The organism is Streptomyces sp. NPDC101237 (assembly GCF_044767465.1).
GTDB lineage: Bacteria > Actinomycetota > Actinomycetes > Streptomycetales > Streptomycetaceae > Streptomyces > Streptomyces gramineus.
The window spans coordinates 56599-112438 of record NZ_JBIWNY010000021.1; the positions used below are offsets into that span (position 1 = coordinate 56599).

The 55840-nt window shown below is 72.5% G+C and carries 51 protein-coding genes and 1 riboswitch (2 of these 52 running past the window's edge); of the genes, 11 read left to right on the forward strand and 40 right to left on the reverse strand.

The genetic code is table 11. The annotated features are described in order from the left end of the window. A protein-coding gene (locus ACIRQ9_RS28545) for an acyl-CoA dehydrogenase (RefSeq protein ID WP_404179459.1) crosses the window boundary here: on the reverse strand, positions 1-801 show its 5' portion. Its footprint begins 372 nt before the window's first position; the window shows 801 of its 1173 coding nt (coding positions 1-801); it begins with the start codon at positions 799-801; its stop codon lies beyond the left edge, outside the window. A gap of 330 nt (positions 802-1131) precedes the next feature. Here ACIRQ9_RS28545 and ACIRQ9_RS28550 point away from each other — a divergent pair, with 330 nt between their 5' ends. Continuing rightward, positions 1132-2373 carry a glycoside hydrolase family 18 protein gene (locus ACIRQ9_RS28550; RefSeq protein ID WP_404179462.1) on the forward strand — a complete coding sequence of 414 codons (1242 nt, stop codon included), beginning with the start codon at positions 1132-1134 and terminating at the stop codon, positions 2371-2373. A gap of 58 nt (positions 2374-2431) precedes the next feature. Here ACIRQ9_RS28550 and ACIRQ9_RS28555 read toward each other — a convergent pair whose 3' ends face one another. The 5 genes from ACIRQ9_RS28555 to ACIRQ9_RS28575 form a co-directional block, all read right to left on the reverse strand. Further along, entirely contained in the window at positions 2432-3091 is a 660-nt protein-coding gene (locus tag ACIRQ9_RS28555) for a TetR/AcrR family transcriptional regulator (RefSeq protein WP_404179465.1), read from the reverse strand. A 67-nt stretch (positions 3092-3158) separates the two neighbouring features. Next, entirely contained in the window at positions 3159-3296 is a 138-nt protein-coding gene (locus ACIRQ9_RS28560; RefSeq protein ID WP_404179468.1) for an SCO1431 family membrane protein, read from the reverse strand. Between the two features lie 96 nt (positions 3297-3392). Next, entirely contained in the window at positions 3393-4772 is a 1380-nt protein-coding gene (locus ACIRQ9_RS28565) for a peptidase C39 family protein (RefSeq protein WP_404179471.1), read from the reverse strand. A gap of 165 nt (positions 4773-4937) precedes the next feature. Then, positions 4938-6449, reverse strand: coding sequence for an amino acid permease (locus tag ACIRQ9_RS28570; protein ID WP_404179474.1), 1512 nt, complete (start codon positions 6447-6449; stop codon positions 4938-4940). A 34-nt stretch (positions 6450-6483) separates the two neighbouring features. Further along, positions 6484-7434, reverse strand: a complete 951-nt coding sequence (locus ACIRQ9_RS28575; protein WP_404179477.1) for a hypothetical protein — start codon at positions 7432-7434, stop codon at positions 6484-6486. Positions 7435-7707: 273 nt separating this feature from the next. Between ACIRQ9_RS28575 and ACIRQ9_RS28580 the strand changes: the two genes are divergently transcribed. Beyond that, a complete protein-coding gene (locus tag ACIRQ9_RS28580; protein ID WP_404179688.1) occupies positions 7708-8328 on the forward strand; it encodes a uridine kinase in 621 nt (206 codons plus the stop codon). Between the two features lie 427 nt (positions 8329-8755). Continuing rightward, positions 8756-10615 (forward strand): AAA family ATPase, encoded by a 1860-nt coding sequence (locus ACIRQ9_RS28585; protein ID WP_404179480.1) that lies wholly within the window; start codon positions 8756-8758, stop codon positions 10613-10615. A gap of 41 nt (positions 10616-10656) precedes the next feature. Here the strand turns inward: ACIRQ9_RS28585 and ACIRQ9_RS28590 are convergent, their stop codons facing one another. The 13 genes from ACIRQ9_RS28590 to ACIRQ9_RS28650 form a co-directional block, all read right to left on the reverse strand. Then, positions 10657-11073, reverse strand: coding sequence for an SRPBCC family protein (locus ACIRQ9_RS28590; RefSeq protein ID WP_404179483.1), 417 nt, complete (start codon positions 11071-11073; stop codon positions 10657-10659). Then, entirely contained in the window at positions 11070-12089 is a 1020-nt protein-coding gene (locus ACIRQ9_RS28595; protein WP_404179486.1) for an aldo/keto reductase, read from the reverse strand. The genes ACIRQ9_RS28590 and ACIRQ9_RS28595 overlap by 4 nt, the downstream gene beginning before the upstream one ends. A gap of 82 nt (positions 12090-12171) precedes the next feature. After that, the gene (locus tag ACIRQ9_RS28600; protein ID WP_404179691.1) at positions 12172-12954 is read right to left on the reverse strand and encodes an aldo/keto reductase; all 783 of its coding nucleotides are present in this window, start codon (positions 12952-12954) and stop codon (positions 12172-12174) included. Between the two features lie 345 nt (positions 12955-13299). Further along, a complete protein-coding gene (locus ACIRQ9_RS28605) occupies positions 13300-14385 on the reverse strand; it encodes a hemolysin family protein (protein WP_404179489.1) in 1086 nt (361 codons plus the stop codon). Further along, positions 14382-15710, reverse strand: a complete 1329-nt coding sequence (locus tag ACIRQ9_RS28610; RefSeq protein WP_404179492.1) for a hemolysin family protein — start codon at positions 15708-15710, stop codon at positions 14382-14384. Before ACIRQ9_RS28610 ends, ACIRQ9_RS28605 begins: the two co-directional genes overlap by 4 nt. Positions 15711-15966: 256 nt before the next feature. Beyond that, positions 15967-16422, reverse strand: a complete 456-nt coding sequence (locus tag ACIRQ9_RS28615) for a PH domain-containing protein (protein ID WP_404179495.1) — start codon at positions 16420-16422, stop codon at positions 15967-15969. A gap of 14 nt (positions 16423-16436) precedes the next feature. Continuing rightward, complete coding sequence (gene hisG / locus ACIRQ9_RS28620) at positions 16437-17285, reverse strand: ATP phosphoribosyltransferase (RefSeq protein ID WP_404179498.1); 849 nt, start codon at positions 17283-17285, stop codon at positions 16437-16439. 49 nt (positions 17286-17334) lie between these two features. Continuing rightward, positions 17335-17607 carry a phosphoribosyl-ATP diphosphatase gene (locus ACIRQ9_RS28625; RefSeq protein ID WP_351320031.1) on the reverse strand — a complete coding sequence of 91 codons (273 nt, stop codon included), beginning with the start codon at positions 17605-17607 and terminating at the stop codon, positions 17335-17337. A 34-nt stretch (positions 17608-17641) separates the two neighbouring features. Next, entirely contained in the window at positions 17642-18127 is a 486-nt protein-coding gene (ribH, locus tag ACIRQ9_RS28630) for a 6,7-dimethyl-8-ribityllumazine synthase (RefSeq protein WP_404179502.1), read from the reverse strand. Between the two features lie 21 nt (positions 18128-18148). Then, a complete protein-coding gene (locus ACIRQ9_RS28635) occupies positions 18149-19483 on the reverse strand; it encodes a bifunctional 3,4-dihydroxy-2-butanone-4-phosphate synthase/GTP cyclohydrolase II (RefSeq protein WP_404179505.1) in 1335 nt (444 codons plus the stop codon). Next, positions 19480-20121 carry a nicotinamide riboside transporter PnuC gene (locus ACIRQ9_RS28640; RefSeq protein ID WP_404179508.1) on the reverse strand — a complete coding sequence of 214 codons (642 nt, stop codon included), beginning with the start codon at positions 20119-20121 and terminating at the stop codon, positions 19480-19482. The genes ACIRQ9_RS28635 and ACIRQ9_RS28640 overlap by 4 nt, the downstream gene beginning before the upstream one ends. Further along, on the reverse strand, positions 20118-20723 hold the full coding sequence (locus tag ACIRQ9_RS28645) for a riboflavin synthase (protein WP_404179511.1): 606 nt from the start codon (positions 20721-20723) through the stop codon (positions 20118-20120). Before ACIRQ9_RS28645 ends, ACIRQ9_RS28640 begins: the two co-directional genes overlap by 4 nt. A 156-nt stretch (positions 20724-20879) precedes the next feature. Then, a riboswitch (FMN riboswitch) is annotated at positions 20880-21010 on the reverse strand. Positions 21011-21279: 269 nt separating this feature from the next. Next, positions 21280-22557 carry an ROK family transcriptional regulator gene (locus ACIRQ9_RS28650; protein WP_404179514.1) on the reverse strand — a complete coding sequence of 426 codons (1278 nt, stop codon included), beginning with the start codon at positions 22555-22557 and terminating at the stop codon, positions 21280-21282. Between the two features lie 133 nt (positions 22558-22690). Between ACIRQ9_RS28650 and ACIRQ9_RS28655 the strand changes: the two genes are divergently transcribed. Beyond that, on the forward strand, positions 22691-23905 hold the full coding sequence (locus ACIRQ9_RS28655; RefSeq protein ID WP_404179695.1) for an MFS transporter: 1215 nt from the start codon (positions 22691-22693) through the stop codon (positions 23903-23905). Here ACIRQ9_RS28655 and ACIRQ9_RS28660 read toward each other — a convergent pair. Together ACIRQ9_RS28660 and ACIRQ9_RS28665 are read right to left on the reverse strand one after the other, a co-directional pair. Further along, entirely contained in the window at positions 23865-24323 is a 459-nt protein-coding gene (locus ACIRQ9_RS28660; protein ID WP_404179517.1) for an acyl-CoA thioesterase, read from the reverse strand. The genes ACIRQ9_RS28655 and ACIRQ9_RS28660 overlap by 41 nt on opposite strands. Positions 24324-24411: 88 nt before the next feature. Then, positions 24412-25680, reverse strand: a complete 1269-nt coding sequence (locus ACIRQ9_RS28665; RefSeq protein WP_404179520.1) for an alginate lyase family protein — start codon at positions 25678-25680, stop codon at positions 24412-24414. A 164-nt stretch (positions 25681-25844) separates the two neighbouring features. On the opposite strand from ACIRQ9_RS28665, the gene ACIRQ9_RS28670 reads away from it, so the two are divergent. The 3 genes from ACIRQ9_RS28670 to ACIRQ9_RS28680 all read left to right on the forward strand — a co-directional run bounded on the left by ACIRQ9_RS28670 (position 25845) and on the right by ACIRQ9_RS28680 (position 29020). Next, a complete protein-coding gene (locus ACIRQ9_RS28670) occupies positions 25845-27224 on the forward strand; it encodes a uracil-xanthine permease family protein (RefSeq protein WP_404179523.1) in 1380 nt (459 codons plus the stop codon). A gap of 85 nt (positions 27225-27309) precedes the next feature. After that, positions 27310-27996 (forward strand): DUF5995 family protein, encoded by a 687-nt coding sequence (locus ACIRQ9_RS28675; protein ID WP_404179526.1) that lies wholly within the window; start codon positions 27310-27312, stop codon positions 27994-27996. Between the two features lie 94 nt (positions 27997-28090). Beyond that, the gene (locus ACIRQ9_RS28680; protein WP_404179529.1) at positions 28091-29020 is read left to right on the forward strand and encodes an LLM class F420-dependent oxidoreductase; all 930 of its coding nucleotides are present in this window, start codon (positions 28091-28093) and stop codon (positions 29018-29020) included. Between the two features lie 7 nt (positions 29021-29027). On the opposite strand, the gene ACIRQ9_RS28685 is transcribed toward ACIRQ9_RS28680, so the two are convergent. The 10 genes from ACIRQ9_RS28685 to ACIRQ9_RS28730 all read right to left on the reverse strand — a co-directional run bounded on the left by ACIRQ9_RS28685 (position 29028) and on the right by ACIRQ9_RS28730 (position 40633). Continuing rightward, the gene (locus tag ACIRQ9_RS28685; RefSeq protein ID WP_404179532.1) at positions 29028-30740 is read right to left on the reverse strand and encodes a flavin monoamine oxidase family protein; all 1713 of its coding nucleotides are present in this window, start codon (positions 30738-30740) and stop codon (positions 29028-29030) included. A gap of 60 nt (positions 30741-30800) precedes the next feature. Next, the gene (locus ACIRQ9_RS28690; protein WP_404179535.1) at positions 30801-31589 is read right to left on the reverse strand and encodes a carbon-nitrogen hydrolase family protein; all 789 of its coding nucleotides are present in this window, start codon (positions 31587-31589) and stop codon (positions 30801-30803) included. Between the two features lie 149 nt (positions 31590-31738). Beyond that, positions 31739-32119: a DUF742 domain-containing protein gene (locus ACIRQ9_RS28695; RefSeq protein WP_404179538.1), complete on the reverse strand. Its 381-nt coding sequence runs from the start codon at positions 32117-32119 to the stop codon at positions 31739-31741. Positions 32120-32126: 7 nt separating this feature from the next. Next, the gene (locus ACIRQ9_RS28700; RefSeq protein WP_404179541.1) at positions 32127-32561 is read right to left on the reverse strand and encodes a roadblock/LC7 domain-containing protein; all 435 of its coding nucleotides are present in this window, start codon (positions 32559-32561) and stop codon (positions 32127-32129) included. Next, complete coding sequence (locus tag ACIRQ9_RS28705) at positions 32545-35094, reverse strand: nitrate- and nitrite sensing domain-containing protein (RefSeq protein WP_404179545.1); 2550 nt, start codon at positions 35092-35094, stop codon at positions 32545-32547. Before ACIRQ9_RS28705 ends, ACIRQ9_RS28700 begins: the two co-directional genes overlap by 17 nt. Positions 35095-35186: 92 nt before the next feature. Further along, positions 35187-36638, reverse strand: coding sequence for an HAD-IA family hydrolase (locus ACIRQ9_RS28710; RefSeq protein WP_404179548.1), 1452 nt, complete (start codon positions 36636-36638; stop codon positions 35187-35189). A 55-nt stretch (positions 36639-36693) separates the two neighbouring features. Next, positions 36694-37770 (reverse strand): ABC transporter ATP-binding protein, encoded by a 1077-nt coding sequence (locus ACIRQ9_RS28715; protein ID WP_404179551.1) that lies wholly within the window; start codon positions 37768-37770, stop codon positions 36694-36696. A 3-nt stretch (positions 37771-37773) separates the two neighbouring features. Continuing rightward, complete coding sequence (locus ACIRQ9_RS28720; RefSeq protein WP_404179554.1) at positions 37774-38592, reverse strand: ABC transporter permease; 819 nt, start codon at positions 38590-38592, stop codon at positions 37774-37776. After that, positions 38577-39476 carry an ABC transporter permease subunit gene (locus ACIRQ9_RS28725; RefSeq protein WP_351933825.1) on the reverse strand — a complete coding sequence of 300 codons (900 nt, stop codon included), beginning with the start codon at positions 39474-39476 and terminating at the stop codon, positions 38577-38579. The genes ACIRQ9_RS28720 and ACIRQ9_RS28725 overlap by 16 nt, the downstream gene beginning before the upstream one ends. Beyond that, positions 39473-40633, reverse strand: coding sequence for an ABC transporter substrate-binding protein (locus ACIRQ9_RS28730; RefSeq protein ID WP_404179558.1), 1161 nt, complete (start codon positions 40631-40633; stop codon positions 39473-39475). Before ACIRQ9_RS28730 ends, ACIRQ9_RS28725 begins: the two co-directional genes overlap by 4 nt. A gap of 233 nt (positions 40634-40866) precedes the next feature. Here ACIRQ9_RS28730 and ACIRQ9_RS28735 point away from each other — a divergent pair, with 233 nt between their 5' ends. Continuing rightward, entirely contained in the window at positions 40867-41607 is a 741-nt protein-coding gene (locus tag ACIRQ9_RS28735; protein WP_404179561.1) for a GntR family transcriptional regulator, read from the forward strand. Positions 41608-41734: 127 nt separating this feature from the next. On the opposite strand, the gene ACIRQ9_RS28740 is transcribed toward ACIRQ9_RS28735, so the two are convergent. The 3 genes from ACIRQ9_RS28740 to ACIRQ9_RS28750 all read right to left on the reverse strand — a co-directional run bounded on the left by ACIRQ9_RS28740 (position 41735) and on the right by ACIRQ9_RS28750 (position 44886). Beyond that, a complete protein-coding gene (locus tag ACIRQ9_RS28740) occupies positions 41735-42187 on the reverse strand; it encodes an Lrp/AsnC family transcriptional regulator (RefSeq protein WP_046726552.1) in 453 nt (150 codons plus the stop codon). Positions 42188-42278: 91 nt separating this feature from the next. Next, entirely contained in the window at positions 42279-43721 is a 1443-nt protein-coding gene (locus tag ACIRQ9_RS28745; protein ID WP_404179564.1) for a GuaB1 family IMP dehydrogenase-related protein, read from the reverse strand. A gap of 211 nt (positions 43722-43932) precedes the next feature. After that, positions 43933-44886, reverse strand: coding sequence for a Dyp-type peroxidase (locus ACIRQ9_RS28750; RefSeq protein WP_404179567.1), 954 nt, complete (start codon positions 44884-44886; stop codon positions 43933-43935). A gap of 262 nt (positions 44887-45148) precedes the next feature. Between ACIRQ9_RS28750 and ACIRQ9_RS28755 the strand changes: the two genes are divergently transcribed. Together ACIRQ9_RS28755 and ACIRQ9_RS28760 are read left to right on the forward strand one after the other, a co-directional pair. After that, positions 45149-46447 carry an MFS transporter gene (locus tag ACIRQ9_RS28755; RefSeq protein ID WP_404179570.1) on the forward strand — a complete coding sequence of 433 codons (1299 nt, stop codon included), beginning with the start codon at positions 45149-45151 and terminating at the stop codon, positions 46445-46447. A gap of 58 nt (positions 46448-46505) precedes the next feature. After that, on the forward strand, positions 46506-47102 hold the full coding sequence (locus tag ACIRQ9_RS28760; protein WP_404179573.1) for a TetR/AcrR family transcriptional regulator: 597 nt from the start codon (positions 46506-46508) through the stop codon (positions 47100-47102). A gap of 100 nt (positions 47103-47202) precedes the next feature. Here ACIRQ9_RS28760 and ACIRQ9_RS28765 read toward each other — a convergent pair whose 3' ends face one another. The 4 genes from ACIRQ9_RS28765 to fmt form a co-directional block, all read right to left on the reverse strand. After that, on the reverse strand, positions 47203-48246 hold the full coding sequence (locus ACIRQ9_RS28765; RefSeq protein ID WP_404179576.1) for a sugar-binding transcriptional regulator: 1044 nt from the start codon (positions 48244-48246) through the stop codon (positions 47203-47205). Between the two features lie 78 nt (positions 48247-48324). Then, the gene (gene rpe / locus ACIRQ9_RS28770) at positions 48325-49011 is read right to left on the reverse strand and encodes a ribulose-phosphate 3-epimerase (protein WP_404179579.1); all 687 of its coding nucleotides are present in this window, start codon (positions 49009-49011) and stop codon (positions 48325-48327) included. 152 nt (positions 49012-49163) lie between these two features. Beyond that, positions 49164-50591: an RsmB/NOP family class I SAM-dependent RNA methyltransferase gene (locus ACIRQ9_RS28775; protein ID WP_404179582.1), complete on the reverse strand. Its 1428-nt coding sequence runs from the start codon at positions 50589-50591 to the stop codon at positions 49164-49166. Between the two features lie 85 nt (positions 50592-50676). After that, positions 50677-51609, reverse strand: a complete 933-nt coding sequence (fmt, locus tag ACIRQ9_RS28780; RefSeq protein ID WP_404179585.1) for a methionyl-tRNA formyltransferase — start codon at positions 51607-51609, stop codon at positions 50677-50679. A gap of 274 nt (positions 51610-51883) precedes the next feature. Here fmt and ACIRQ9_RS28785 point away from each other — a divergent pair, with 274 nt between their 5' ends. After that, the gene (locus tag ACIRQ9_RS28785; protein WP_404179588.1) at positions 51884-52432 is read left to right on the forward strand and encodes a hypothetical protein; all 549 of its coding nucleotides are present in this window, start codon (positions 51884-51886) and stop codon (positions 52430-52432) included. A 73-nt stretch (positions 52433-52505) separates the two neighbouring features. On the opposite strand, the gene ACIRQ9_RS28790 is transcribed toward ACIRQ9_RS28785, so the two are convergent. Next, positions 52506-54653, reverse strand: coding sequence for a primosomal protein N' (locus tag ACIRQ9_RS28790; protein ID WP_404179591.1), 2148 nt, complete (start codon positions 54651-54653; stop codon positions 52506-52508). A gap of 122 nt (positions 54654-54775) precedes the next feature. After that, a protein-coding gene (gene metK / locus ACIRQ9_RS28795) for a methionine adenosyltransferase (RefSeq protein ID WP_404179594.1) crosses the window boundary here: on the reverse strand, positions 54776-55840 show its 3' portion. The gene runs 144 nt beyond the window's last position; the window shows 1065 of its 1209 coding nt (coding positions 145-1209); its start codon lies off the right edge, out of view — the gene reads right to left on this strand; its stop codon occupies positions 54776-54778.

Genomic DNA, 55840 nt, shown 5'->3' on the forward strand with positions numbered 1-55840 from the left:
CTCGTCCAGGGCCGCCTGGGCGAGGCCGACGGCGCAGGCGGCGATGCCGAGCCGGCCCGAGTCCAGTGCGGACAGGGCGATGGCGAAGCCCTGACCCTCCTCGCCGAGCCGACGCTCGTCCGGGACCCGGACGTCGTCGAAGTGCACCTGGGCGGTGGGCGAGCCCTTCATGCCCATCTTCTTCTCGGGCGCCGCGGCGCTCAGGCCCTCGGCGTCACCGGGGACCAGGAAGGCGGTGATCCCGTGCGAGCCCTCCCCGCCGGTGCGGGCCATGACCGTGTAGAAGTCGGCGATGCCGCCGTGCGTGATCCACGCCTTGGTGCCGTTGATCACCCAGTCGTCGCCGTCCCTGACCGCCTTCGTGCGCAGGGAGGCCGCGTCGGAGCCGGACGCCGGCTCGGACAGGCAGTAGGCGCCGAGCAGGCCGCCGCCGAGCATCGCCGGCAGGTGCTCCACCTGCTGCTGCTTGGTGCCGTAGGCGGCGAGCGCGTAGCCGGCGAGGGTGTGCACGCTGACGCCGAGACCGACGGTGAGGCGGGCCGCGGCCAGCTCCTCCAGGACCTGGAGGTACACCTCGTAGGGCTGCTCACCGCCGCCGTACTCGGCGTCGTACGGCAGGCCGAGCAGTCCTGACTCGGAGAGGAGGGTGAAGACCTCGCGCGGGAAGCGCCCGGCGTCCTCCTCCTCGGCCGCCCGGGGCGCGATCTCGCGCTGGGCGATCTCCCGGACGAGCGAGATCAGGTCCCTCGCTTCCTCCGTGGGCAGCTGACGCTCCACCGGCTGCGGGTCGCGGTCGGACATGGCGTCGGTCTCCTCCCTGTCGGGCACGGGCGGGCGCGGCCCGTCGGGTAGGGGCCGCTCCGCCTGTCGTTCGAGTGCCGCCGAGGCGGGCGTTCCGGGTCACGGAAGCTGCTGACCAGCGGCTGCGCAGTGAGTATGCCCGATCGGGGACCTTCCGTCACCAGTTAACGACCGCTTACTTCGCCAATTCCAGGACAACATTCGCGCACCCCCAGATTGGTCCGAACCATTGACCCGACTGGTCTAGTCCTCCTAAGGTTCATGACCAACGCTTTACCGCGTTCATGCCAATCGGCGCGCGTTCCCCTCTCCCCCAGGAGGAGACACCCGATGCACATCTCCCACCGCTCCCGGTTCCGGGCGCTGGTCTCCGCGGCCTGTTGCGCCGTCCTCGGCGCCGGGCTGCTGGCCGGCGCGGGCACCGCTTCCGCCGCGGCCCCGGCCGCTCCGGCCGCTCCCCGGGTCCAGGCCGGCTCGAAGGTCGTCGGCTACTTCACGGAATGGGGCGTCTACGACCGCAAGTACCTGGTCAAGAACGTCGAGACCTCCGGCTCGGCGGCGAAGCTCACCCACATCAACTACGCCTTCGGCAACGTCACCGGCGGCAAGTGCGCGATGGGCGACTCGTACGCCGCGACCGACCGCGCCTACACCGCCGCCGAGTCGGTGGACGGGGTCGCGGACACCTGGGACCAGCCGCTGCGCGGCAACTTCAACCAGTTGCTCAAGCTGAAGAAGAAGCATCCGAACCTCAAGATCCTCTGGTCCTTCGGCGGCTGGACCTGGTCGAGCGGGTTCGGCGAGGCCGCCAGGAACCCGGCCGCCTTCGCCCAGTCCTGCTACGACCTGGTGAAGAACTCCAAGTGGGCCGGTGTCTTCGACGGCATCGACATCGACTGGGAGTACCCGAACGCCTGCGGCAACACCTGCGACACCAGTGGCCGCGACGCGTTCAGGAACCTGATGGCCGCGCTGCGCTCCAGGTTCGGCAGCGGCGCGCTGGTCACGGCCGCCATCACCGCGGACGCGACCGCCGGCGGCAAGATCGAAGCGGCCGACTACGCGGGCGCCGCCCAGTACGTCGACTGGTACAACCCGATGACGTACGACTACTTCGGAGCCTGGGACGCGACCGGGCCCACGGCCCCGCACTCGCCGCTCACCTCGTACTCGGGCATCCCCAAGGCGAACTTCTACACGTCGGCCACGATCGCCAAGCTGAGGGGCCTCGGCGTCCCGGCCTCCAAGCTGCTGCTCGGCATCGGCTTCTACGGCCGCGGCTGGACCGGTGTCACCCAGGCGGCGCCCGGCGGCTCGGCCACCGGCCCGGCGGCGGGCACCTACGAGGCGGGCATCGAGGACTACAAGGTGCTCAGGACCAAGTGCCCGGCGACCGGCACGGTGGCCGGGACCGCGTACGCCAAGTGCGGCACCAACTGGTGGAGTTACGACACCCCGGCGACCATCGCGACCAAGATGACCTACAAGAACCAGCAGGGACTGGGCGGCACGTTCCTCTGGGAGCTGAGCGGCGACACCGCGGGCGGTGAGCTGATCAAGGCCGTCAACTGACCCCCGGTCACGGGGGCTCGGGGCGGGGGTTCCACGAGACCTCCGCCCCTCTGGCCTGTCAGGCGTCCCGGCGGGCCGGTGCCGGGGCCCGGTAGGCGGGGTCCAGCTCCTCGATGGCGCGCATGGTGCCGCCGAGCGTCTTGACCAGCAGCTCGCACATGGTGTCGCGGGAGAGTTCGGGGTTGTCGATCCAGTTGAGGGTCGCGCCCTCCACGCTGCACAGCCAGGCGAGCAGGCCCATCCTGGCGAGCGGGCCGATGTCGCTGCGGCCGTAGGCGCCTTCGGCGATGGTCCCGACCATCGCCTCGCGCACCCCGTCCCGGATGGAGTGCACCTCGGCGTCGAAGCCGACGCCGCCGCTGACGATCGTGCGGTACGCGGCCTGGTGGAACTCGGCGTAGCGCAGGTAGCTGTCGATGGTCCGGTGGACGCGGTCCACCTGGGGCAGTTCGAGACCGCTGGCGGCGTAGGTGACCAGGTCCGCGACCGAGTCCTGGATGATCGCCAGGTAGTAGCCGCGCTTGGACTGGAAGTAGTAGTAGATCAGACCTTTGGCGACATGCGCCTGCCGGGCGATGTCGTCCATGGAGAGCGCGTCGTAGGAGGTGTCGGCGAACAACTTCCGGCCGATGGCGATCAGTTCGGCACGACGGGCCACGGAGCGCTCGGTGCCGCGCGCGCGGGGACGGGCGGCGGCACGCTGTTGACTAATATTCAATTTAGACCCTGGTCTCAGCAGGCTGCGCGGGACATCCGCAGTATGCCAGGTCGGGTGCGGGGTCAGGTCACAGCAGCCCGAGTTGGGTCACGAGCATGGCGACGACCACGACGAGGGCCCAGCCCATGACGTGTTCCAGGACCTTCGGGCCGTCGTCCCTGGGGCCGCCGGTACGGGCGCGGGCGGTGGCGGAGTGCGTCGTCATGCCGTCCACCATGCCACCGATTGCGGCTTTTGCGGCGGAGAGCTTGCTCACAGGACGCCGCCCTCCGGGCGGACCGGAGACCGGCGTCCCGCCCGGTCAGCGCACGCCCACCGCCGCGAGCGCCTTGAGCTGGCGCGGGCTCGGGCAGGCCGGGAAGTACAGGTAGCAGACGCCCCCGGTGCCCGAGGCGACGTTGCCGGAGGCGTTGTACCGCTTGGTCCGCAGCCAGATGTTCTCGAACTCCCGGCGCGGATAGACGCGCCGGACGGCGTCGTCGTCCACCGAGCAGGGGTCGTTGGCGATCACGTCGCCCTCGGCGGTGAAGCCGATCACCGTCATGAGGTGGCCCGAGGTGCCGTAGCCGGCGCCGGTCAGCTCGCTCGCCAGGAACGACTGGGACGTGATGGCCGGGATGCCGGCCGCGATCAGCGTCTCCAGGTCGGTGAGCGAACCGAGACGCGTTATCACGCCCTGGAGGTCCGGGTAGGTCGCCGCGTAGGCGGCGTTGAAGGGCCAGTTGCCGCAGCCCTCGTACTGGTAGTCGTAGGTGTGGCGGGCCGCGTGGCAGACCTGGGGGTCGGCGTACGACGGGTCGACCCAGGCCAGTTGGGCCGGGGTGAGCCGGCCGCCCCAGTACTCGATGATCATCTGCGAGGAGGTGGGGCTGCACCAGGCCTCGCCGCCGTTGTCGTACTGCGGGTACTGGCCCTTGTGGATCTCCTGCGAGTAGCGCGGCACCGTCAGTTCCCGCGCCCGCCCCGGCACGGAGGCGGGGACGGTGAAGCGGTCCGGGACGTCGGAGCCCATCGCGCCGAGCCGCCAGACGGTCGGGGTGAGCTCGGTGCCGGGCCTGCGGTAGAGGGTCAGGCGCAGTTGGTAGGCGGCCAGACGCAGGCCGCCGGCCGCGTCGTCGATGGCGAAGGTGTCCGTCCAGACGCTGCTCCTGCCGTCCGACTGGCCGTCCACCGAGGTCCGCTTGATGTCCTGGTCGCCCGCCGCCCAGCGGCCCATCACGTACCAGGGGGTCTCGGTGCCGTCGGAGTAGGTGCCGTGCAGTTCGACCTGGATCCAGGTGCCGGCCGGGGTGTCGGCGTTCCAGGAGGCGATGGCCTCGGTGGCGGGCACGGCGAGCCGGTGCACCGGGCCGGTCCAGGTGGCGTACTCCCACGAGGCGGTGGTGCCGGTGTGCGGGTCGGCGTAGGAGGTGGTGCCGGCCGCGGTGGCGATCACCACGCCGGGGCGCCGTCCGGCGACGGCACGGACACCCTGGGCCGAGCCGCTCCGCCAGTCCCCCTGGGTGGTCCACGCGTGGTAGTCGACCGGACGGGTCCGGGTGCGGGCGAGGTCCTCGGAGTCGGTCTCCGGCGCCGCGGTCGCGGGGGCCGCCGGGATCACGCCCTGGGCGACGGCGGCCGCGGCGACGGCGGCCGCGGCGGCCAGGACGGTTCGGCGGGACGGCTGTTCGGCTCTGCTCATGGGCGGGAGACCCCCAGGGGTGCGCGACGCTGCTGGTCCGGTGCGCCCACTATGAAGCAGCGGACATGCCCCTGCCAGCACTTTCGCCCATGCCACGCCCACCAATATTGGTCTCGTCCGCTGAAAGATCCCCGGCGCCCCGCGCCGGGGATCTCCTCGTCCGCGTCAGATCAGGTCCATGGCGGCGACCTCGTCGGGGCGGCCGTAGCTGACCGGTCCCTGGAACCTGCGGCGGGCGGTGGCGAACCACCAGACCGTGGCCACGATCAGGACGACGGCCAGGGCGATCGGCGCGTAGTTGAAGGTGTCGACGGTGATCGGCGAGGCCTGCGGCAGCATGAACAGGACGCTGCTCAGCAGGATCCAGGTCACCGCCAGCCAGCCGACCGGCTTGCTCCAGCGGCCCAGGTTCCACGGCCCCGGCCGGAACGCGTCGCCGAGCCGCAGCCGCAGGAACACCGGCACGGCGTAGGCGAGGAACAGGCCGACGACGTTGACGCTGACGATCGCGGTGAACGCCGTGTGCGACCACCAGCCCGGCACGATCAGGGCCAGCGAACAGGCCACCGCCAGCCAGACGGCCTTGACGGGCGTACGGGTGCGGGGTGACACCGAGTGCCACAGGCGGGAGCCGGGCATGGCGCCGTCCCGGGAGAAGGCGAAGATCTGCCGGGTGTTGCTGGTGAGGTTGGCGAGGCCGCAGAAGAGCATGGCGCCGATGACCACGAGCAGCATCGCCTTGGCCCAGCCCATGCCGAGTCCGTCGATGAGAATCTGGACGGGCGGCGCGGAGGACTTCGCCACCTTGTCGTAGTCGCCGATGCTGTACACGAGCGCCAGCATCAGGACGAGTCCCGTGATCGCGGAACAGCCGATCGAGCGGATGATCCCCCGGGGCGCGTTCACGGTCGCCTGGACCGTTTCCTCGGACATGTGGAAGCTGCCGTCGAAGCCGGTGAAGGTCCAGCTGGTGACCAGCAGGCCGAGCATGCCGCCGTAAAGGCCGTCGGTGAAGCCGGTGTTGTTCACGAAATGCGTCACGAAGGACGCCGACTGGTGATGGGCCGGCATCACGATCAGTGTGCTCACGATCACCACGAGTCCGATCAGCAGCCACCACACCGAAATCCGGTTCAGCACCGCGACGAGCTGCACGGTGTAGGTGTTGGCGAGTCCCTGGAGCACGATGATCAGAGCCGTGATCAGGACGGTCTGGTGGGTCGTGGGGGTGTACGAGGGCCACTGGAGGGCGAGGAAGGCCTGAAGGAAGGTGGCCGCCGCGTACCCGGTGGCGGCGGTGCCGCCGATCTGGCCCACGAAGTTCAGCCAGCCGGTGTACCAGGACCAGGCGCCCTTGTGGCGTTTGGCGAGTTTACCGGCCGAGAAATAGAGCGCGCCGCTCGTCGGATAGGCGGAGGCGACTTCCGCCATCGCGGCGCCGATGCACATCACCATCACGCAGACGCCGATCCAGCCGAACACGAGAATACGGGGCCCGCCCGCGTTCATTCCGAATCCGAAGGACGAGAAGATACCGGAGAGGATATTGATGATGGTGAAGGATATGGCAAAGTTGTCGAACGCCTGGAATCGACGGGTGAGTTTCCGTGGATAACCCATCGCATGCAGGGTCGCGTCGTCGTCGAGCGTGACGGGGTCCGCTGTGCGCTCCGGCATCTACCGGCCTTTCTCTCTGTGGGGGGGGACGGCACTACGAGGGGATGGGCAGGCCGCAGGCGCGGCGGGCCCGGGAGAGCTGCTCGGCGGGCTCGCCGAACACGCTCCAGGGCATGCGTGAGGCGTACCGCCCCATGGCGGTGAAGACCGCGCGGGCCTCGAACTCGCGCTGGGCCATGACCAGGGCGTGCGCGAGATAGGCCAGGTCGAGCACCGGGGTGAAGCGGTATCCGGCCATCGTGGGCAGCCAGTTGTGGTAGATCGACAGGGCGGTGGCGCGCCACTGCGGCTGTTCCCAGACCCGCTCGGCCAGCAGCTGGGTGGGGTTGTGGCTCTCCACCAGGGCGACCAGGGGCAGCAGCCGGATCGCGGAGTCGGCGGGTGCCCGCTGGGCGAGGAAGGCGGCGACGTCCCAGGCGGCGTTGACCGAGCCGCCGTAGCGGGTGAAGAAGAAGGACAGGAAGCGGTGGTGGGCCTCGCGGTGCCAGGGGTCGAGGGCGAGGGTGTGCGCGAACAGCCGCCAGGGGCCGGGCGGCGAGGTCAGCAGGCCGCTCGGGGCGTGGTCGTGCGGGCGGTGCAGCCGGGCCATGGCCAGCTTGGCCGCCCAGGGCGTGGGATCGGCGGGGTTCAGGGCCGAGGCGCGATCGCAGGCGGCGAGGGCGATCCGCTCCAGCGCCTCGGCGCGCTCGTCGCGGGCGTCGGCCGCGTGGATCGCCCGCTGCACGGCCACCCGTGCCCACATCAGCGCGGACTCGGGGCCCGGCTCCTCGGCCAGCCAGCGTTCGACCAGATCGGTGCCGGCCGCCTCGGAGGCCAGCACCAGCGAGCGGTGGGCGCGCAGCGCGAAGTCGGTGCGCGTCTCGGCGAGGGCCTCTCGGGCGCTGCGATATCTGCCGGCCCGCACGTCCACGCAAACACTCGCGAGCAAGCGGTCATCGGCCGCCGGATGCCATACGTACTGCCCTTCGAATAACTCCGCGGCCATCTTCCCCTGTCCGTCCCCGTTCGACGCGCCGTGCTCGCGCAGAAAGCACACTACTCAGCGGTGGCCGCACCGGGAACGTCCGATTTCGACATATCGGTCAGCGGGCCGGAAATATTGACGGCACCGCTGGAGAACGGCTCGAAATTAGTTCAAGACGCTACTTCCCCAGGGGCCGGGAGCGCCCGCTGTGCGCCGCACTACTAGAATGTCTCCGGAAAACACCCCCACGGCACGCGACACCGCACCCCGCCTCGGCACACCTCGGGACCCGTCATTCACCGCCTCGCCTCCGCGCTCCAGAGCCTGCCGCCCTCCTGCGGCCCGGTACGCCTCGTCGGCGTCGACGGGCACGCCGGTTCCGGGAAGACGACCTTCGCCGGACGGCTGGCCGCCGCGCTGGGCGGGGCGCCGGTGCTCCACCTCGACGACATCGCCAGCCACGACGAGCTGTTCGCCTGGACCGGCCGGCTGCTGGAGCAGGTGATCGAGCCGCTCGGCCGCGGCGAGACCGCTCGCTACGCGCCCTACGACTGGCGCGCCCGCGCCTTCGGTCCGCCCCGCCCGCTGCCGCCCTCCCCCGTGATCCTCGTCGAGGGTGTCGGCGCCGGCCGGCGCGCCCTGCGCCCGTTCCTGGCGCGGCTGCTGTGGATGGAGGTGCCGCGGGAGGAGTCCTGGACGCGGGGCAGGCTGCGGGACGGCGCGGAACAGCGGGAGTTCTGGGCCGGGTGGGTCGCGGCGGAACGCGCGCACTTCGCCGAGGACCCCTCACGGCCGCACTCCGACCTCCTGGTGACACAGTCACGGACGGGGTACGAGGTGCTTCCGGGGCCCGTGCACAGCGTTGGACCGGACCAGACGGTCACCCACCGTGAGGGACCGTCGGCAGTGTGGTGAACTTGTGAAGAGACGCCCGGAAGAAGTTGCCTCAGTCCCTCAACTCGGCTTGACCCAAGGGCCGTACAGGACTTACGTTCTCACTGAGCGGCCGCTGGAGGCCGCCCCGCAGACGCGAAGCCCCCGGTTGTTCCCCCGTGATCGGGGGCTTCGTTCTGCCCTTTACCCCTTTTGCACCCGCCGGGTACGCCGCCATGCTCACCCTCGGTGACCGTCCGGCGTCCGCCCGATCCGCTCCCACCTCGGCAAACGGCCTGTGCGGCACCCTTCGGCGGGCGGTGGGACCGCAGGTACGATGCCCTCGGTGCGACCTTCGAACGGCTGCTTCGCGCACCTGCAACTCCGGTCCGCGGCGCAGCGGTTCGACCAACGGCGGCCATCGGGGGGAGCCCGGGGCCAACCACGGGCACGGTTTGTGGGGGACGTGATGGATTTCGGCACGCAGGGCCCCGAGGCCCCGGCCGACCTCGCCTGGCTGCGAGGCGTGGACGCCTACACGATGGGCGCCTATCCGCAGGCGGAGGAAGAGTTCCGCGCCGCGGTACGGATGGATCCCGGCATGGCGGACGCCTGGCTCGGGCTGCACGCGCTGCGCGTCGACACGACGACCGCGCTGCTCAGGATGTTCCGGCACCGGGACCGCTTCGGTGATCAGCGCGCCCGGCACCGCCGCGCGCTCAACTCCTGGTACTGGCTCGGCTGGTGGGTGCAGCCGGTCCTGGAGAACCCGCGCGATCTGCTGCTCGCCCACGCCTCCCACTGGCTGGACGGCCGGCACGTCCCGGAACTCGACCGGGCCCTCGCCGGGCTGCCGCCGGTGGACGCCGACCCGCAGGTGCGCTTCCTGCACGCCTGCCGGGCCTACCTGGTCAAGGACTGGGAGCAGTTGGTGCGGCACACCGACCCGCTGCTGGACGATCCCATGCTGGGCATCGAGGCCGGGCTCTTCGGCGGCATGGCACGGGTCCGCCTGGAGATGTACGGCCAGGCCGAACCGCTCCTCTCCGCGGCCCTGATGCGCTGCCGCAGCGAGCAGCCGCAGCGCAAGGAGCTGCGCTACTGGCTGGCCCGGGCGCACGAGGGCACCGGCCGCAGCGCCGCCGCGCTCCCCCTCTACCGGGCCGTCCACCGGGTGGACCCCGCGTTCATGGACACCTCGGCGCGGCTGGCCGCGATCGCCGAGGGCGACGGGTACGACGACAGCGCCGACCTCGCGGCGATCACGCTCAGCGGCGCCGGGCAGGACGTCGTGGACGGCCCCGACCTGCTCGACCCGCTCTTCGGCGCCGAGAGCCGGGACCTGCGGTTCGGTGAGGCCGAGCCGCCGGCCGGCGCGATGCCCTCGGTGGTCGATCCCGCCGTGCGCGAGAAGGTCATGGCCTCGCCGCCGCTGCCGGCCGGGCCGACCGATCCCGCGCTGTTGGAGGAGGCGCTCGCCGAACTGGAGCGCATGGTCGGACTCGAACCGGTGAAGCGGCAGGTCAAGGCGCTCTCCGCGCAGTTGAACATGGCCCGGCTGCGGGCCGGCCAGGGGCTGCCGGTGCAGCCGCCCAAGCGCCACTTCGTCTTCTCCGGCCCCTCGGGCACCGGGAAGACCACGGTCGCGCGGATCCTCGGCCGGGTGTTCTACGCGCTCGGGCTGCTGGGCGGCGACCACCTGGTGGAGGCCCAGCGGGCCGATCTGGTCGGCGAGTACCTCGGCCAGACCGCCGTGAAGGCGAACGAACTGATCGACTCCGCGATCGGCGGGGTGCTCTTCGTCGACGAGGCGTACTCCCTGTCCAACTCCGGCTACGGCAAGGGCGACGCGTACGGCGACGAGGCGCTGCAGGTGCTGCTGAAGCGGGCCGAGGACAACCGCGACCACCTGGTGGTGATCCTGGCCGGCTACCCGGAGGGCATGGACCGGCTGCTGGCCGCCAACCCCGGGCTCTCCTCCCGCTTCACGAGCCGCGTGGACTTCCCCTCCTACCGGCCGCTGGAGCTGACCTCGATCGGCGAGGTGCTGGCCGGGGAGAACGGGGACGCGTGGGACGAGGAGGCGCTGGAGGAGCTGCGGTCGATCGCCGGACACGTGGTCGAGCAGGGCTGGATCGACGAGCTGGGCAACGGGCGGTTCCTGCGGACGCTGTACGAGAAGAGCTGCGCCTACCGGGACCTGCGGCTGTCGGTGTATCCCGGCGCGCTGTCGCGGGACGACCTGGCGACGTTACGGCTGCCCGACCTGATGCAGGCCTACGGAGAGGTGCTGTCGGGGCGGGCACCGCAGGATCCCGCCGGGATGTAGGAGCGGGCCGGGGCCGCGCCGGTCCCGGCCCGCTCCCCCGGTCAGCCGGCGAGGGTCTCCGCCAGGGCGGCCAGGCCGTCCCGGTAGATGCCGTCGAAGAGGGCACTCGCCTCGGCGTCGGTGACGCCGTCCGCGGTGAACGTGCCCGACCATTCCACCCGGCATCCGCCGTCGCCGCGGTCGACGACCCGGAGCGTGGAGCGGTAGTCCTTGACGGGGAAGGGTGCCCGCTCGATCGAGTAGGTGTAGGTGCGGGCCGACTCGTCGAAGGTTTGGAGGCGTTCGACGATGACCTCGCCGTCGGCGGTGGTCAGCGTGCGCAGCCGGCCGCCCTCGCCCGGGCGGCTCCTGGTGATGTACGGCAGCCAGTCGGGCAGTGCGTCGAACCCGCCGATGAGCTTCCAGACCTGGTCGGCGGAGCGCCGCACGTCGAGGGTGGCGCGGGCGGCGGCGGTCACGAGGCCTCCCCGAGCGGCACCGGCGCGTCGTGCGCGATGATCTTGTGTTCGCGCAGGGCCTTCCAGAAGGCGTACGGCATGGGCTCGACGAGCGCGGCGAGGTCCTCGGCGATGCGGCTGGGCCGGGTCGCGCCGGGGATGGCCGCGGCGACGGCCGGGTGGGCCAGCACGAACTGGAGGGCGGCGGACTTGATGCCGACGCCGTGCTGCCGCGCGAGCGTCTTGATCGTGCCGACCTTCTCGACGATGTGCGCGGGCGCCTCGGCGTACTCGAAGTGGCTGCCGCCGGCGAGGATGCCGGAGCTGTAGGGGCCGCCGACGACGATGTCGACGCCCTGCTCGGCCGCGGCGGGCAGCAGGCGCTGGAGGGCGCGGGCGTGGTCGAGCAGCGTGTACCGGCCGGCCAGCAGGAACGCGTCGGGGCGCGGCTCCTCCAGGTCGAGCGTCATCTCCAGCGGCTCGACCTTGTTGACGCCGATGCCCCAGGCCTTGATGACGCCTTCCTCGCGCAGCCGGGTCAGGGCGCGGAACGCGCCGGTACGGGCGCTCTCGTACATGGCGATCCACTCGTCGCCGTAGAAGTCCTGGGCGATGTCGTGCACCCAGAGGATGTCGATGCGGTCCGTCCCGAGGCGCTTCAGGCTGTCCTCGACGGAGCGCAGCGTCGCGTCGGCGCTGTAGTCGTTGACCACCTTGTTGGGGCGTCCGTGCTCGAACAGGGCGCCCTTCTCGCCGAGTGCGCGGGACGCCGGGTCCTCGACCTCGTCGAGGATGATCCGGCCGACCTTGGTGGACAGGACGTATTCGTCGCGCGGCTTGCCGGCCAGGACCTCGCCGAGCCGTAGCTCCGCCAGGCCCGCTCCGTACAGGGGCGCGGTGTCGAAGTAGCGGATGCCCTGGTCCCAGGCGGCCTGCACGGTGGCGGCGGCCTCTTCGTCGGGGATGGCGCGGAACATGTTGCCGAGCGGTGCGGTGCCGAAGCCGATGCGGCCCGGCAGGAAGGAGCGGATGCTCATGAGGGTGCCTCGATCCGTCGTGCGGCGTGGGGGGTGGGACGCGGGGGCGCGTCGCCGGTGGGCCGGCTTCCCCGGTCGCGGGTCAGTTGAGGGTGTCGGGGTCCGGGCCGATGCGCATGCCGCGGTCGAGCCCGGTGAGGGCGTCGATCTCCTGCGGGCTGAGTTCAAAGCCGAACACGTCGGCGTTCTCGCGGATACGGGCGTCCGTGACCGACTTGGGGATGACCACGTTGCCGATCTGCAGGTGCCAGCGCAGCACGACCTGGGCCGGGGTCCTGCCGTGCTCGGCGGCGATCGCGGTGACCGCGTCGTCCTTGAGGACGGCGCCCTGGGCGAGCGGGCTCCAGGCCTCGGTGACGATGCCGTGCCGGGCGTGGAATGCGCGCAACTCGGCCTGCTGGAGGCCGGGGTGCAGCTCGATCTGGTTCACGGCGGGGACCACGGAGGCCGCGCCGAGCAGGCGCTCCAGGTGGGCGGGCTGGAAGTTGGAGACGCCGATGGCACGGGTGCGTCCGTCGGCGTACAGCTTCTCCAGCGCGCGCCAGGTGTCGAGGTACAGGTCACGGGCCGGGGTCGGCCAGTGGATGAGGTACAGGTCGACGTGGTCGAGGCCGAGCCGGTCGAGGGAGGCGTCGAAGGCGGCGAGCGTGGAGTCGTGGCCCTGCTCGCTGTTCCACAGCTTGGTGGTCACGAAGAGTTCGTCGCGGGCGATGCCGGAGTCGGCGAGCGCCTGGCCGACTCCGCGTTCGTTGCCGTAGACGGCGGCGGTGTCGATGCTGCGGTAGCCGGCCCGCAGGGCCCCGGCGACGGCGGCCGTGGTCTCCTCGTCGGGGACCTGGAAGACACCGAAGCCGAGCTGCGGCATGGTGACGCCGTTGTTGAGGGTGACGTCGGGGATGGAGGTCACGATGTTCTCCCTGTCCTTGTCGATCTCGCCGGCCGGGGCGGCGGCCGATCGTCCGTGGGTACGTAGTCGATGGTCCGTGCTGCAGGGCGTCGGCGCGCGGTCAGCGGCGCGCGGTACGGCGGGAGCCGGCGACGGGGCCCGGCAGCACGACCGCCGCCTACGTTAGTTGCAGGCGCCGATTAATTGCAAACGCGGTATAGCGGCGTACGCGGATCGGGAGACCGGGGAGCGGAGAGACGGATCGGGGAGCGAACAAAAGAGCCGCGGGACCGGTCGGCACCGGTCCCGCGGCTCTCGTGGGCATCAGCCGACGGCCACCTCTTCTGGTTCTCCGCTGGCCCGCGGCTCGGGCGGCCTGGTCGGCCGCTCTTCGCGGTGGGCCGGGTCCGTGACCTCGCCGACCAGCAATTCCAGCACGTCCTCCAGGGCCGCCAGCCCCAGCACGCGGCCCTGGGCGTCGGCCACCTGCGCGAGATGCGTCGCCGCCCGGCGCATGACCGTGAGCGCGTCGTCCAGGGGCAGCTCGGCCCGCAGGGTCGTCATCGGGCGCCACAGCTGCTGCGGCACCGCCCGGTCCGAGTCCTCCAGGTCGAGTACGTCCTTGACGTGCACATAGCCCATGAACGCGCCGGACTCGACGGCGACCGGGAAACGGGAGAACCCCGTCCGGGCGGTCAGCTCGACGATCTGGCCCGGGGTGACCGACGGCGGCACCGTGATCAGGGACTCGCGCCGCAGCAGGACGTCCGTGACCGGGCGGGAGCCCAGTTCCAGCGCGTCCTCCAGGCGCTCCTGCTCCTCCGGGTCGAGAAGGCCCGCCTGGCCGGAGTCCTCCAGGAGCCGGTTGAGCTGCTCGCTGGTGACGACGGCCTCGACCTCGTCCTTCGGCTCCACCCGGAACAGCTTCAGGATGCCCTGGGCGCAGGCGCCCAGGGCCACCGTGATCGGCCGGCAGACCCGGGCGAAGGCCACCAGGCCGGGGCTCAGCCACAGCGCCGCCTTCTCGGGCGCCGCCATCGCCAGGTTCTTCGGCACCATCTCGCCGATGACCAGGTGGAAGAAGACGACTCCGGCGAGCGCGATCACGTAGCCCAGCGGATGGATCACGCCGTCCGGCAGCCGCACCGCCTCGAACAGCGGTTCCAGCAGGTGCGCCACCGTCGGCTCGGCGACCGCGCCGAGCGTCAGCGAGCAGACGGTGATGCCGAACTGGGCGGCGGCCATCATCTGCGGGAGGCGCTCCAGGCCGTAGAGCACCTGGCGGGCCCTGGCCGTGCCCAGCGGCTCGATCTGGCTGCGGCGGACCGAGACCAGCGCGAACTCGGCGCCCACGAAGAAGCCGTTGGCGAGGACCAGCAGGGCCGCGAGGACCAGTTGGAGGACGCTCATCGGACGGCCTCCGCGACGGCGGGGGCGGTGCGGACCAGGCGGACCCGCTCGGCTCGGTAGTGGCCGACCCGGCGGACCGAGAGCCGCCAGCCGGGCAGCTCGGCCCGGTCACCGGGCGCCGGGATCCGGCCGAGGAGGTCGGCGACCAGGCCGGCGACCGTCTCGTACGGACCCTCGGGCACGTCGAGGCCTATCCGCTGGAGGATGTCGACGCGGACACTGCCGTCGACGTCCCAGGCGGGCCTGCCGTCCTGGGGCGGGGCGGCCGCGAGTTCCGGTGCGTCCGGGCTGTCGTGCTCGTCGCGGACCTCGCCGACGAGTTCCTCGACGATGTCCTCCAGGGTGACCACCCCGGCCGTGCCGCCGTACTCGTCGACGACGACCGCGATGGGCTGCTCGGAGCGGAGCCGGGCGAGCAGCGGCTGCACCGGAAGGGTCTCCGGGACCAGCAGCGCCTTGCGGGCGATGCGGCCGACGGGGGTGCGCAGCCGGTCGTGGACCGAGACGGCCAGGGCGTCCTTGAGGTGGGCCATGCCCACGATCTCGTCGATCTTCTCCCGGTAGACCGGGAAGCGGGACAGGCCGGTGGCCCGGGTGAGGTTGACCACGTCCTCGGCGGTCGCCGAGTCCTGGAGCGCGCTGACCTTCACGCGCGGGGTCATGACGTGCTGTGCGGTCAGCTCGCCCAGGGACAGGGTGCGCACGAACAGGTCGGCGGTGTCCTGTTCCAGGGCGCCGGCCTGCGCCGAGTGCCGGGCCAGCGAGACCAGCTCGCCCGGGGTGCGGGCGGAGGCCAGTTCATCGGCGGGTTCGACACCGAGGGCGCGTACCAGCCGGTTGGCGACCGTGTTCAGCGCGGCGATGACCGGGCGGAACAGGCGCGAGAAGCGGGCCTGCGGGCCGGCGACGAAGCGCGCCACCGTGAGCGGCTTGGAGACCGCCCAGTTCTTCGGCACGAGCTCGCCGATCACCATCTGGATGGCCGAGGCCAGCAGCATGCCGATGACGACGGAGATTCCGTTCACCGCGCCCTCGGGCAGGCCGAGCGCGGTGAACGGGCCGTGCAGGAGCGCGGCCAGCGCCGGTTCGGCGAGCATGCCGACGACCAGCGAGGTGATGGTGATGCCCAGCTGGGTGCCGGAGAGCTGGAAGGAGAGTTCCTTCAACGCCTCGACGACCGTGCCGGCGCGCTTGTCGCCGTCGGCGGCGGCCTTCTCGGCCTCGGGTCGCTCCACGGTCACCAGGCCGAACTCGGCGGCCACGAAGAAACCGTTGGCGAGGATGAGGAGGAACGCGGCTGCCAGGAGCAGCAGGGGGGTGGTCATGATGCCGCCGCCTCCGAAGCCTCGCGGAACCCGCACGGGCGGTCCGCGGTATGTCGGGAGGGGGCGGCGCAGGTACTACAGGACGATCCGTCCATCGCCGGAGAGGGTCACTCCTCGGGTAGCAGGAACCCCTGTGCGCCGGGCGCGCGACAGGGGTGGAGGCGGGACGTGAAAAGCCTCCGCCAACAGATTAATCAAGACCGGGCCCACTAGGGCAGGGTGGACGACCCCGAGACGGCCCCGAAGTTGCGTGATTTCAGCCCTGGTGCTGTTCGGGGCCGTGGCTCGCGCGGGCCTCGGCGAGGGCCCGCAGGGCCTTGGCGTCGGCGATGGCGCGCTGTCTGGCGACGCCCGGCTGGATGCCGAGCGCGGGCAGGCTGGTGCCGTCGGTGAGGTCCAGGAACACCCACGGGTCACCCGGGCGGAGGTTCACCTGGACGATCTCCGCCCACTCCAGACGCCGCCTGCTGGCCACGTTGACCACGGTGACGCCGGACTCGTCGGCGACCACCTTCACCCGGGCCAGCAGGGCCAGCACCCAGAAGATCAGCGCGCCGGTCAGGATGAAGCTGAGCTGCTCCCCCGGGCCGAGCTGTTCGAGGAGCAGCGCGACCGCGGTGATGGTGGCGAACATGGCGGCACCCGCGGTGAGCAGGATCACGCGCGTGTGGCCCGGCCGGAAGGTGACGGGGAGGGAAGGAAGGTCGGACATCTCTCGCGGGCGTTTCAGAGGCGGCAGGCGTGGATGGCCGTGGTCAGGATGGCGCGGGCGCCGATGTCGTACAGATCGTCCATGATCCGCTGCGCGTCCTTGGTGGGGACCATGGCGCGGACGGCGACCCAGCCCTCGTTGTGCAGCGGGGAGACGGTCGGCGACTCCAGGCCCGGGGTGAGGGCGACGGCCTTCTCCAGCTGCTCGACCCGGCAGTCGTAGTCCATCATCACGTAGGTGCGGGCGACCAGGACGCCCTGGAGGCGGCGCAGGAACTGCTGGACCTTGGGTTCCTCGACGCCGGCGCCGGCCCGGCGGACGACGATCGCCTCGGAGGTCATGATCGGCTCGCCGAAGACCTCAAGGCCCGCGTTGCGCAGCGAGGTGCCGGTCTCGACGACGTCGGCGATGACCTCGGCGACACCGAGTTCGATGGCGGTCTCGACGGCGCCGTCCAGGTGGACGACGGACGCGTCGACGCCGCTGTCGGCGAGGTGCTTGGCGACGATGCCCTCGTAGGAGGTGGCGACCGTCTTGCCCGCGAGGTCGTCCAGGCTCTCGGCCGCGCCGGGCTTGGAGGCGAAACGGAAGGTGGACCGGGCGAAGCCGAGCGGCAGGATCTCCTCGGCGCGGGCGCCGGAGTCGATGAGCAGGTCACGGCCGGTGATGCCGATGTCCAGGCGGCCGGAGGAGACGTAGATCGCGATGTCCCGGGGCCGCAGGTAGAAGAACTCGACGTCGTTGACCGGGTCGACGGTGCGCAGTTCCTTGGACTCCCGGCGCTGCCGGTAGCCGGCCTCGTGCAGCATGTCCGCCGCAGGTCCTGAGAGGGAACCCTTGTTGGGGACGGCGATGCGCAGCATGAGGTCGGCTTCCTTTGCTCGGGTTGAAGGGGTCGGGTCGGAGAAGGTTCTACAGGTGGGAGTAGACGTCGTCCAGCGAGATCCCGCGGGCGACCATCATCACCTGCACGTGGTAGAGGAGCTGCGAGATCTCCTCGGCAGCGGCCTCCTTGCCCTCGTACTCGGCGGCCATCCAGACCTCGGCGGCCTCTTCGACGACCTTCTTGCCGATGGCATGGACCCCCTTCCCGACCAGTTCGGCGGTGCGGGACGTGGCGGGGTCGCCGTGGGCGGCCTTGTGCTGGAGCTCGGTGAAGAGCTCCTCGAAAGTCTTGTTGGACATGGTGTGCGCCAGACTACGCCACACCCCGCGTCGCTCAGTGCCAGGGTTCGGATACCGAGCGGAGCGTGGCCGCCGTCGCCACCGCCGCCGTCACCGCCTCGTGGCCCTTGTCCTCGTGGGAGCCCTCCAGGCCCGCCCGGTCCAGGGCCTGCTCCTCGTTGTCGCAGGTGAGCAGGCCGAAACCGACCGGCACACCGGTCTCGACGGAGACCTGGGCGAGGCCCTGGGTGACGCCCTGGCACACGTACTCGAAGTGGGGGGTGCCGCCACGGATGACGACACCGAGCGCGACCACCGCGTCGTAGCCGCGGCCCGCGAGGACCTTGGCGGCGACCGGGAGTTCCCAGCTGCCGGGGACCCGCAGCAGGGTCGGCTCGTCGATTCCCAGGTCGCGCAGGGCGCGCAGCGCGCCGTTCACCAGACCGTCCATCACCTTCTCGTGCCACTGGGCCGCGATGACCGCGACCCGCAGGTCGCTGACATTGCGTACGGACAGTTCCGGTGCACCCTTGCCGCTCACGTCTCTCCTCGGTTCTGTTCTTTACTGGTTGCCGCAGCCGGACACCGCGGGGGCGTCCAGCCAGGGCAGGTCGTGACCCATCCGGTCCCGCTTGGTGCGCAGGTAGCGGAGGTTGTGCTCGCCCGCCTGCACGGGCATCGGCTCCCGGCCGCTGACCTGGATGCCGTGGCTGAGCAGCGCGTCGCTCTTGTCGGGGTTGTTGGTCATCAGCCGCACGCGGCGCACCCCGAGGTCGGCCAGGATCTGCGCGCCGGCGCCGTAGTCGCGGGCGTCCGCGGGCAGGCCGAGCTCCAGGTTGGCGTCCAGGGTGTCGCGGCCGCGCTCCTGGAGTTCGTAGGCGCGCAGCTTGGACAGCAGTCCGATGCCGCGGCCCTCGTGGCCGCGCAGGTAGACGACGACGCCCCGGCCCTCGTCCTGGATGCGGTCCAGGGCGGCGTCCAGCTGGGGGCCGCAGTCGCAGCGGGCCGAGCCGAAGACGTCTCCGGTGAGGCATTCGGAGTGGACCCGCACGAGGACGTCCTCGCCGTCGCCGATCTCGCCGTGGACGAGGGCGACGTGCTCGACGCCGTCGATGGTGGAGCGGTAGCCGTACGCCGTGAACGTCCCGTGCGCGGTGGGGAGGTTGACCTCGGCCTCGCGGCGGACGGTGGGCTCGGCGGAGCGGCGGTAGGTGATCAGGTCGGCGATGGAGATGATCGTCAGGCCGTGCTTGCGGGCGAACGGGATCAGCTCGGGGAGCCGGAGCATCCGGCCGTCCTCGCCGGCGATCTCGACGATGGCGCCGGCCGGGCGCAGGCCCGCGAGCCGGGCCAGGTCGACGGCGGCCTCGGTGTGGCCGTTGCGGGTGAGGACGCCGCCGGGCCGGGCGCGCAGCGGGAAGACGTGGCCGGGGCGGACGAAGTCGGCGGGCCCGGCGTCGCCGCCGGCCAGCAGCCGCAGGGTGGCCGCGCGGTCGGCGGCGGAGATGCCGGTGGTGACGCCGTGCGCGGCGGAGGCGTCCACGGAGACGGTGAACGCGGTCTTCATGGACTCGGTGTTGTCCTCGACCATCTGCGGCAGCCGGAGCCGGTCGAGTTCGGCGCCCTCCATCGGGGCGCAGATCAGGCCGCGGCACTCGCTCATCATGAAGGCGATGATCTCGGGGGTGGCCTTCTCGGCGGCGATGACGAGGTCGCCCTCGTTCTCGCGGTCCTCGTCGTCGACGACGACGATCGGGCGGCCGGCCGCGATGTCGGCGATGGCGCGCTCGACGGGGTCGAGGGTGAGGTCCTCGACGTCGTCGGTGCCGTAGAGGACGGGAGGGACGGCGCGCAGCGCCTCGACCGGGGTGGTGGCCGGCGACGGGATGGCGGTCATGCGGGTGCTCCTTCCAGAGCGGGCCGCGGGCCCTGGCGGGAGCGCAGCCACCAGTCGCGCATGCCCCACAGGACGAGCGCGCCGTAGATGACGTAGACGAAGCCGGAGAAGGCGTAGCCGTTGGCGAAGTTGAGGGGGACGCCGACCAGGTCGACCAGGAGCCAGGCGATCCAGAACTCGACCATGCCCCGGGCCTGGGCGTACATGGCGACGACGGTGCCGACGAAGATGTAGGCGTCGGGCCAGGGGTCCCAGGACAGGGACGGGTAGGCCTTGAAGAGCAGGGCGACGGCGACGGTGCCCGCGGCCGCGGCGGCGGTCATCGCGCCGCGCTCGCGCCAGGTGGCGAACCGGGGCGTGATGTGGCCGTCGGTGCCCTCGCCCCTGCTGCGGTTCCACTGCCACCAGCCGTAGAGCGCGACCGTCATGACGACGGCCTGCTTGCCGGCGCTGCCGGTCAAGTGGCCGTAGAAGGCGCCGAAGAGGATGAGGCCGGAGGCGAACTGGACCGGCCAGCTCCACAGGTTGCGGCGCCAGCCGAGGGCGAGGGCGGCCAGGCCGAGTATGTTGCCGATCATGTCCGACCAGAGGATGTGCTGGCCGAACAGGACGAAGGCCTCGGAGTTCAGCGCGTTCACTTGCCCGCTCCCGGCACGTTCGCGAGCAGGCGCTCGACGTACTTGGCGACGACGTCGACCTCCAGGTTGACGGGGTCGCCGGGCTGCTTGAGGCCGAGGGTGGTGAGGTCGAGGGTGGTCGGGATGAGGCTGACCGTGAAGTGGTCGGCGCCGGCCTCGACGACGGTGAGGCTGATGCCGTCGACCGTGATGGAGCCCTTCTCCACGACGTAGCGGGCGAGGTCCGCGGGGAGCGAGACCTTGACGATCTCCCAGTTCTCGGACGGGGTCCTGGAGAGCACCTGACCGGTGCCGTCGACATGGCCCTGCACGATGTGGCCGCCGAGCCGGGAGCCGACCGCGGTGGGGCGCTCCAGGTTGACGCGGGAGCCGACGCCGAGCGCGCCGAGGGAGGAGCGCTTCAGGGTCTCCTGCATGACGTCGGCGGTGAACTCGTCACCCTCGTGTTCCACGACGGTCAGACAGACGCCGTTCACGGCGATGGAGTCGCCGTGCTGTGCGCCCTCGGTCACCACGGGGCCACGGAGCCGGAAACGGGAGGCGTCGCCGAGGTTCTCGACGGCGGTGATCTCACCCAGCTCTTCGACGATTCCGGTGAACACTTCCCGGGTCCTCCTGCCACATAGGGGCACGGACTCCGGGGCCTGTCGACGAACGACAGAAAGGACGGAAGAGCACACCGGGAGCGACGCCGACAAGGTCCCGCCCATGAGGGACGAGACCAGATACGGCGGCGCGCACGAAGACATGCTCGCCCGCCGCGCACTGCCTCCCATCCGGACTTTAACCGTCGGTCCAGGAATTTCACCTGGTCAACCGGCCGCTGGAAGCGGACGGGTCGCGGACTGTAACCGCCGGTTCGGAGTTTCACCGACCCCGGAGTGCGCTGCTTCTGGTACAGGGCCAGTGTGCCACGCCGGGCAAGGGTCCATGCGGGGCGACCGTGTGGGGTGCCTCACAGACCGTGCCGCTGGACTTCCCCCATGGCCCGCCTTATGCGCAGCGACGGCCCAACAGGCCCTCCAACCAGGCAACTTGACTTGATCCGCAGCTCTTGACCCTACTGGTCTAGTCCATTTATCGTTCGGGCGGGCCCGGCGGCGGTGACGACGGCCCTTGCCCGTCGCCGGGTCGCCCACCAGGGCGGTCACGGTCGGTTCAGCGTTCCCGTGGTGCGAACAGTTCGTCCTGCGCTCGCTCCCGCGCCGTCAGCAGCGCTCCGCGCAGCACGGCCTCGCCGCCGAGGACGCTCGCCCGGACCTCGGTGGCCAGCGGGGACATCCGGCGCAGCCGTTCCTCCACGCGGGTGGCGAGCGCGGTGCCGCCGGCCGCGCCGATCTCGCCGCCGAGGACCACACGGCCGGGGTCCAGGACCGCGACGACCGCGGCGACGCCCACGGCGACGCGGTCGGCGAGGGCGTCGAGGAAGCCCGCCTCGGGGGACGCCGGGGAGGGTGGACGGCCGTCCGCGGGGTGGTCTCCGCCGGCACCACGACGCCCGCGAGACACCTCGCCGCTCTCCCCCGCGCCCAGGACCGCCTCACCGACCAGGGCCGCCGCGGCGGTCGCCGGGCCCGTCGACCCCGCTGGGCGCAGACCGTGTCGTCCGGCCAGTTCGGTGATCGCCGCCGCGGCGACCAGGGAGTGGTAGCCGCCGGCGCAGTCCGTCGCCGACGGGAGTCCTGACGTGCCGGGCACCGGCAGGAAGCCGATCTCACCCGTGCCGCCGGAGGCGCCCCGGCGCAGGCTGCCGTCCAGGACGACGGCGGCGCCGCAGCCGTGCCCCAGCCACAGCAGCACGAAGGTGTCCCGGTCGCGGGCCGCGCCCTCGCGCTGTTCGGCCAGGGCGGCCAGGTTGGTCTCGTTCTCGACGCTGACCCGGGCCTGCGGGAACCGCTCCTGGACGGCGGCGACCAGCCGGCGGTGCCAGGCGGGCAGGCCCGCCGAGTCGCGGAGTTCGCCGCTCGCCGGGTCGACGAGCCCGGGCGCCCCGATGCCGACGGTGTGCAGCCGCCCGCCGCCGGACGCCGCCGCCTTCCGCGCGGTCCGCTCGACCAGTCCGACCGCCTGTTCGACGGCGGCGGCCTCGCCGGCCTCCGACCCGACCGGCACCGATCCCTCCGCCAGCACCCGCCCGACCAGGTCGGACACCAGGACCGAGACGCTCTCGGTGCGGATGTCGAGGGCGGCGAGGCAGGCACGGTCGGCGACGATGCCGTAGAGCCGGGCGTTCGGCCCGCGGCGCTGTTCGCCGGACTCGCCGACCACCGCGATCAGGCCGGAGGCGGTGAGCCGTTCGACGAGGTCGGCGACGGTGGGCCGGGACAGCCCGGTCAGCTGTTTCAACTGCCCCGCCGTCAGCGCGCCTTCCTGCTGGAGCAGGGCGAGGGCGAGCCGGTCGTTGATGGCCCGGGCGGTGCTCGGTGATGCGGGCATGACGGGCATCCTCCCAGATCGGCGCGGCCCGGGACGGCCGCTTCGCTCTCTATCTATCAGGAAGGGTCCCTGATAGTTTACGGCGCGACAGCGGGGCGGCACCCACCCGGGGAGGGGCAGGACCATGAGAGCCATGGACAGCGGGCACCACGAGCGGCAGGAGGTGAAGCGGGCGCGGTACGCCGTCGCGGCCGTGTTCACCGTGCACGGTGCGGTCACCGGCTCGTTCGCGACCCGGGTGCCCTGGATCCAGGAGCACGCGGGCCTGGGCGCCGGACAGCTCGGTCTCGCCCTCGCGTTCACCGCGTTCGGCGCCTCGTGCTCGATGCCGCTGGCGGGCCGGATCAGTCATCGCTTCGGCAGCCGTACCGCCCTGCGCGGCCTGATCGCGATGTGGACCCTGTCGCTGGTCCTGCCGTCCCTGGCGCCGAACCTCTACACGCTCTGCCTGGCGATGTTCGTCTACGGCGCCAGCGCGGGCATGTCCGACGTCGCGATGAACGCCCTCGGGGTCGAGGTGGAGCGGCTGCTCGACAAGTCGATCATGTCGGGACTGCACGGCATGTGGAGCGCGGGCGCCCTGATCGGTTCGGCGGCGGGCACCCTGGCCGCGCACCTCGGTTCGGACGCCCGGCTGCACTTCGCGCTGGCCGCCGCCACCCTCACGGTGCTCGGTGTACTGGCGGCCGGCTGGGTGCTGGACCTCCAGCCCGCCGAGGACGAGGAGCCGCCGCCGCGGTTCGCGCTGCCGCCCCGGTCGGCCCTGCTGATCGGCGCGGTCGGCTTCTGCGCGGTGTTCGCCGAAGGCGCGAGCCTGGACTGGTCGGCGGTGTTCCTGCGGGACCGGATGGACAGTTCGGCGGGGCTCGCGGCGGCCACCACCACCGGATTCATGCTGACCATGGCGGTCGCCCGGATCAGCGGGGACGCCGTGGTCAACCGTTTCGGCACGGTGCGTACGGTGCGCGCGGGCGGGGTGCTGGCCGCGTTCGGCGGTCTGCTGATCGTCCTCGCCGGGAATCCGGCGGTGGCGATGACCGGGTTCGCGCTGATGGGTCTCGGCATCGCCGTCGTCGTACCGCTGTGCTTCGCGGCGGCCGGGCACGCCGGGCCGAATCCGAGTCAGGCGATCGCGGGCGTCGCGACCATCACCTACACCTCGGGGCTGGTCGCGCCCAGCCTGATCGGCGGGGTGGCCCAGGCGACCAGCCTGGTGGTGTCGTTCGGCGTGGTCACGGCGCTCACCTGCGGCCTGGTGGTGTTCGCGGGCGTGCTGCGGGCCGGGGACCGCGGCACGCGCGCGGAGGTCAGTCCGCCGGCCGCAGCAGTTCCCGGCCCGCGGCCCTGAAGCGCTCGCTCCAGGGCGCGGGGCGCAGGGTGGCCGCGTCCAGCCGGACCAGGACCCGGGTGCCGTGCGCGTAGGTGGTCGCGCCGTCCGCCGAACAGAACCGGAAGCCGTAGGTCAGCCCCGTGGTGCCGAGCCGTTCCAACCACAGGTGGACGGCGTAGGCGCCCGGCCGGGTGACCGGGGCCTGGTAGCCGATGCGGAGTTCCTTGACCGCGTTGCAGGCGTCCTCGGCCGCGGCCCAGTCGCCCTCGAAGGCGAAGCCGTGCCCCTGCCACAGTTCGGCCCAGGCCCGCTCGACCATCACGGGGTAGCGGGCGTTGTGGAGCAGCCCGAGCGCGTCCAGGTCGTCGAAGTGGACGGTGACGGGGACGAGCCGTCCGTGGGACAGGGCGGGCGCGGTCGGGGCTTCGGCGGTCACGGGTGGGGCTCCTGGGCGGTGCTGGCGTATCGCTGGCCTTCAGCTGACGCCAGTCTAAGCGAGCGCTCAGGATCCCCCTCCGCGGCCCTCAGCCGGCGATCGAGTCCAGCTGCTCGGCGGCCGGGCGCAGCGCCCAGAGGTCGCCGCCGGGAGGCGCCTCCAGCCGTCGTACCGCCCGCCGGGCCGCCTCGTCGCCCGCGTCGGCGGCCGCGCGGACGACGTCGGACGCCGCGTAGCGGTGGAACTCCAGCTCCGGATGGGGCCAGGCGGCGGCTCCGGTCGCGGCGGGCAGCAGGTAGTCCACGGCCTTGAACAGGCTCTGCCCGTCCGGGCCCCGGTAGGTCCAGAGGTTCACCCCGACGTGCCGGCCGATGGCCGCGAGCCGGGTGTAGGCGACCAGGTCGAAGGTCGAGTAGTGCCAGCTCCGGGTGCGGGCAAGTTCCTGCGGCTGGCTGCCGTCGGCCGCCACCTGCGGGTCGATCCGCCGGGCCCGCGCGTCCAGCACGGTCTTCCTGGCCAGCGCCCTGTCCCCGGTCGCGTAGGCGAGGGCGGCCAGCTGCATGTCGTAGAAGGTGCCGTGGTTGTTGGCGGCGGCGCCCTCCTCCGTGCCGAAGGCGCTGTTCTCCAGCCAGTCACGGAAGTCCGTGTTCCAGTCCCGCATGCCGGCGCGGTCCCGGGCGCTCCAGCCGGGCGCGCCGGTGGCGAGGATCGCCAGGGCGTCCACGACGCTCGTGTACGACTGGGAGAAGTCGATGACGCCGATGGCCCGGCCGTCGTACTTGCACGGGATGAACTGGGCGTGGTCGAGGTTCGGGTTCATGCGGGTCGCCGGGTCGAGGAACCAGGTGCGCAGGACCTGGCCGGCCTTGCGCGCGTACTGCCGTCCGCCCGTGTAGTACCAGGCCAGGGAGAGGTCGTAGACCGAGTCGAAGACCTTCTCCACGTCCTGGCGGTCGGTGCCGGTGTCGACCTCGGGGTTGCGCTGCCCGTCGCGCTGGACGTAGGGGCAGCCCCAGGGGTTCTCGGCGGTGGGGGCGGTGGTGGGCCACCAGTAGGGGGCCTGGCTGAGGTAGTCGTGGACGTCGCCGCCGGGAGCGGGCCTCGGTTTGTCGACGACGGTCCAGGGGCCCTGGTCCAGCCAGGCGTCGGCGCGTGCCGTCAGGTCGCGCACCGCGCGGCGCGGTCGCGGATCGCCGCGGTCCAGTTCGGCCCTGGTCCGCTGGAGACGGGCGCCGTCCAGGACCGCGGTGTCGGGCGCCTTCGGGGTCCTCGGGACCGCGTCGGCGGAGGGGACGAGGACGGCTCCGAGGGCCGCCAGCGCCGTAAGGACGACGGCCGTGCGGGATCTTCCACTCATCGAGCTCTCCGATCGGACGGGAAGCGATCTCGGTCAGGTATGTGAATCCAGTTCACGAGTGGGACCGTGTGAGCGTAGGACCGCCAGGTAGCCGTGACAATGGTGCGGACCGTCTTCACGTACGAAGCCGTCTTCACGGCACTTCGAAGAAAGCGAACCCCCACATGGATCTCGGCGTGCGCTGGAAACTGCACGGTGACGGGCGCACGCCCGCGCCCGGCGCGGTGGTGCGCCCCGACGAACGGCTCTCCTGGCCCCGCACGATCGGGCTCGGCGCCCAGCACGTGGTCGCCATGTTCGGCGCGTCCTTCGTCGCCCCGGTGCTGATGGGGCTCGACCCCAATCTGGCGATCATGATGTCCGGTGTCGCGACCGTGATCTTCCTGCTCGCGACCCGCGGCCGGGTCCCCAGCTACCTGGGCTGCTCCCTGTCCTTCGTCGGGGTCGCGGCCGTCATCCGCGCCCAGGGCGGCACCAGCGCCACCGTGACCGGCGCGGTCCTCGTGGTCGGCGCGGTGCTCTTCCTGGTGGGACTGGCCGTCCAGCGCTTCGGCGCCAGGATCATCCACGCCGCGATGCCGCCGATCGTCACCGGCGCGGTCGTCATGCTGATCGGCTTCAACCTGGCCCCGGTGACCGCCTCGACCTACTGGCCGCAGGACCAGTGGACCGCGCTGCTGGTGATGGCCTTCACCGGTCTGGCCGTCGTCTGTCTGCGTGGTTTCTGGTCACGCATCGCGATCTTCCTGGGCCTGCTCTTCGGCTACGTCCTGTCCTGGGCCCTGGACCGGATCCTCGGCAGGATCCACTCCACGGGCCCGGACGGCAAGGTCACCGACCACTGGCGCCTGGACCTGTCCGGTGTCGGCAGGGCGGACTGGATCGGGCTGCCGTCCTTCCACGGTCCGACCTTCCAGTGGTCGGCGGTCCTGGTCGCCCTCCCGGTCGTGATCGCCCTCGTCGCGGAGAACGCCGGGCACGTCAAGGCCGTCGGCGAGATGACCGGCGACTCCCTCGACGACCGGCTCGGCACCGCGATCTCGGCGGACGGCGTCGCCTCCATGCTCTCCACCGCGGTCGGCGGCCCGCCCAACACCACCTACTCCGAGAACATCGGCGTGATGGCCGCGACCCGGGTCTACTCCACCGCCGCCTACTGGGCCGCCGCCGGCTTCGCCCTGCTGTTCGGCGTCTGCCCCAAGTTCGGCGCGGTGGTGGCCGCGGTGCCGGGCGGGGTGCTCGGCGGCATCACCGTCATCCTGTACGGCATGATCGGCCTGCTCGGCGCCCAGATCTGGCTGCACGCCAAGGTCGACCTGCGCAACCCGCTGAACCTGGTCCCGGCCGCCGCGGGCATCATCATCGGCGTCGGCAACGTCAGCATGAAGTTCACCGACACCTTCTCCCTGAGCGGCATCGCCCTCGGCACCCTGGTGGTCATCGTCGGCTACCACACCCTGCGCGCCTTCGCCCCGGCCCACCTGAAGCGGCAGGAACCGCTCCTCGACGAGGGCACCAGCTCCTACGACGAGTCCGCTCCCTAGCCGCCGACCGGGTCCGCGTCCTCCGTTCCGGGGAATGCCCGGCCCGTCGGCGTGTCCGGCGGGCCGGGGCTGGGACGCTTCCCCCATGGCGCAGTCGGAACACCTCATGGCTCCGGTCGGCACCGTCGTCTCCCGGATGCGCGCGCTGGACGCGGTCCTGCCGGAGCGGGACGGGGTCGCGGTCTTCAACCGTGTCTACCTCGCCGTCACGGAGGAGGTCGAACGGCGCCTGGACGCGGGCCGGTTCGGGGACCCGAGAGCCGCGGCGACGCTGGACGTGCGGTTCGCCGAGCGGTATCTGGCGGCCGTGGACGCGGCGGACGGTGAGACGCGGCCGCCGGCCTGCTGGCGGCCGCTGTTCCAGTTCCGCCGGCATCCCGGCGTACGGCCGCTGCAGTTCGCGCTCGCGGGCATCAACGCGCACATCGGGCACGACCTGGCGCTGGCCGTGGTGGACACCTGCCGTGCCCTCGGCTGCGAACCGGCCGATCTGGAGGACGAGTTCGACCGGGTGGGCGAGCTGCTCGTCTCCCTGGAGGAGCGCATCCGCGAGGAGCTGATGCCGGGTCCCGACCTCCTCCAGATCGCCGATCCGCTGACCCATCTGCTCAGCTCCTGGAGCCTGGAGCGGGCCCGGGACGCGACCTGGTCGGCGGCGCGGGCCCTGTGGACGCTGCGCCGGTTCGGCGACCTGGCCGAGGAGTTCACCGAGCGGCTGGACGCGGCCGTCGGGCTGGCCGGCCGGATGCTGCTCACACCGCTGTCCGGCTGAGGTGGCCTGATCTCGTCGGCGTGCGAGCCGTCGCGGAATCCCTTCGTGATCGCCTTGCGTTGAGCGCACGACCCGATTGCGAAGGAGCACCTCAATGACGACTCGGCTGGGCTTCGGCCTTCCCCAGATGCGGCAGTACTCCATCGGCACGGACGTCCCCGACGTGGCCCGTGCCGCGGAGCGGATCGGCTACGACAGCCTGTGGGTCTTCGAGCGGGCCCTCTTCCCGGAACCGGCCACCCAGGGCCTGTACAACGTCGAGGGTCTGCCCTGGCCGGACTTCTACCGGAACGTCGCCGAGCCCCTGGTCACGCTCGCCCTGGCCGCCGCGGTCACCGAGCGGGCACGGCTGGGCACCAGTGTCCTGGTGGCCCCGCTGCACGTCCCCTTCCAGCTGGCCAAGTCGCTGGCCACGCTGGACGCGGCGAGCGGCGGCCGGGTGGTCGCGGGTCTCGGCACCGGCTGGTCGCTCGACGAGTACGCGGCCGCCGGAATCCGGCCGTTCGAGGAACGCGGCAAGGTCCTCGACGAACTGATCGAGGTGTGCCGGGCCGTGTGGGGCCCGGACCCGGTGACGTACGACGGGGACCTGACGAAGATCGCCTCCGCCGTGGTCGGGCCCAAGCCCGCGAGGCCGATCCCGGTCCTGCTGGCCGCGGGCAACAAGCGGGCCCTGCGGCGGCTGGTCGACCACGCCGACGGCTGGCTGCCGGTGGGCATGGGAGCCGAACAGCTCGCCGCGCAGTGGCGGGACTTGCAGGAGCTGGCGGCCGAACGCGGCCGCACGGAACCGATCGCGACGGTCGTGCGGGTGAACGCCGTCCACACGGCCAAGCCCTACGACGGGCCCGACCGCCAGCCCTTCCAGGGCAGCGCCGACCAGATCGTGGAGGACCTGGTGGCGCACGCCGCGGTCGGTCTCGACGAGATCCTGGTCGACCTCCAGACCACTCCGCGCGACGCCCAGGAGCTGAAGGAGGTCGCCGCGGAGGTGTACGAGAAGGCGCGGGCGGCCGGGGTCTGAACTGGTCCTAGTCCTCGGGGAGTTCGACCGGCGCGATCTCGTCGTAGACGTCACCGGGGCCCGGGTTGGACGGGTCGGTGGTGCCTCCGAAGTGGTGCATGACGCCCCAGACCGCGTTCAGCGCGGTCTGGACGGCGCCCTCGGCCCAGCCCGCCGTCCAGGAGATGTCGTCGCCCGCGAGGAAGATGCCCCGCTTGTCCGCGGGCAGCCGGTCCTGCACGAAGTGCGTGAACAGACGGCGCTGGTAACGGTAGTGGCCGGGCAGGTTGGCCTTGAACGCGCCCATGAAGTAGGGCTCGTTCTCCCAGGAGACGGTCACCGGGTTGCCGATGATGTGCTTCCTGATGTCGACGTTCGGATAGATCTCGCCGAGCGACTTCAGCATCACCTCCATCCGCTCGTTCGCGGACAGCGGCAGCCACTTCAGGCTGTCGTCGCACCAGGTGTAGGAGAGGCAGATGACGGCGGGCCGGTTGGGGCCGTCGTCGAGGAGGTACGTGCCGCGGGTCATCCGGTCGGTGAGCGTCATCGACATGACGTCCCGGCCGGTCGGGTCTCCGTTGCCGTCGACGGCCTTGTCCAGCCAGAACGGCCGGTCGATCGGGACGAACAGCTTCGAGGACTCCATGTAGTGGGTGCGCTCGATCGCGGTCCAGTGGTCGATCGGGAAGAGCGAGTCGTCGCAGGCGATCTTCGAGAGCAGCATCCAGGACTGGGCCGTGAAGACCGCCGCACGGTAGGTACGGATGTCGCCGGCCGCGTCCGTCACGGTGATCCGGTTGCCGCTGGTGCGGTGCAGCCGGGTGACGGCCGGGCGCGGCTCCCCGCCCCGGTGCAGCTTGGCGAGCGAGGTGCCGTGCTCCCAGTGCACGATCTTCTGCGGCTCGCGTTCCCAGAGCCGCAGCGGCAGCTGCTGGCTGCCGCCGACGATGCCGCGGTGGTGGTCGTCGGCCTCCGTGTAGACGACCCGCAGGATCTCCAGGATCGAGTTCGGGAAGTCCGTGTCCCAGCCGCCGGTTCCGAAGCCGACCTGGCCGAAGATCTCGCGGTGCCGGAAGGACTTGAAGGCCTCGGAGTCGCAGAGGAAGCCGTAGAAGGTCTGGTTGTCGAGCTTCTCGACCAGCCGGGACCAGATCTCGCGGATGCGCGGCACGTCCCGCTCGCGCATGGCGCGGTTCATGTCGGAGAAGTCGGCGCCCTCTTCGAGGCACTTGTTCCAGGCGTCGGCGACGTCACGGTAGACCTGCGGCAGGTCCGCGGCCGTCTCGGCGTAGTGCGACTCGCCCTTGAGGTCCACGACCGTCGAAGGGGTCGCCTCGGCGAGGGGGTTGGGGAAGGGCCGGGTCTCCAGTCCCACCATGTCGATGTAGTGCTGGAGGGCGGTGGAGGAGGGCGGGAAGCGCATGGCGCCCATCTCGGCGCTCAGCGAGGGGTCGCAGCCCTCGAAGCCGACGGTCCGCAGCCGTCCGCCGATCTGGTCGGCCTCGTACACGACCGGCTTCAGGCCCATCTTCATCAGCTCGTACGCGGCCACGATGCCGGACAGTCCGCCGCCGATGACCGCGACCTCGGCGCCGTGCTCGGTCGCGGGTATCTGGCCGAGGCCCGCCGGGTGGGCGAGGAAGTCGTCGTACGCGTAGGGGAAGTCCGGCCCGAACATGGTGATCGGCGGCTGCTGCTCGTCGGCGTGCTCGACGGCGTTGGGCACGGTGGACGTCATGGGCTACGGACTCCTTGCGACCTGCGAGAGGAATGAGGAAGGAAAAGCGGGGAGGGGAGGTCAGACCAGGGACCCGTAGAGGCCGGGCCGGCGGTCCTTGAGATAGGGATTCGCCTCGCGGGAGGCGGCGAGGAGCGCGGGGTCGACGTCGGCGACGAGAAGTTCCTCGCCGCGGCCTGCCCGGGCGCGGGTCACGCCGTCGGGCCCGGACAGGCCGGACAGGCCGAAGAACTCGAACTCGCCCTCCTGGCCCGCCCGGTTGACGTACGCCACGTACATCTGGTTCTCCCAGGCCCGCACCGGGACGAGGGACTCGGCGACGAACTGGAACGGGTGCATGTTCGCCGTCGGGACGAGCAGCAGGTCGGTGCCGGCGAGGGCGTGCGCGCGCACCGGCTCCGGGAACTCGACGTCGTAGCAGATCATGATCCCGACGGTGAGGCCGTTCAGTTCGGCCTGGACGACCGGCTGGTCGCCGGGCGTGAAGTGGTCGCGCTCGAAGCCCCCGAAGAGGTGGGTCTTGCGGTAGTTCGCGAGCCGGGTGCCGTCCGCGGAGATCAGCTGGGCCGAGTTGTGGACCACGTCCCCGGCGCGCTCCGGGTAGCCGTAGGCGATCGCCACGCCGTGCCGGTGGGCCAGCTCGGCGATCGCGTCCGCGCAGTCGCCGTCGGCGGGCTCGGCGAGACGGGCGACGTCGCCGCCGATCGCGTAGCCGGTCAGGAACATCTCGGGTGCGACGAGCAGCGCGGCGCCCTCGGCGGCGGCCCGGCCGACGGCGTCGTCGAGGGCCTTGAGGTTCTCGACGGTCGAGCCGGGGCGGCCGGAGCTCTGGAGCAGGGCGGTGCGCATGCGGGTCCTCACCGGGTACGGGGGGTCTGGGACCCTTTAGACGGTAGGTCCGCCGGCGGGGCCGGACAAGGAGGAGCCGTTGCGCGTGGCCGGACGGTTCGTTGCGTGATGCGGGCGTCCGCCGGTGATTCGTTGCGCCGTGGGTCTTCCTACAGCTCCCTCAGCCGCTCGATGATCTCCTTGAGCAGGGCCGGGTCGGCGGCCGGGCCGGTGGCGGCGACGCGGCGCGGACGGTCGATGCGGACCAGACCGGCCTCGGCGAGGTCGCCGAGCAGGACGCGCAGGACGGTGAGCGGCAGGTCGGCGTCGGCGGCGAGTTCCACGACCGGCCGGGCACCGCGCCGCACCAGGGCGAGCAGAGCTGTCCCGGCATGGTCGACGCCCGGCTCGCACCGGTCCGTGTGCACCGCCGTGACCTGGGACATCAGGTCGATGACCAGCCGTCCGGACGGCTCGGTGCGGCCCCGGGTCACGGTGTAGGGGCGGACCAGCGAGCCGGTCTCGTCCTCGTACCAGTGTTCGTCGCTCACCGCGGGGTCAGGGTGCCGAGCGGGCGGCCGCGTCCAGGTGGCGGCCGAGGCGGCGGACGAGCAGGGCCATCTCGTGGGCCAGCTGGCCGACATCGGTGCGGACGTCGCTGAGGACGGCCAGCCGGCTGCCGTGCCCGGCCGGGGTCACGAAGAGGTAGGCGTCGTCGAGCATCACCATGGTCTGCCGTACCTCTCCGGCGGCGAACCGCTCCCCCGCCGAGCGGGCCAGGCTGTGGAAGCCGGAGCAGAGGGCCGCGAGGTGCTCGATGTCGCGCCGCCGCATGCCCTCGGAGTGGCTGAGCGGCAGCCCGTCCGCGGTGAGCAGCACGGCCTGGCGGACGTGGTCCGTGCGGGCCACCAGGTCGTCGAGGAGCCAGCCGAGGTCGCTGCCGGGCGGCGTGCCGGGGTCCGGGGCGGCCTGGCTGTCACTGGTCGTCGGCACTGGGCGTCCTTTCGTCGGTGGCGGTCGGCCGGTCCGGGTCGAGGGGCAGTCCCCTGCGCCCGCGGTCCAGACCCCGCTGGAGGGCTCCGAAGACCGCTCTCATCTCGTCCGCGTCCAGCTCGCGGGCAGGTCCTGTCCCGGAGCCGGGCTCGGGCTCGGGCTCGGTGCGCAGCTCGGGAGCGAGAGAGGCCTGCCGTCTGCGGGTGGGCAGCGTGGGGACGGCGGACGCGCGCGACCCGCCGGAACCGGCACCCGCGGCCCCGTCCGGAGGGACCCCGGCGTCCGCCGCCCCGCCCGGACCGGCACCGGCGTCCGCCGCCCCGCCCGGACCGGCACCGGCACCGGCCGTGCCGGGCGCGGGGACACCGGTCCCCTCCGAGCCGCCGCGGAGACCGGCTTCCGCCTCGGCCCCCGGCACACTCGACCGCGCACCCGGCGCATCCGGTCGCCCACCCGGCACAGCCTCCCGCGCACCCGGCTGACCACCCTGCCGCGCACCCGTCACGGCGTCGGGCATGTCGTACCGCGCACCCGTCTCGGCCGCGGCGGTCGGCGCACTCGCCAGGACACGGGCCTGCGCACCGCCCGGTCCGGAACGCGTGTTCTCCCTACCGGGCCCGGAGTCCGTCTCCGCCAGCATCGTCGCCGGCAGCAGGACCGCCGCGGTGGTGCCGCCGTACGGCGACTCGCGCAGGGTCACCGCGATGCCGTGCCGGGCGGCCAGCCGGCCCACGACGTAGAGGCCGAGGCGGTCGTGGCGGGTCGGGTCGAAGGCCTCGGGGTCGGTGAGGGTGCGGTTAGCCTCGGCGAGCCGGCCGGGGTCCAGGCCGAGACCCCGGTCGTCGATCTCCAGGGTGAAGCCGTCGCCGGTCCGGCCGGTGCGCAGGGTGACCTGGGTGTGCGGCGGCGAGAACACGGTGGCGTTCTCCAGCAGCTCGGCGACCAGGTGCACGACATCGGCGACCGCGTCCGCCGCGACGCCGACCTCGGGCATCGGCGGCACCACGACCCGCGGGTACTCCTCGATCTCGCCGACGGCCGAGGACACCACGTCGGCGACGGGTACGGGCCGCCGCCAGCGCCGTCCGGGGGTCGCGCCGGAGAGGATGATCAGGCTCTCGGCGTGCCGGCGCATCCGGGTGGTCAGATGGTCGATGCGGAACAGCTCGGCCAGCACGGCAGGGTCGTCGGTCCGCCGCTCCAGGGTGTCGACGAGTTTCAGCTGGCGGTGCACGAGGGCCTGGTTGCGACGCGCGATGTTCAGCAGGACCGCGCTCAGGCCCCGGCGCAGGGTGGCCTGCGTGACCGCCGCCTCGACGGCGGCCAGCCGTGCCCGGTTGAACGACCGGCCGACGTCCCCGATCTCGTCGCGCCCCGCCTCCCCGGCGGCCAGCGGCGGCGCCTCGGCGGCCGCGTCCACCTCCTCACCGGCGCTCAACCGCTCCATCAGGGCCGGAAGCTGGTGCGCGGTGAGCAGGTCGGCCGCGTCGCGCAGGTTCTCCAGGCGACGGGAGACGCGGCGCGCGCCGCGCACCGTGCTCCCCAACGACAGCCCCACGGCCGCCAGTCCGACGACGCCGACGACCGCCGCCTTGGTCAGCTCCCGGTAGGCGAAGGCCCGTCCGCGCGCGGCGGCGTTCCGCGCCGCGTCGGTGCACAGCAGCATGTACTGCCGGACGGCCCGGTCGGTGGTCGAGCGCCAGGTGTCCGCGGCGACGGCCGCACCGGCCCGGCCGGCACCGGCGCGCAGCAGCGTGTCCTCGCCGCGCACCAGCGACCGGTACAGCTCGCCGCGCTGGAACCGCTCGAACAGGGCCCGGGAGTCGGCGGGCAGGTCCGCGACGTAGGTCCGCTCGAAGACGCGCCGGTCCTCGACGGCCGCGGTGAGGCCGCCGTACTGCGTGGCGGTGAGCCGTCCGGCGGCCCTGGCTCCCGCGACCAGCGCGTCCTCGCGGGAGACGAACTCCCGTACCCGGACCAGCTCGACGACGACCTGTGCCTCGCGGGCCAGCCGGCCGGCCTGGAGGGCGGTGAGGGCGGACTGGACGTCGAAGCCGGGTTCCACGAGGGCGCTGTAGTCGGCGACGGCGGTGTCCCAGGAGACCGTCCGGGACCGCACCCGCTCGCGCAGTGCTCCGAGTCCGCCGGTGGCGGTCACCATCGCGTCGAGGGCGGTGCGCTGCGGGCCGCTGAGGCGTCCGCGGTCTCCGTCGCGGACGGCGTCGCGCAGGGCGGCCACGGCCCGGTCGGTGCGTCGCAGCTGCGCCGTCAGGGCGGCGGCGGGTTCCGTGCCGGGCCGGGCGCCCAAGTAGGCCGCCGACAGCCGTCGTTCGAGCTGGATCTGGCCGACGGCGGTGTCCACGGGGGTGCCGAAGTCGTCGTACACCCCCTGGACCCGGATCAGGGCGCGCAGGTCGGCGGTGACGGAGACCATGGCGAAGCTCCACAGAGCCGTCAGCGCGACGGCCGGGGCGAGGGCGAGCGCCACGATCCGCGCGCGGACCGTGGCGGGTCGGCCGACTGTCCAGCGCATGGATTGCCTACCGGTGTTACCAGCGAGTAAGGAGCCGGGCACAACCTACGGGATGCCCCCGGCGACCGCAATGGTTGCCCCCGGTAACCCCGTCAGGGCCCGACGGCGAAGGTGCTCACGACGGCCGCGTGGTCGGAGGGCCAGTCGTTGCCCGCCACGTCGGGCCACGGCGCGGGGACGCCGCTGACGCGGGTCGTGGAGTCGAGTACGCGCAGCCCCCGGTGCAGGACGTAGTCGATGCGGTCCTGCGGCTCGGGGCGCCCGCTGCCGTCCTCCCGGACGGGGTGGACCGGCGACCAGGTGTGGCCCGGCGCGGCCACCGGGTCCGGATGCGCCTCCCGGTAGGAGTCGCGGAACCCGGCCTCCTCGGCGGCCTTGGTCACGGGCCACTCGACCTCCGGCCAGTCCAGGTGGGACGGGCAGTTGAAGTCGCCGACCAGGACCACGGGCACCGGGCCGTCCCCGATCAGGTCGAGCGCCTCACGCAGCTGCCCGAGCCGCAGCTCCTCGTGGGCGGCGAGTTCGGCCGATCCGAGCCCGTCGAAGTGGAACTCGTAGGGCCCGTAGGGGGTGTAGTGCAGATGCGCGGTCCACACGTCGACCTCGCGTCCGGGGCGTAGGGCGATCCGTACCCCGGCGGCTCCGTAGAAGCCGACCTCCGGGTCGCCCAGTCGGGCGGTGATCGGGTACCGGCTGATGATGCCGAGGTTCTCGCCGGCCGTGTGGTGGTGCCAGCCGAGGGCCTCGGCGAGTTCCCGGGCCGAGGTGCCGGCGGTCTCCTGGAGGCCGACGACGTCCGCTCCGGCGTCGACGACGGCCTTGATCTGCTTGGCCCGGTGGTCGTCGATCAGGCTGCCGCCGAGCCACAGGTTCCAGGACATGACCCGCAGTTCGGGTACGGCCATGTCGCTGAGCTGCTTCGGGGTGACCCCGACCAGGCTGTCCCGGACGGTCCGGCCGAGGGCGTCGCCGATCGGCGCGAGCGAGGGCACGGCGAGCACCGCGCAGCCCGCCGCCTCCGCCGAGGCGACCCCGGTCTCGGTGTCCTCGACGGCGACGCAGGCCGCCGGGTCGACGCCGAGGGCCCGGCAGGCGGCGAGGTAGGGGTCGGGGGCGGGCTTGGTGCGGCCGGTGTCGTCGGCGGTGACGGAGGCGGCGAACCGGCCTTCGCCGAGCGCGGCGAGCACGAGGTCGGCGACCGCGCGTGGGGACGCGGTGACCAGGGCGGTGGGAACGCCGGCCGCGGCGAGCGCGTCCAGCAGGTCGAGGGCGCCGGGGCGGGGCACGATGCCGGTGCGGACGGCGTCCGCGAACTCCCGGTGCAGTGCGGCCGCCAGGTCGGCGCCGGACCTGCCGGTGGCGCCGGCCAGCCAGTGGGCGGTGTGCTCGACCGGCCGGCCCAGCACGTCGGGTTCGTCGGCCTCGCCGAGCGGCCGCCCGGCGACGCGTTCCACCGCCTCCCACCACAGTCGCTCGGTGTCGACGAGCGTTCCGTCCATGTCGAACAGGACGGCCTGGAGCGGGAGTCGGGGGTGGGGGGTCACGTTGTCGTCATTCCTCACGTCGGGACTGATGGACGCTTCCGGATCTCCGGAAGCGTTACTTCTGGGTACGCTCCGCCACGAGCACCGGCCGCTCGGGCAGCGACACGCTCACCGCCGCTCCGGCGCCCAGGCCGGCCGCCTCGTGGGCGGACAGGTCGGCCTTGGCCTCGGTACCGTCGGCGAGCCGCACGGTGACCCGGACCACGGCTCCGAGGAAGGCGGTGGCGACGACGGTGGCGCCGCCGGTGGCGTCCGCGCGCACCCGGACCGCCTCGGGCCGCACCAGGACGTCGACCTCACGGGCCCGCGGCGCCGGTCCGTCGAGCGGCAGCCGCTGTCCGAGCACCGCGACCACGCCGTCCTCTACCGTGCCCGGGATCCGGCTCATCGTGCCGACGAACTCGGCGACGAAGGCGGTAGCGGGACGGCCGTACAGCTCGGCGGGCTCGGCGCACTGTTCGAGCCGCCCGGCGCGCATCACGGCGACCCGGTCGGCCATGGACAGCGCCTCCTCCTGATCGTGCGTCACGAACAGCGTGGTGATGCCGAGTTCCTGCTGGAGGCGGCGGATCTCCTCGCGGAGCGTCAGCCGGACCTTGGCGTCCAGGGCCGACAGCGGCTCGTCGAGGAGGAGCACGCGGGGCCGCAGGGCGAGGGCGCGGGCGAGCGCGATGCGCTGCTGCTGGCCGCCGGAGAGCTGGTGCGGGAACCGCTCGCCCTTGTCGCCGAGGCCGACCAGGTCCAGCAGTTCGGCGGCCCGGGCGCGCCGTTCGGAGGTGCGGACCTTGCGCATGCGCAGCCCGAACGCCACGTTGTCGACGGCGTTCAGGTGCGGGAAGAGGCTGTACGACTGGAAGACCATCCCGGCGTCGCGGCGGTGCGCGGGCACCGAGGTGACGTCCTCGCCGTCCACCAGCACGGCGCCGGAGTCGGGGTGTTCGAACCCGGCGAGCATGCGCAGCGCGGTGGTCTTGCCGCAGCCGGACGGACCGAGCAGGGCCAGGAACTCCCCCGGCCGGACGGTGAGATCGAGGCCGTCGAGGGCGACGGTGGTGCCGAACTCCCGTCGCAGGGAGCGGAATTCGACGGTGGCGGCGGTGGCGGTGGCCTTCTCAGGCGTGCTGACACTCATGGTTCATCCCCGGGAGGAAGCGGTTCGGTCACGGCCGCCGGCACCGGCGAGCGCGAGGAGCAGGGCCCAGGTCACCAGGAGACTGAGCACGGAGACGGCGACGGACATCTGGGCCTGCGAGCCGCCGACGTTGTAGATCCACACGGCGAAGGGCTGGAAGCCGAGCAGGCGGGCGACGGTGAACTCGCCGAGCACCAGCGCCAGGGTGAGGAAGGCGGCGTTGAGCAGCGCGCCGCGCAGGTTGGGCAGCACGGCCCGCACCAGGGCCTGCGGCCAGTCGGCGCCGCAGCTGCGGGCGGCCTCGACGAGGGTGCGGACGTCGACGGCGCGCAGTCCGGCGTCCAGCGCACGGTAGACGAAGGGCAGCGCCATCACGACGTACGCGAGGACCAGGACGACCGGGAAGTCGGGGTTCTGGACGGCGACGAACGTCTCGAACAGAGGGGTCCGTGACAGGTGGTCCGGCCCCCACTTCAGGACGCTCGCGATCCCGGCCACGAACGCGATCGGCGGCACCACCAGCGGCAGCGAGCAGACGATCTCGACCACGGGCCGCAGCCTCGGCGCGCTCAGCCGCAGCGCGACCACGGCGGGCACCATCAGGAGCAGCACGACGGCGATGGTGGCGAGGGCCAGTTCCAGCGAGAGCAGCAGGCTGGAGAGGAAGCCGTCCGCGGAGAGGATCTGCGTGTAGGCGTCGAAGGTGACGCCCTGGCCGGGCACGTCCACCGTGAAGACGACGGAGGCGCCCAGCGGGACGAGGAAGTACAGGGCGGCGAGGCCTAGGACGGCCCAGCGCCAGGGGGTCAGGCGTCGAGCCATCGGGCACTCCGTCGTTGCAGGGGCAGGTACACGGCCATCACCACGCCCGCCACCAGCACCATGTCCAGGCTGAGGGCGAGGGCCACGTTCTCCTGGCCGACCAGGACGTTGCCGGAGAGGGCGTCGGCGATCTGCAGGGTCACCAGCGGGACCGCGCTGCCGACCATCGCGGCGGCGGTGGCGTAGGCGGCGAAGGCGCTGCCGAAGAGCAGCACGAGCCCGCCGAGCAGCGAGGGCGCGAGCACGGGCAGCGCCACGAACCGCCAGTACTGCACGCCGGTGGCGCCGTTGTTCAGCGCGGCCTCCCGCCACTGGGCGCGCAGTCCGTCCAGGGCCGGTGTGATGGTGAGGACCATCAGCGGGATCAGGAAGTACAGGTAGACCAGGACGAGCCCCCAGAAGCTGTACAGGTTCCAGCCGTGGTCGGCGAGGTGCAGGTGCACGGTCAGCACACCGGCGTTGCCGAGGGTCGCCACGAACGCGAAGGCCAGCGGCACTCCGCCGAAGTTGGCGAGCACGCCGGAGGCGGTGAGCACGGCCTCGCGCAGCGCCCGGGAGCGCGAGCTGACCACGGCCTGCGCGAGCGGCAGTCCGAGGACGGCGGCGATCAGGGCGGAGAGGGCGGACAGCTTGACGCTGCCGACGAGGGCGGTCAGGTACGGGCCCTGGAGCGAGTCGGTGAGGTTGCTCCCGGTGTACGAGGACACCCCGGTCGCCGGGTCCTTGACCGTGAAGGCGCCGTTCAGCATGGCCACGGCCGGGAGCCCGAAGGCGACGGCCGTGAAGACGAGCAGCGGGACGACGGCGAGCCAGCCGGGGGCGCGGCGCCGCCGCTTCTGGGAAGCGGCGGACGCCACGTCGGCCCGCGTGAGCGTGGCCGTCATCCGGAGACGGCCTTCGACCAGCCGGTCGAGAGCACCGTCTTGGCCTTGTCCTGCTGGGCCTCGGTCGGGAAGGACGGCGTGCCGGTGACCGCGGGGAGCTTGGCGGCGGCCGTCTTGTCCAGCGTGCCGGCCGAGTCCATGGAGGTCATCAGGACCGGGCGGGCGTAGCCCTTGAGCCACAGGTTCTGGCCCTCGGTGCTGTACAGGTACTCCTGCCACAGGCGGGCGGCCGCCGGGTGCGGGGCGTCCTTGTTGATGGCCTGCGAGTAGTACTGGGCGTACTGGCCGTCGGAGGGGATGCTGACCTTCCAGTCCACGCCCTTGGACTTGAACTCGTCGGCGTAGCCGGCGTTGAGGTAGTCCCAGTCGATCGAGATGGGCGTCTCGCCCTTCTCGACGGTGGCCGGGGTGGACTCGACGGGCGTGTAGTTGCCGTTCTTCTTCAGCTTGGCGAAGAAGTCCAGGCCGGGCTGGATGTCGTCGAAGGAGCCCTTGCCCGCGAGCGCGGCCGCGTACACGCCGCCGAAGGCGGAGCCGGACTTGGTCGGGTTGCCGTTGAGGGCGACCTGGCCCTTGTACTGCGGCTTGAGCAGGTCGGCGAAGGTGGTGGGGCAGGACTTGACGCGCTTGGCGTCGCAGCCGATGGAGATGTAGCCGCCGTAGTCGTTGTACCAGCGGGCCTGCGGGTCCTTCTGGGCGGTGGGGATGTCGGCGTACGTGGTCACCTTGTACGGCGCGAGCAGCCCCTGCTGGGCGGCGCTGAGCGCGAAGGACGAACCGAGGTCGAGCACGTCCGGCGCGCGGTCCTGGCCCTTGCGCGAGGTCACGGCGTTGATCTCGTCCTGGCTGGAGCCGTCGGGGCTCTCGTCCTCGATCTTGATGCCGTACTTCTTCTGGAAGCCGTCGATGATGGCGCCGTAGTTGGCCCAGTCACGGGGCACGGCGATGATGTGCAGCGCGCCCTCCTTCTTCGCCGCGGCGACCAGCTTGTCCATGCCGCCGAGGTCGGCGGCGGAGGCGGCGGTGGCGGCGTTCTTGCCGTCGGAGGTGGTGGACGACGCGTTGTCGGGGGCGGCGCCGCAGGCGCTCAGGGCGAGCGCGGCTACGACGGCGAGGGAGCCGCCAAGGACGGCGGTTCTCGGCAGGGACACGATCACGGTCTCTCCAGGGAGTACGCACGAGGGTGGCGCTGTGGGCGGCGCTGTGGCGGGCGCCGAGCGAACTTGTCTGAACAAGTTGACCCCAGTACGCCCGGCGCGAATGACCTGTTCATGAACACAGCAGAAACACCAGCCCCTGATTCCCTGCACATTCGCGGCTCACACGCATCACCCCAGGACGTCGATTAGGCTGGTCACGCTGTGCACAGCGGTCTGATCAGAGGGGAAGCATGACGGCGCGACACGAGGAGATCGCCGACGAACTGCGGCGCGCCATCGACCGCGAGGAGTACACCGTCGGCAGCCGGCTGCCCGCGGAGACGGAGCTGGCGGCGCAGTACGGCGTGTCCCGCGGCACCGTCCGCCAGGCCGTCGCCGCGCTCACCTCGGAGGGGCTGATCGGCTCCCGCCAGGGCGCCCGCCGGATGGTGCTGGCCAGCCGGCGCAGCCAGAGCTTCGCGGAGCTGCGCAGTTTCGCGCAGTGGGCGAGGTCGATGGGCCGCGAGGCGACCGGGCACGTGGTGTCCCAGGAGTACCGCCCGGCCAGCCACGAGGACGTGGTCCGTCTCCAACTCACCTCAGGCACGCGGGTGTTGCACGTACTGCGGGTCCGTGGCCTGGACGGTGAGCCGGTGTTGCTGGAGCGCACGGTGTACGCGGACTGGATCTCCCCGGCGGTCGAGACGATAGAGCCGGACTGCCCGTCGGTCACGCAACGCCTCTACGAGGACAAGGGGTTGGTCTTCGCGTACGGCGAGCACGTCATCGACGCGGTGGCGGCGGGGGCGCAGGACGCGGAACTGCTCGGCATCCGCCGCACGAGCCCGCTGCTGCGGGTGCGGCGCGTGACGACGACGCGGGAGGGGCGGCCGGTGGAGTGGTCCGACGACCGGTACCGGTCGGACGCGGTGAGCTTCAGCGTGCACAACTCCATCGGCAACAACGCGCTGGCGCGGAAGACGGCGGGATAGCGGACGGGGTGCGCTGTCGGCGCCGGATGCGGGTACGCCGTGGCCGTTCTCGCGGTTCCCCGCGCTCTGAAGGGGCGCGGGAATCGCGCGAACGGCCCCCACCGGGCCGCACCCGGCGTACGACGGCTCAGCCCGGGGCCCCCGAGGAGAACCTCCTCAGCAGCGGGGACAGCACCAGGACCGACTTGGTGCGTTCCACGAACGGCTCCCCCGCGATCCGCTCCAGCACCCGCTCGAAGTGCCGCATGTCCGACGCGAAGACCTGCACGACCGCGTCGGCCTCACCGGTGACCGTGGACGCGGCCACGACCTCCTGGTAGCGCTCCAGCCCCCGCTGGATCGTCTCCGGCGAGGTGTTGCGCCGGCAGTAGATCTCGACGAACCCCTCCGTCTCCCAGCCGAGGGCCGCCGGATCGACCCGCACGGTGAAACCGGTGATCGCTCCGGTGGCGCGCAGCCGGTCCACGCGCCGTTTGACGGCGGGCGCGGACAGGCCGACCAGTTGCCCGATGTCCGCGTAGGAGCGGCGGGCGTCCTCGGCGAGGGCGTGCACGATGCGTTCGTCGAGATCGTTCAGCAAGGGGTCGTTCAGCTTTCGGGTGGTGCAGGACGGGACCGGCGACAGCCGTACACGAAGTAGAACACGAGCCCGGCCGCCGTCCGTGAAGCGGCTAGCTCCAGCTCGCGTGCAGTGGCTTGCCCTCCGCGTACCCGGCCGCGCTCTGGATGCCCACGATCGCCTTCTCGGCGAACTCCTCCAGCGATCCGGCGCCGGCGTAGGTGCACGAGGACCGCACGCCCGCGATGATCGAGTCGATCAGGTCCTCGACGCCCGGCCGGGCCGGGTCGAGGAACATCCGGGAGGTGGAGATGCCCTCCTCGAAGAGCGCCTTGCGGGCCCGGTCGTAGGCGGACTCCTCGGACGTGCGGTTGCGCACCGCGCGCGCCGAGGCCATGCCGAAGGACTCCTTGTAGAGGCGGCCGTCGGCGGCCTGCTGGAGGTCGCCGGGCGACTCGTAGGTGCCGGCGAACCAGGAGCCGACCATCACGTTGGACGCGCCCGCGGCCAGCGCCATGGCGACGTCCCGCGGGTGCCGGACGCCACCGTCGGCCCAGACGTGCTTGCCGTACTTCTTCGCCTCCGCGGCGCACTCCAGGACGGCCGAGAACTGCGGCCGGCCGACGCCCGTCATCATGCGGGTGGTGCACATGGCGCCGGGGCCCACACCGACCTTGACGATGTCCGCGCCCGCCTCCACGAGGTCCTTGACGCCCTCGGCGGAGACGATGTTGCCGGCCGCGATCGGCACCTTCGGGTCGAGGCCGCGGACCAGCTTGACCGCGCTGATCATCGATTCCTGGTGGCCGTGCGCGGTGTCGATGACGAGCGTGTCGACACCGGCGTCGAGCAGTTGCTTGGCCTTGTCCGCGAAGTCCCCGTTGATGCCGACGGCGGCGGCGATCCGCAGCCTGCCCCGCGCGTCGGTGGCCGGGGTGTACAGGGTGGCGCGCAGGGCGCCCTTGCGGGTGAGGATGCCGGCCAGCCTGCCGTCGCGGTCGACGGCCGGGGCGTAGCGGCGGTTGGCCGCGTCCAGCTTGTTGAACGCCTCGCGCGGGTCGATGTCCGCGTCGAGGAGCAGCAGGTCGCGGGACATGACCTCGGCGAGCTGGGTGAAGCGGTCGACGCCGTTGAGGTCCTGGTCGGTGACGACGCCGACGGGACGGCTGTCCTCGTCGACGACGACGCCCGCGTTGTGCGCGCGCTTGGGCAGCAGGGCCAGCGCGTCGGCGACGGTCTGGTGCGGGGCGAGCACGATCGGGGTGTCCAGCACGAGGTGGCGGCTCTTCACCCAGGTGATGACGTCGGTGACCACGTCGATCGGGATGTCCTGCGGGATGACGACGAGACCGCCGCGCCGGGCCACCGTCTCGGCCATCCGCCGGCCCGCGATCGCGGTCATGTTGGCGACGACCAGCGGGATGGTGGTGCCCGTGCCGTCCGGCGAGTCGAGGTCGACGCCCTGCCGCGAGCCGACCGCGGAGCGGCTCGGCACCATGAAGACGTCGTCGTACGTCAGGTCGTACGCGGGCTGGATGTCATTGAGGAAACGCACGTGCCGCACATCCCGGTGGATCAGAGGTGACCCCCGGACCGGCCGGCCAGGGGGAAGAGCACGTACTTCATTGTCCCATGGGGACCGGTATGCGGTGCCCGGGACGAACGTCCAGGCAGGTCAGGCCCGTCTGGGAGGAAGCTACAAGGGCGGTCGGCGCAGCCTGCCGGGTCAGCCGGGGGCGAGCGCCACGGTCAGCCGCGGTTCGTCGTCACGCCTTGCCGGGAGCCGGGGGCAGGTCGTCGAGGAAGTCGCCGGAGGGCACGTGGAAGAGGGTGCCGGTGACCGCCGTGGAGAAGTCGAGGATGCGGTCGTAGCGGGCGTCCTCGTTGCCGAGGAACATGTTGCGGAGCATGTGCTCGATGACGTCCGGCCGGCGGGCGTACCCGATGAAGTAGGTGCCGAACTCGCCCCGTCCGGGGCTGCCGAAGGGCATGTTGTCGCGGACGATGTCCTGCTCCTTGCCGTCCGGTCCGGTGACGGTGTTCAGGTCGACGTGCGAGCCCTGCTCCTCCAGTTCGATGTTGGTCAGCTTCGTCCGGCCGATGATCCGCTCCTGCGTCTCGACCGGCAGCGCGTTCCAGGCGTCGAGGTCGTGCAGGTACTTCTGCACGATCACGTAGCTGCCGCCGGCGTGCGCGGGGTCCTCCGCGCCGATCAGGACGTCCCTGCGGGCGGCGGCGCCGACCGGGTTCGCGGTGCCGTCGACGAAGCCCAGCAGGTCACGGGCGTCCAGGTACTTGAAGCCCTGCACCTCGTCCTCGACGGTGACCGCGTCGCGCAGCCGGTGCATGATCTCGGCGGCGAGCCCGAAGCAGAGGTCGAACCGGGTGGCCCTGATGTGGAAGAGAAGGTCGCCGGGGGTGGCGACGGCGGTGTGCCGGGCGCCTTCCAGGGGCCGGAAGGGATGCAGTCCGGCCGGCCTCGGGTAGTCGAACAGCCGGTCCCAGGCGTCGGAGCCGATCCCGGCGACACAGCTCAGGGCGCCGTCGGGGGCGCCGAACCCGAAGCTGCGGCAGAGCGCGGCGAGGTCGCCGAGCACGTCCCGTGCCCGCTCCTCGTGCCCGGGGCCGACGCTGACCACCAGGAAGATCGCGGCGGTGGTCAACGGCCCGAGCACCGGCTGTGGTTCGGCGTCCCGTGCGGGCTGGGGTTCAGTGGTCACCGCGTCCTCCCGAAGTGTTCGGCACTCGGCCTTCGTGCCCGTATGTCCTCCACATGATCGGGGTTCGCGGCGCCCGGTCGGCGCAGACGCTCCACGCGAGCCGCGCGCCACAACCCGGCTTCCCCTGAATTTCTTTCGCGACACCGGAATAGACAGACCTGTCTATGGGGTTGGCCAGGGCATGTAGACAGACCTGTCTACTCAATTCAGGCATCTGTGAACCGACGATCTCCGGCACCGTCCCCGCGAAGGATCTCTCCTGATGAACCACCTCGCACAGCACGCCCGACCCACGGCGCAGAGCAGGCCGATCCCGCCGCGCGCGGCGTTCTACGTGCTCGCCTCCATCGTCGTCTCCTTCCTCGCCGCCTCCAGCGCGCCGACCCCGCTCTACGCCACCTACCAGGCCGAGTGGGGCTTCAGCCCGATCACCACCACCGTGGTCTTCGGCATCTACGCGATCGCCGTCCTCTCCGGCCTCCTGGTCCTCGGCAAGCTGTCCGACCATGTCGGCCGCCGCCCCGTGCTGATCTCCGCGATCGCCGCCCAGGTCGTCGCGATGGTGCTGTTCTCCACCGCCGGCGGCGTCGGCGAACTGCTCGTCGCCCGGATCGTGCAGGGCCTGTCCACCGGTGCCGCGCTCGGCGCCGTGGGCGCCGCGATGATGGACGTCAACCGCGCCCGGGGCACCGTGGCCAACGCCTTCGCCCCCGGCCTGGGCACCGCCACCGGCGCCCTGGTCAGCGGCTTCGTCGTGCAGTACCTGCCCGCCCCGACCCACACCGTCTACCTCGGCCTGCTCGGCGTGTTCGCGGCCCAGGCCGTCGCCATCGCCCTGATCGACGAGACCGTCAGCCGTGCGCCGGGCGCGCTCGCCTCCCTGGTGCCCGAGATCAAGCTCCCGCGCCCGGTCCGCGGCGCGGCCCTCGCGGCGGCCCCGGTCATCTTCGCCGTCTGGGCGCTCGCCGGGTTCTACGGCTCCCTCGGCCCGGCGCTGGTGCGCACCCTGGTCGGCTCCACCTCCGCCGTCTGGGGCGGCCTCGGCCTGTTCGTCCTCGCGTTCGTGGCGGCCGTGGCCGTTCTCGTGCTGCGCGGCGCCCGGGCGACGACCGTGATGTACACCGGCATCGGCGCGCTGGTCGCCGGCGTCGCCGTCACGCTGCTGGCCGTCGAGCAGAACGCACCGGGCCTGTTCTTCGCCGGCACGGCCGTCGCCGGCTTCGGCTTCGGCAGCGGCTTCCAGGGCGGCATCCGCACCGTGCTGCCGCTGACCCGGCCGCACGAGAGCTCGGGCGTGCTGTCCCTGCTGTTCGTCGTCGCCTACCTCGGCATGGGCGTCCCGGCCGTCGTCGCCGGAACCCTGGTGGTGCACGGCGGCGGACTCGTCCCGACCTCCGAGGAGTACGGCGCGGTGGTCATCGGCCTGGCCCTGCTGGCCCTCGCGGCCCTGCTGCTGCGCCACCGGACGCCGATGGCGTCCGGGGTGCTGGTGGCCTCCGGCGGCACGCCCGCCGTCGAGGTGCGGGAGGCCGGGCACGCCGACGCGGTGTCGCCCCGCTGACCGGGCAGGCAGCGGTCCCCGTCGCCCGTAGAGTGGAAACGTCGAGAAGGTGGGTGGCATGACGAAGGCGTTGAGTGCCAAGGCTCCGACGGCCCGGGAGCGCCTGCTCTCCGCCGCGAACGAGCTGTTCTACGCGGAGGGCGTGCAGTCGGTCGGGATCGACCGGATCATCGAGCGCGCCGGCGTCGCCAAGGCCTCGCTGTACAACACCTTCGGCGGCAAGGAACAGCTCATCCGCGCCTATCTCGACTCCCGGTACGCCCGGATGTCCGCCCGCCTGCTGCGCGCCGTCGACGGCGCCGACGACCCGCGGGAGCGGCTGCTCGCCGTCTTCGACGCGCAGACCGCGCTCTTCTCCGAGCAGGGCTTCCACGGGTGCGCCTTCCTGGCGGCCAGCGCGGAGGCCAAGCCGGGCGGCACCATCGAAGAGGTCTCCGACACCTACCGGGCCTGGGTCCGGGCGCTCCTGACCGACCTGGCCCGGGAGGCCGGGGCGCCGGATCCCGCGAGCCTGGCCCGCCAGCTCCAGCTGCTGTACGACGGAGGCAGCGTCTCCGCGCGGATGGACCGCGACCCGACGGCGGGCGTGGTCGCCCGGCAGGCGGCGGCCCTGCTGATCGACGCGGCGCTGGCCGCCGGGCAGCCCGCTTCCTGAGCCCTTCCGCCCCACGGGGACGCGCGGCGGCCCGAGCCGGACGGGCGGACCGCCACGGCAGCGTCGGCACCGGTACCGGCGCCGCCGCGGCGGTCCCCCGTCAGGCGCCGTCGGGGTCCGAGCGGCTCAGGGTCGGCTTGGGCGTGGGCCCCGCCGTCATCAGGTAGTCGGCGGCCGAGGTGTCGGTGACGAGGCTGGTGACCAGCCCCGACCTCAGCACCGCGTCGATCGCCGCCGCCTTGCGCTGCCCGCCCGCGATCGCGACGACCTCGGGGATCCGGCGCAGCTGGTCGGCCTTGACCGTGATGCACCGCTCGCCGAGGTCCCGTCCGACCCGGCGGCCGTCGGCGTCGAAGAGGTGCGCGGCCATCTCCGCGGCGACACCGAGCGTGGCGTAGTGCGCCCGCTCCTCGTCGCTGAGCATGTCGTGCACCGTCGAGATCCCGGGCTCCCAGGAACCGATGGACACGCAGGCGACCGTGACCTTGTCGAAGTACTCGAAGGCCCGGGCGATGCCCGTCTGGTTGCGCAGCGCGGCCGCGGTGGCCGCGTCCGGCAGCAGCATCGGCGCGTAGATGGGGTGCGCGTCGCCGCCCGACACCTGGGCGGCCCGCCGGACGGCCTCCACCGAACCGCGCTCGGAGGTCCCGGCGTCGTACACGCCCGTCAGCTGCACCACCGTGCACGGCGGCAGCCGGTCCAGCGCCGCCGCCATGTGGATGGTGGACCGGCCCCAGGCGAGGCCGAGCACGTCCCCCTCGTTGACCAGTTCGCCGAGCAGGTCGGCGGCCACCTCACCGAGGTTCTCCGGATCGGGGGTCTCCTCCGCCTCGGCGGGGGACTCCACCACGACGGCGTGCCGCAGGCCGTAGCGGGCGCGGAGCGCGTCCGAGCGCTCGGCGTCCAGTTCGGCCGGCACACGGATCTCGATGCGCACGAGATCCCTTTCGAGGGCGGTCTCCAGCACCCGGGCCACCTTGAAGCGGCTGACGCCGAACTCCTCCGCGATCTGGATCTTGGACTTGCCCTCCAGGTAGAAGCGGCGGGCCATGGCCGCCGCCTGCACCAGCTCAGCGGGTCCCATCCGCATGGCTGACCGGCCCGCCGACATACCCGACACGGCCATCTCCTCACTGCTGTTCACACTCTGGATACGCCGTTCATCCTCGCAGATCCGGCGCAGTCGATCAGCCCTGATCGGAGCCGTTCACGTTCCCGTACCTCAGTGGTCGCACGCCCAGGACGCGGCAGCCGTCGCCGCCTCGGCCCGGGTGCGCAGTGCACGTACCGCCTCTGCCGGGTCGTTTGCCCCGTACACCGCGGAACCTGCCACAAAAACGTCGGCTCCGGCGTCCGCGCACCGCTCGATCGTCGTCGCCGAGACGCCGCCGTCGACCTGCAGCCACAGCTCCAGCCCGTGCTTGGTGATCAGCTCCCGGGTGCGGCGGATCTTCGGAAGCATGATGTCGAGGAAGGCCTGACCGCCGAATCCGGGCTCCACCGTCATGATGAGCAGCATGTCCAGCTCGGGCAGCAGATCCTCGTACGGCTCGATGGGCGTCGCGGGCTTGAGCGCCATGGAGGCGCGGGCGCCCTTCGCCCGGATCTCGCGCGCGAGCCGCACCGGGGCGGCCGCCGCCTCCACGTGGAAGGTGACGGACGAGGCACCCGCTTCGACGTACTGGGGTGCCCAGCGATCGGGGGCCTCGATCATCAGATGGCAGTCCAGCGGGATGTCCGTGGCTCGGGCCAGGGATTCTACGACCGGCACACCGAGCGTGAGGTTCGGGACGAAGTGGTTGTCCATGACGTCGACGTGGAGCCAGTCGGCGCCTTCGACCGCCTTCGCCTCGTCCGCAAGGCGGGCGAAGTCGGCGGACAGGATGCTGGGGTTGATCTGCGCGGCCATGCGTCAAGCCTGCCATGCCCCGCCGGGGAGGGCCGCGTGGGGTTCCGGGGTGGTTGCGGTCGGGCCCCGGCCACCGGCCGGTGGGGGCTGATCGGGCAGTCCCCGGCGCCCCTTGCGGGGCGCTGCCCGACCGCGTCTCCCGGCAGGCGCCCTCAACCGGTCCTGCGGATCAGCGCCAGGTACATCGCGTCCGTGCCGTGCAGGTGCGGCCACAGCTGGACGTCCGGGCCCTCGCCGAGGTCGGGGACGCCCGGCAGCAGCGGGCGCGCGTCCAGCAGCTCCGTCTCCGGGCGCTGCTTCAGCACGTCCTGGACCACCGCCCGCGTCTCGGCGAGATGCGGCGAGCACGTGGCGTACCCGACGACACCGCCGACCCGCACCGAGTCGATCGCCGTGCGCAGCAGGGAGCGCTGCAGCGGGGCGAAGTTGTCCAGGTCCTCGGGCCGGCGGCGCCAGCGCGCCTCCGGGCGGCGCCGGAGCGCGCCCAGACCCGTGCAGGGCACATCCATCAGGACCCGGTCGAAGGTGCCGGGACGCCACGGCGGCCGGGTGCCGTCGGCGGCGATGACCTGGTACGGCCCCGGATTGCCGTGCAGCGCCTTCGCCACCAGGCCGGCCCGGTGCGGCTGCTTCTCCGAGGCGAGGAGCACGGCCCCGCGCTCCGCCGCGAGCGCCGCGAGCAGCGCGGCCTTGCCGCCGGGCCCGGCGCAGCCGTCGAGCCAGGCGCCGTCCGGGCCGTCCAGCGGCGCGTTGGCGAGCGCGAGGGCCACCAGCTGGCTGCCCTCGTCCTGCACGCCGGCCCGCCCTTCCCGTACGGCCTCGACGGCGCCGGGCTCGCCGCCCTCGCTGAGCCGCACCGCGTACGGCGACCAGCGGCCCGGCACGGCCGCCTCCTCGTCGAGCAGTTCCGCGGTCGTGGCCCGGCCGGGCCGCGCCACCAGCGTCACCTCGGGCCGTTCGTTGTCGGCGGACAGCAGGTCCTCGATCCCGGCCCGGCCCCCGCCCAGCGAGTCCCACAGGGCGGAGACGACCCACCGCGGGTGCGAGTGCACCACGGCGAGATGGTCCTCGGGGTCCTCGTCGTAGGGCGGCGCGACCTTCGCGAGCCAGCCGTCGAGGTCGTCCTGCGCGATCTTGCGCAGCACGGCGTTGACGAACTTGGCCCGCCCGTCGCCCAGCACCACCCGGGCCAGCTCGACGGAGGCGGACACGGCGGCGTGCGTCGGGATCCGGGTGCCGAGCAGCTGGTGCGCGCCGAGGCTCAGCACGTCGAGGACCGGCGGGTCGACCTCGCGCAGCGGCCGGTCCACGCACGCGGCGATGATCGCGTCGTACGTCCCCTGCCGGCGCAGCGTCCCGTACACCAGCTCGGTCGCGAGGGCCGCGTCCCTGCCGTCGAACCGGTCGGGGCCCTCCTTCTCGCGTGCCTTGCGCAGCAGCGGCGGCAGGACGAGGTTGGCGTAGGCGTCCCGCTCGTCCACGGCGCGCAGCGCCTCGAAGGCGAGGAGACGGACGGGGTCCTTCTGGGGACGGCGGTAGGGCTTGGCGGGCCGACGCGGCCCCCGGGACTGCTGGCTCACGAAAAAGGTGCTCCGGAGATGGGAGAGGTGCGGCCTTCCAGCGTACGCCGGGCGCACCGGAAGGCCGTGGCCGGGAAGGGACGGCTCAGTCGCCGAGGGTCTCGCCGGCGCCGATGCGCACGCCGCGCGCCCAGTCCGCCGCCCGCATCGGCTTCTTGCCCTGGGCCTGCACCCACAGCAGCTCCACGGCGTACGACCCGGTCCCCACGTGCGCGCTGTTCTTGCCCACGGCGATCTCGGCCGGCGCCAGATCGGTCCGCTCGGGCACCGGCGCGACCTGGATCAGCTTGAGCCGCTCCCCGCGGAAGGTGGTCCAGGCGCCGGGCGCGGGAGTGCAGCCGCGCACCACCCGGTCGACCCGCAGGGCCGGCGCCGACCAGTCGATCCTGGCGTCCTCGACGGTGATCTTGGGAGCGAGGGTGACGCCCTCGGCGGGCTGCGGCACGGCCTTGAGCGTGCCGTCCTCGATGCCGTCCATGGTGGCGGCGAGCAGCCCCGACCCGGCGAACGCGAGCCGCGTCAGCAGGTCGCCGCTGGTGTCGGTGGGCCGGACCTCCTCGGTGACGGTCCCGTAGACGGGCCCGGAGTCGAGGCCCTCCTCGATCAGGAAGGTGGACGCGCCCGTGATCTCGTCGCCCGCCATGAGGGAGTGCTGCACCGGAGCCGCCCCGCGCCAGGCGGGCAGCAGCGAGAAGTGCAGGTTGACCCACCCGTGGGCCGGCACGTCGAGGGCGACCCGGGGCAGCAGCGCGCCGTAGGCCACGACCGGGCAGCAGTCCGGGCCGATCTCCCGCAGCCGCTCCAGGAACTCCGGATCGCGCGGCCTGAGCGGCTTCAGCACCTCGATGCCCGCCTCCGCAGCCCGCTCGGCCACCGGAGAGGCGATCAGCCTGCGGCCCCGCCCGGCCGGCGCGTCGGGCCGCGTGACCACGGCGGCCACCTCGTGTCGCCCGGAGGCGATGAGGGCGTCCAGAGCGGGGACGGCGACTTCGGGGGTACCGGCGAAGACGAGCTTCATGGGCGAGTGAGGGCCTCTCGGACACGACGGACACGGGCAGCACGCAAGTCTATGCCGCGCACCGTGGACCGCCGACGGCGAACACCCCACCGGCCGCGCGGCCCCCGCCGACCGAACGGGCGGTGCGCGGGCGGAAGAACACGGCGTACGCATATGCCCTCACGCCCCCACACCGTGACCAGCCGCGCGCCCACGCGTTGGTCAAGGAAGAGTTGACCACAACGGGCCGCCTGCGCGGCCCATTCCTTTCAACGCCGGTTCGAGAGGCTTGTTCATGGCCGACCACGCAACCCACGACGCCCAGGCCCGGGCCAGCCTGCACTTGTTGGTGCGGGACATCGAGCGGGTCCGCCGGCAGGTGGACGCACTGCGCACGCTCACCGCCCAGTTGGGCAACGTCTACCGCCCGCGCCGCTCCGGCCCCTCCACGGGCTTCGTCGTCTACGGGCGCGCTCCCGCCCCGACGGTCCGCCTCGCCCAGGAGCTCCGGGACAGTGTCGAGACGCTGGTCACGGCCGCCGTGGACTTCGACCGCTCGCTGGGCTTCTCGTGGGACGCGGTGGGCTCCGCGCTCGGCGTGACCAAGCAGGCGGTGCACCGCCGATACGGCGCGCGCCGCGCCGCGGCCCAGTCGACGCCGGCCGCCGAGACGGAGCTCGCCACCGAGCCGTCCGGCACCCGCACCCTGGACATGGGCCCGGCTCTGCCCTCGGTCCCGACGGTCCCGGCCGCCCGCTCCATGCCGACCCAGCCGACCGCGGGCAGCCCGACCCTGCGCGACGAGGTCAGGCCGACGGCCTTTCCCGGCCCGCGCAACGGCTGACCTCGGGGCGTCTGCCCCGCCCGGCCCTCCCGGCGTGTCTCCGGGAGGGCAGCCGCCCCACCGGTCCGCGCCGCTACCCGATGTCGGGCGGATCGACCCGCACGCGCACGGCCTCGCCGTTCCCCCGTGCCATCCGCGCGGCCTGAGCCGCCTTCAGGGCGGCCGCCAGCGCTCCGCCGCTTCCCGGCGGCACCCGCACCAGCGCCCGCTCCCAGTGCTCGCCAGGCGGCGGCGCCCCGGCCCGCCGAGGTGCCCCGGCCCGCGCCACGGGGACCGGAACCGGCCCCAGCACCTCGGCGTCCGGCGGCAGTTCGGCCGTCGCGAGGAACTCGGCGAGCGCCTCCGGCGCACCCGACACCGCCGCCATCCGTGACACCGGCGGAAAACCCAGCTCGGCCCGCTCGGCGAGCTCCCGTACCGCGTGCCCGACGGGGTCCCAGCGCACCAGGGCCTGCACCGGCCGCAGCGTCGGCTCCGCGACGACGACCACGGTGCCGCCCGCGTCCTGCGGCCGCACCAGCGACCCGGCGGCGATCCACCGCCGCAGCGCGTCCTCACCGGCCCGCAGGTCGGGCCGTCCCAGCATCGCCCAGCCGTCCAGCAGCAGGGCGGCCGCGTAGCCGCCCTCGGCGACCGGCTCGGCGCCCGGTGTGCTCACGACCAGCGCCGGCGTCTCCGGGACCGTGTCCAGCACCTGCTCGCGCCCCGAGGTCCGTACGGGCACGGCGGGAAAGGCCCGGCCCAGTTCCTCGGCGGTCCGCCGGGCGCCGACCACCTGGGCGCGCAGCCGGAAGCCGCCGCACTCGGGGCAGTGCCAGTCGCTCTCGGCGCGCCCGCACCATCCGCACGCCAGCGCTCCGGCGTCCCGCGCCTCCAGGGGACCGGCGCAGTGCCGGCAGCGCGCCGGAGCCCGGCACCGGTCGCAGGCCATCCGCGGCACGTATCCCCGCCGGGGCACCTGCACCAGCACCGGGCCGTGCCGCAGTCCCTCCCGCACGGCCTGCCAGGCGAGGGTCGGCAGCCGGGCCGCACGGGCGGCCTCGTCCCGCGCGAGGTCGCCGTCGCCGACGGTCCGCACCAGCGGCGCGGCCCGCCGCACCTGGTCCCTGCCCGCCACCAGGGGGCGTGCCCAGCCGTTCTCCACGAGTTGCGCGGCCTCCACCGTGCAGCTCCAACCGCCCAGCAGGAAGCCGCACTTGTCCAGGGCGGCGCGCAGCAGCAGCACGTCCCTGGCGTGCGGCTGCGGGGCGTGCTGCTCGCTGTGGCTGTCGTCCCCGTCGTCCCAGATCGCGACCAGCCCGAGGTCCTGTACCGGCGCGAACATGGCGGCGCGCGTCCCCACCACCGCCCGCACCGCGCCGCGGCTGACGGCGAGCCACTGCGCGTACCGCTTCTCGGGCCCGGCGTCGGCCGTGAGCAGCGCGTGCCGTCCTTCGCCCAGCACCTCGGTCAGCGCCGCGTCGACCCGCGCCGCGGCCCGCCCGTCCGGTACGACGACCAGCGCGCCGCGTCCCGAGGAGAGCGTGGCGGCGACGGCCAGGGCGGTCTCCCGGCTCCACTCGGGCCCGGGCAGGGCGTTCCACACCGCACGGGGCGTGCCGCCGGAGGCCAGCGCCTCGATGAAGGCGGCGCCGTGTTCGTAGCGCGTCCAGGATCCGGCGGCGGGCGGCGGCGGGGGCGGCAGCGGATCGGGGGACGGCCGCTTCTCCGCCCGGGCGCTGCGCGGCGGCACCGCCAGCTGCAGCACGTCGGCGAGGCTTCCCGCGTACCGGTCGGCGACGGCCCGGGCGAGCCGCAGCAGTTCCGCGCTCAGTACCGGCTCGGGCGAGACCACCTGGGCCAGCGCGGCCAGCGGCCCCGCGTAGTCGGACTCGTCGAGCCGCTCCACGAGGAAGCCGTCGATGAGCCCGCCGCCCTCGCGGCGCCCGTCCCGCACCCGGTGCCGGCCGGCCCCGAACCGCACCCGCACCCGCACTCCGGGCCGCGCGTCGGCGTCCAGTTCGGCCGGGACGGCGTAGTCGAAGTACCGGTCGAGATGGAGCACGCCCTTGTCGACGAGCACCCGGGCCACCGGCAGCCGCTCGGCGAGCGTGGCGCCCCGCCAGGTCCGCGGCTTGGCGCGCGGTACCTTGGCCTCCCGGACGCTCTCCCGGATGAGCGCGAGCTGCTCAGGCGGCGCCCCTTCGGCGCCCCCGCCCCCGTGTTCGTCCTCGCTGCTCACACCTGCATTCCTACCAAACGCCGCTGACATCGGGCGCGGTCCCGCGTCCCGGCCCGAACGGCGTCGGCTCCCGTGACCACCGTCCGGTGGTCACGGGAGCCGACGCGCGTCGTGCGTGCGGATCAGAGGCCGGCGGCCGTGCGCAGGGCGTCCACGCGGTCCGTCTTCTCCCAGGTGAAATCGGGGATCTCGCGGCCGAAGTGGCCGTAGGCCGCGGTCTGCGCGTAGATCGGGCGCAGCAGGTCGAGGTCCCGGATGATGGCGGCCGGACGCAGGTCGAAGACCTCGTCGATCGCCTTCTCGATCTTCTCGGTGTCGACCTTCGCGGTGCCGAAGGTCTCCACGAACAGACCGACGGGCTCGGCCTTGCCGATCGCGTAGGCCACCTGGACCTCGCAGCGGGAGGCCAGGCCGGCCGCGACGACGTTCTTGGCGACCCAGCGCATGGCGTAGGCGGCGGAACGGTCGACCTTGGACGGGTCCTTGCCGGAGAAGGCGCCGCCGCCGTGCCGGGCCATACCGCCGTAGGTGTCGATGATGATCTTGCGGCCGGTCAGGCCGGCGTCGCCCATGGGGCCGCCGATCTCGAAGCGGCCGGTCGGGTTGACCAGCAGGCGGTAGCCCTCGGTGTCGAGCTTGATGCCCTCGTCCAGCAGGGCCTTGAGCTCGGGCTCCACGACGAACTCGCGGATGTCGGGGGCGAGCAGCGACTCCAGGTCGATGTCGGAGGCGTGCTGGCTGGAGACGACGACCGTGTCGAGGCGGACGGCCTTGTCGCCGTCGTACTCGATGGTGACCTGCGTCTTGCCGTCGGGGCGCAGGTAGGGGATGGTGCCGTTCTTGCGGACCTCGGACAGGCGCTTGGACAGCCGGTGCGCGAGGAAGATCGGCAGCGGCATCAGGGTCGGCGTCTCGTCGGTCGCGTAGCCGAACATCAGGCCCTGGTCGCCGGCGCCCTGCTTGTCGAGCTCGTCCTCGTCGCCCTCGACCCGGTTCTCGTAGGCGGTGTCCACGCCCTGCGCGATGTCCGGCGACTGCGCGCCGATCGACACCGACACGCCGCAGGAAGCGCCGTCGAAGCCCTTCTTGGACGAGTCGTAGCCGATGTCGAGGATCTTGTTGCGGACCAGCGTCGCGATGTCCGCGTACGTCTTGGTCGTGACCTCGCCGGCCACGTGCACCAGGCC

Coding starts and splice junctions, on each gene's coding strand:
- ACIRQ9_RS28550 (WP_404179462.1), top strand. CDS start 1,132: ATGCACATCTCCCACCGCTCCCGGTTCCGGGCGCTGGTCTCCGCGGCC.
- ACIRQ9_RS28560 (WP_404179468.1), bottom strand. CDS start 3,296: ATGACGACGCACTCCGCCACCGCCCGCGCCCGTACCGGCGGCCCCAGG.
- ACIRQ9_RS28565 (WP_404179471.1), bottom strand. CDS start 4,772: ATGAGCAGAGCCGAACAGCCGTCCCGCCGAACCGTCCTGGCCGCCGCG.
- ACIRQ9_RS28570 (WP_404179474.1), bottom strand. CDS start 6,449: ATGCCGGAGCGCACAGCGGACCCCGTCACGCTCGACGACGACGCGACC.
- ACIRQ9_RS28575 (WP_404179477.1), bottom strand. CDS start 7,434: ATGGCCGCGGAGTTATTCGAAGGGCAGTACGTATGGCATCCGGCGGCC.
- ACIRQ9_RS28585 (WP_404179480.1), top strand. CDS start 8,756: ATGGATTTCGGCACGCAGGGCCCCGAGGCCCCGGCCGACCTCGCCTGG.
- ACIRQ9_RS28595 (WP_404179486.1), bottom strand. CDS start 12,089: ATGAGCATCCGCTCCTTCCTGCCGGGCCGCATCGGCTTCGGCACCGCA.
- ACIRQ9_RS28600 (WP_404179691.1), bottom strand. CDS start 12,954: ATGCCGCAGCTCGGCTTCGGTGTCTTCCAGGTCCCCGACGAGGAGACC.
- ACIRQ9_RS28605 (WP_404179489.1), bottom strand. CDS start 14,385: ATGAGCGTCCTCCAACTGGTCCTCGCGGCCCTGCTGGTCCTCGCCAAC.
- ACIRQ9_RS28610 (WP_404179492.1), bottom strand. CDS start 15,710: ATGACCACCCCCCTGCTGCTCCTGGCAGCCGCGTTCCTCCTCATCCTC.
- ACIRQ9_RS28615 (WP_404179495.1), bottom strand. CDS start 16,422: ATGTCCGACCTTCCTTCCCTCCCCGTCACCTTCCGGCCGGGCCACACG.
- hisG (WP_404179498.1), bottom strand. CDS start 17,285: ATGCTGCGCATCGCCGTCCCCAACAAGGGTTCCCTCTCAGGACCTGCG.
- ACIRQ9_RS28625 (WP_351320031.1), bottom strand. CDS start 17,607: ATGTCCAACAAGACTTTCGAGGAGCTCTTCACCGAGCTCCAGCACAAG.
- ACIRQ9_RS28635 (WP_404179505.1), bottom strand. CDS start 19,483: ATGACCGCCATCCCGTCGCCGGCCACCACCCCGGTCGAGGCGCTGCGC.
- ACIRQ9_RS28650 (WP_404179514.1), bottom strand. CDS start 22,557: ATGCCCGCATCACCGAGCACCGCCCGGGCCATCAACGACCGGCTCGCC.
- ACIRQ9_RS28655 (WP_404179695.1), top strand. CDS start 22,691: ATGGACAGCGGGCACCACGAGCGGCAGGAGGTGAAGCGGGCGCGGTAC.
- ACIRQ9_RS28665 (WP_404179520.1), bottom strand. CDS start 25,680: ATGAGTGGAAGATCCCGCACGGCCGTCGTCCTTACGGCGCTGGCGGCC.
- ACIRQ9_RS28670 (WP_404179523.1), top strand. CDS start 25,845: ATGGATCTCGGCGTGCGCTGGAAACTGCACGGTGACGGGCGCACGCCC.
- ACIRQ9_RS28675 (WP_404179526.1), top strand. CDS start 27,310: ATGGCGCAGTCGGAACACCTCATGGCTCCGGTCGGCACCGTCGTCTCC.
- ACIRQ9_RS28680 (WP_404179529.1), top strand. CDS start 28,091: ATGACGACTCGGCTGGGCTTCGGCCTTCCCCAGATGCGGCAGTACTCC.
- ACIRQ9_RS28685 (WP_404179532.1), bottom strand. CDS start 30,740: ATGACGTCCACCGTGCCCAACGCCGTCGAGCACGCCGACGAGCAGCAG.
- ACIRQ9_RS28690 (WP_404179535.1), bottom strand. CDS start 31,589: ATGCGCACCGCCCTGCTCCAGAGCTCCGGCCGCCCCGGCTCGACCGTC.
- ACIRQ9_RS28705 (WP_404179545.1), bottom strand. CDS start 35,094: ATGCGCTGGACAGTCGGCCGACCCGCCACGGTCCGCGCGCGGATCGTG.
- ACIRQ9_RS28715 (WP_404179551.1), bottom strand. CDS start 37,770: ATGAGTGTCAGCACGCCTGAGAAGGCCACCGCCACCGCCGCCACCGTC.
- ACIRQ9_RS28720 (WP_404179554.1), bottom strand. CDS start 38,592: ATGGCTCGACGCCTGACCCCCTGGCGCTGGGCCGTCCTAGGCCTCGCC.
- ACIRQ9_RS28725 (WP_351933825.1), bottom strand. CDS start 39,476: ATGACGGCCACGCTCACGCGGGCCGACGTGGCGTCCGCCGCTTCCCAG.
- ACIRQ9_RS28735 (WP_404179561.1), top strand. CDS start 40,867: ATGACGGCGCGACACGAGGAGATCGCCGACGAACTGCGGCGCGCCATC.
- ACIRQ9_RS28755 (WP_404179570.1), top strand. CDS start 45,149: ATGAACCACCTCGCACAGCACGCCCGACCCACGGCGCAGAGCAGGCCG.
- ACIRQ9_RS28760 (WP_404179573.1), top strand. CDS start 46,506: ATGACGAAGGCGTTGAGTGCCAAGGCTCCGACGGCCCGGGAGCGCCTG.
- rpe (WP_404179579.1), bottom strand. CDS start 49,011: ATGGCCGCGCAGATCAACCCCAGCATCCTGTCCGCCGACTTCGCCCGC.
- fmt (WP_404179585.1), bottom strand. CDS start 51,609: ATGAAGCTCGTCTTCGCCGGTACCCCCGAAGTCGCCGTCCCCGCTCTG.
- ACIRQ9_RS28785 (WP_404179588.1), top strand. CDS start 51,884: ATGGCCGACCACGCAACCCACGACGCCCAGGCCCGGGCCAGCCTGCAC.